At 64.9% G+C, this 57,671-nt stretch carries 26 protein-coding genes and 4 pseudogenes (2 of these 30 running past the window's edge); 17 read left to right on the top strand and 13 right to left on the bottom strand.

The genetic code is table 11. From position 1 onward, the window contains the following. Positions 1 to 1,483: the 5' portion of a 5-amino-6-(D-ribitylamino)uracil--L-tyrosine 4-hydroxyphenyl transferase CofH gene (cofH, locus tag PSR88_RS39430; RefSeq protein ID WP_016881363.1), read on the bottom strand. It extends 989 nt beyond the left edge of the window; only the first 1,483 of its 2,472 coding nucleotides appear in the window; the start codon lies at positions 1,481 to 1,483; its stop codon lies beyond the left edge, outside the window. A gap of 78 nt (positions 1,484 to 1,561) precedes the next feature. After that, entirely contained in the window at positions 1,562 to 2,539 is a 978-nt protein-coding gene (locus PSR88_RS39425) for a ribose-phosphate diphosphokinase (RefSeq protein WP_016881362.1), read from the bottom strand. A gap of 806 nt (positions 2,540 to 3,345) precedes the next feature. On the opposite strand from PSR88_RS39425, the gene PSR88_RS39420 reads away from it, so the two are divergent. From PSR88_RS39420 to PSR88_RS39400, 5 genes are all read left to right on the top strand, one after another. After that, on the top strand, positions 3,346 to 4,365 hold the full coding sequence (locus PSR88_RS39420) for a nucleoside hydrolase (protein WP_016881361.1): 1,020 nt from the start codon (positions 3,346 to 3,348) through the stop codon (positions 4,363 to 4,365). Positions 4,366 to 4,551: 186 nt separating this feature from the next. After that, positions 4,552 to 5,688: a CaiB/BaiF CoA transferase family protein gene (locus PSR88_RS39415; protein WP_016881360.1), complete on the top strand. Its 1,137-nt coding sequence runs from the start codon at positions 4,552 to 4,554 to the stop codon at positions 5,686 to 5,688. A gap of 8 nt (positions 5,689 to 5,696) precedes the next feature. Further along, complete coding sequence (locus PSR88_RS39410) at positions 5,697 to 7,175, top strand: aldehyde dehydrogenase family protein (protein WP_016881359.1); 1,479 nt, start codon at positions 5,697 to 5,699, stop codon at positions 7,173 to 7,175. Between the two features lie 82 nt (positions 7,176 to 7,257). Continuing rightward, positions 7,258 to 8,688 carry an aldehyde dehydrogenase family protein gene (locus tag PSR88_RS39405; protein ID WP_016881358.1) on the top strand — a complete coding sequence of 477 codons (1,431 nt, stop codon included), beginning with the start codon at positions 7,258 to 7,260 and terminating at the stop codon, positions 8,686 to 8,688. A gap of 395 nt (positions 8,689 to 9,083) precedes the next feature. Next, a complete protein-coding gene (locus PSR88_RS39400; protein WP_192815056.1) occupies positions 9,084 to 9,860 on the top strand; it encodes an enoyl-CoA hydratase-related protein in 777 nt (258 codons plus the stop codon). A 1,963-nt stretch (positions 9,861 to 11,823) separates the two neighbouring features. Here the strand turns inward: PSR88_RS39400 and PSR88_RS39395 are convergent. The 4 genes from PSR88_RS39395 to pgi all read right to left on the bottom strand — a co-directional run bounded on the left by PSR88_RS39395 (position 11,824) and on the right by pgi (position 16,810). Continuing rightward, positions 11,824 to 12,774 (bottom strand): PfkB family carbohydrate kinase, encoded by a 951-nt coding sequence (locus PSR88_RS39395; protein WP_051004126.1) that lies wholly within the window; start codon positions 12,772 to 12,774, stop codon positions 11,824 to 11,826. Next, positions 12,771 to 13,802: a LacI family DNA-binding transcriptional regulator gene (locus PSR88_RS39390; protein WP_237723949.1), complete on the bottom strand. Its 1,032-nt coding sequence runs from the start codon at positions 13,800 to 13,802 to the stop codon at positions 12,771 to 12,773. The genes PSR88_RS39395 and PSR88_RS39390 overlap by 4 nt, the downstream gene beginning before the upstream one ends. Before the next feature lie 7 nt (positions 13,803 to 13,809). Next, a complete protein-coding gene (locus PSR88_RS39385) occupies positions 13,810 to 14,622 on the bottom strand; it encodes a glutamine amidotransferase (protein ID WP_037196461.1) in 813 nt (270 codons plus the stop codon). A 496-nt stretch (positions 14,623 to 15,118) separates the two neighbouring features. Continuing rightward, positions 15,119 to 16,810, bottom strand: coding sequence for a glucose-6-phosphate isomerase (gene pgi / locus PSR88_RS39380; RefSeq protein ID WP_016881353.1), 1,692 nt, complete (start codon positions 16,808 to 16,810; stop codon positions 15,119 to 15,121). A 491-nt stretch (positions 16,811 to 17,301) separates the two neighbouring features. Here pgi and PSR88_RS39375 point away from each other — a divergent pair, with 491 nt between their 5' ends. The 7 genes and pseudogenes from PSR88_RS39375 (at position 17,302) to tal (ending at position 26,651) form a co-directional block, all read left to right on the top strand. Beyond that, the gene (locus tag PSR88_RS39375; RefSeq protein ID WP_029538592.1) at positions 17,302 to 18,765 is read left to right on the top strand and encodes an aldehyde dehydrogenase family protein; all 1,464 of its coding nucleotides are present in this window, start codon (positions 17,302 to 17,304) and stop codon (positions 18,763 to 18,765) included. A gap of 461 nt (positions 18,766 to 19,226) precedes the next feature. Next, positions 19,227 to 20,147, top strand: a pseudogene (gene gnd / locus PSR88_RS39370) (phosphogluconate dehydrogenase (NAD(+)-dependent, decarboxylating)); the annotation flags it as partial. Beyond that, positions 20,144 to 21,145, top strand: coding sequence for a class II fructose-bisphosphatase (gene glpX / locus PSR88_RS39365; RefSeq protein ID WP_016881347.1), 1,002 nt, complete (start codon positions 20,144 to 20,146; stop codon positions 21,143 to 21,145). The pseudogene gnd and the gene glpX, both read left to right, overlap by 4 nt. Positions 21,146 to 21,185: 40 nt before the next feature. After that, positions 21,186 to 22,199, top strand: coding sequence for a glucose-6-phosphate dehydrogenase (coenzyme-F420) (fgd, locus tag PSR88_RS39360; RefSeq protein ID WP_016881346.1), 1,014 nt, complete (start codon positions 21,186 to 21,188; stop codon positions 22,197 to 22,199). Positions 22,200 to 22,464: 265 nt separating this feature from the next. After that, positions 22,465 to 23,311 (top strand): annotated as a pseudogene (locus PSR88_RS39355) (3-hydroxybutyryl-CoA dehydrogenase). 100 nt (positions 23,312 to 23,411) lie between these two features. Next, positions 23,412 to 25,520, top strand: coding sequence for a transketolase (gene tkt, locus PSR88_RS39350; RefSeq protein ID WP_342338987.1), 2,109 nt, complete (start codon positions 23,412 to 23,414; stop codon positions 25,518 to 25,520). 6 nt (positions 25,521 to 25,526) lie between these two features. Further along, entirely contained in the window at positions 25,527 to 26,651 is a 1,125-nt protein-coding gene (gene tal, locus PSR88_RS39345; RefSeq protein WP_342338986.1) for a transaldolase, read from the top strand. Between the two features lie 233 nt (positions 26,652 to 26,884). Here the strand turns inward: tal and PSR88_RS39340 are convergent, their stop codons facing one another. Together PSR88_RS39340 and PSR88_RS39335 are read right to left on the bottom strand one after the other, a co-directional pair. Then, the gene (locus PSR88_RS39340) at positions 26,885 to 27,394 is read right to left on the bottom strand and encodes a hypothetical protein (protein WP_337464689.1); all 510 of its coding nucleotides are present in this window, start codon (positions 27,392 to 27,394) and stop codon (positions 26,885 to 26,887) included. A gap of 1,220 nt (positions 27,395 to 28,614) precedes the next feature. Continuing rightward, entirely contained in the window at positions 28,615 to 28,893 is a 279-nt protein-coding gene (locus PSR88_RS39335; RefSeq protein WP_016881344.1) for a hypothetical protein, read from the bottom strand. A gap of 1,542 nt (positions 28,894 to 30,435) precedes the next feature. Between PSR88_RS39335 and PSR88_RS39330 the strand changes: the two genes are divergently transcribed. Beyond that, on the top strand, positions 30,436 to 31,401 hold the full coding sequence (locus PSR88_RS39330; protein ID WP_016881342.1) for a cyclase family protein: 966 nt from the start codon (positions 30,436 to 30,438) through the stop codon (positions 31,399 to 31,401). A 248-nt stretch (positions 31,402 to 31,649) separates the two neighbouring features. Here PSR88_RS39330 and PSR88_RS39325 read toward each other — a convergent pair. After that, positions 31,650 to 31,845 (bottom strand): annotated as a pseudogene (locus PSR88_RS39325) (HNH endonuclease); the annotation flags it as partial. A gap of 43 nt (positions 31,846 to 31,888) precedes the next feature. Here PSR88_RS39325 and PSR88_RS39320 point away from each other — a divergent pair. The 3 genes and pseudogenes from PSR88_RS39320 to PSR88_RS39310 all read left to right on the top strand — a co-directional run. Further along, positions 31,889 to 32,999: pseudogene (locus PSR88_RS39320) on the top strand (IS701 family transposase); the annotation flags it as partial. A 594-nt stretch (positions 33,000 to 33,593) separates the two neighbouring features. Beyond that, complete coding sequence (locus PSR88_RS39315) at positions 33,594 to 33,737, top strand: hypothetical protein (protein WP_016881341.1); 144 nt, start codon at positions 33,594 to 33,596, stop codon at positions 33,735 to 33,737. A 1,043-nt stretch (positions 33,738 to 34,780) separates the two neighbouring features. Next, positions 34,781 to 35,149: a histone-like nucleoid-structuring protein Lsr2 gene (locus PSR88_RS39310; protein WP_016881339.1), complete on the top strand. Its 369-nt coding sequence runs from the start codon at positions 34,781 to 34,783 to the stop codon at positions 35,147 to 35,149. A gap of 734 nt (positions 35,150 to 35,883) precedes the next feature. On the opposite strand, the gene PSR88_RS39305 is transcribed toward PSR88_RS39310, so the two are convergent. Then, positions 35,884 to 36,501 (bottom strand): RES domain-containing protein, encoded by a 618-nt coding sequence (locus tag PSR88_RS39305; RefSeq protein ID WP_029538579.1) that lies wholly within the window; start codon positions 36,499 to 36,501, stop codon positions 35,884 to 35,886. Further along, positions 36,498 to 37,022, bottom strand: a complete 525-nt coding sequence (locus tag PSR88_RS39300; RefSeq protein ID WP_029538578.1) for a hypothetical protein — start codon at positions 37,020 to 37,022, stop codon at positions 36,498 to 36,500. The genes PSR88_RS39305 and PSR88_RS39300 overlap by 4 nt, the downstream gene beginning before the upstream one ends. Positions 37,023 to 38,054: 1,032 nt before the next feature. Between PSR88_RS39300 and PSR88_RS39295 the strand changes: the two genes are divergently transcribed. After that, a complete protein-coding gene (locus tag PSR88_RS39295) occupies positions 38,055 to 39,026 on the top strand; it encodes a recombinase family protein (RefSeq protein WP_037196452.1) in 972 nt (323 codons plus the stop codon). A gap of 421 nt (positions 39,027 to 39,447) precedes the next feature. Here PSR88_RS39295 and PSR88_RS39290 read toward each other — a convergent pair whose 3' ends face one another. Together PSR88_RS39290 and PSR88_RS39285 are read right to left on the bottom strand one after the other, a co-directional pair. Then, positions 39,448 to 41,169, bottom strand: coding sequence for a polysaccharide biosynthesis tyrosine autokinase (locus tag PSR88_RS39290; protein WP_016881333.1), 1,722 nt, complete (start codon positions 41,167 to 41,169; stop codon positions 39,448 to 39,450). 124 nt (positions 41,170 to 41,293) lie between these two features. Beyond that, on the bottom strand, positions 41,294 to 57,671 hold the 3' portion of the coding sequence (locus PSR88_RS39285) for a non-ribosomal peptide synthase/polyketide synthase (RefSeq protein WP_037196450.1). Its footprint extends 8,585 nt past the window's final position; 16,378 of the gene's 24,963 nt are visible here — the last part of the coding sequence; the start codon falls outside the window, past its right edge — the gene reads right to left on this strand; its stop codon occupies positions 41,294 to 41,296.

Raw genomic sequence — 57,671 nt, 5'->3', positions numbered from 1 at the left:
GGTTCCGCACGAATGTCACGTCGTCACCGACCGCCCTGGAGCGGAGGTTATCGGCGAACTCGGCGACCTCGGCGACCTCTCCCCCACGAGCTCCGAACAGGGTGACGATCTCGTCCACTCCCGGTTCCTGCCCCGAGGCGATACCGTCGAGGACGCCACGGACGGGGCCGTCGAACCCTCGCCTGCGGCTCGGCACCAGATCGGTGGGCGCGAACTCCGACCCGGAGCTCCACACTGTCGAGCGTCGACCGATCTGGACGACTTCCGCCCCGGTGCCGACGTTCTTCGCGTCGGCGTGGCTCTCGGGGAACATCGCACCCGGGTCGTCGCGGCCGAGCGACTCGGCGTCCGACCTGTCCATGATCGCAAAGCGCAGACCGGGGTCGATCCATTGTTCGGGGCGGCGCGCGAACTCGGGGTACACGGTGAGGCGGGGTGCGAGGAATTTGCCGTGGCGTTCGGTCACCTCGCGGAGCCGGTCGAGCGAGGGCCACGGCCGTTCCGGGTTGACGTGGTCGACCGTCACCGGGGACACACCACCGAAGTCGTCGATCCCCGCGTCGAGCAGCGGACCGAAGTCTTCCGACAGGTTGGGGGGTGCCTGCAGGTGCACATCCGGCGGCAGGATCAACCTCGCCATCGCGATCGTGCGGAGGAACTCGTCCTGCGGGCAGGCGGGTTCGTTGCGCATCACGGTGTCCGGTTTGGGCATGAAGTTCTGCACGATCACTTCTTGGATGTGCCCGTAGCGTCTGTGCAGCTCGGCGATGGCTCGCAGCGCCGTGACACGGTCCTGCGGGGACTCTCCGATGCCGACGAGGATCCCGGTCGTGAAGGGAATTGCGAGTTCGCCCGCGGCTTCCAGCGTGGCCAGTCGGCGTTCCGGTGTCTTGTCGGGCGCACCGCGGTGGGCCATCAGCGTCGGGTTCAACGACTCGATCATCATGCCCTGGCCGGGGCTGACCGTCCGCAGCAGCGACAGCGCATCCGGTGCGAGGGCTCCGGCGTTGGAGTGCGCCAGCAATCCCGTCTCCGCGGTCACGAGCCGGCACATTGCGGCCAGGTACTCGACGGTGGAGCTATAGCCGTGATCGGCCAGCCATTGGGCCGCGACGTCGTATCGGTCTTCGGGCTCTTCCCCCAGTGTGAACAGCGCCTCGTGGCATCCCGCCTGGGCCCCCTGCATGGCGATCGCGAGCACCTGATCGGGCGTGAGGTAGGGCGCCTCCGCGCGTGCGGGTGAGCGGGAGAAGGTGCAGTAGCCACACCCGTCGCGGCACAGTGTGGTCAACGGGATGAAGACCTTCGGCGAGTACGTCGCCCTCGTGCCGAAGAGTGCGTCGCGTAGTGCGGCTGCCCGTTCCATCAGCTCCGGAAGGGGACGGGTGAGGACGGTCGCGTCATCGACGGACAGTGCGTCGAGGGCGCTCCTCGTGGTGCCGAGCTGGTGAATTGTTGACTTCGTACCTATATCGAGACTCATGGTGGGATGCTCTCTACGCCTCTACCGGTGTGATGGAAACCCCTCCGAGCGCGGCTCGGCGGCTCCCACTTCTATCGATCAGAACAACTGGTACTCACTGCCGAACACTTCGCTGACGGATCCGCCTCGGAAGACCTGGCTGATCGAGTCGGCGAGGACGCCGGCGCAGGACAGCACGCGGACATTGGCCGGTGCCTGGGGCGACAGCGCGATCGTGTCGGTCACGACGATCTCGTCGAACGGCGATGCGGCGAGGTTGTCGTAGGCCTGGCCGCTGAACACCGGGTGGGTCGCTGCGGCGAACACCCTCGACGCTCCTGCCCTCATCACCATCTCCCCCGCAGCACGGAGCGTGCCGGCGGTATCGATCATGTCGTCGACGATGATCGCGGTCTTGCCCCGAACATCTCCGATCACGTGACCTATCTCGGCGACCTGATGTCTCGGGCGTTCCTTGTCGAGAATCGCGAGATCGGCGCCGACGCACTTGGCGAAACTCTTGTTCAGCTTCACCCGGCCGGCGTCGGGTGCCACCACCACGAGGTCCTCCATCTCGAGATCGATGAAATACTGAGCGAGCAGCCTCATTGCCGTCATGTGGTCCACCGGGATCTTGAACATGCCCTGGAGCTGTCCGGCATGCAGATCCATCGCCAGGAGTCGGTCTGCTCCCGCCGATTCGAGCATCCGGGCGACCATCCGCGCGGAAATCGGCTCACGCGGGGCGCTCTGCTTGTCCTGCCGCGAGTACCCGTACCACGGCGTGACGGCGATGACGCGGTGTGCACTGGCAGCCACTGCGGCGTCGATCATCACCATCAGCTCCATCAGTGCGTCGTTGGTGGTGACCCCGGTATCGGCATTGGTACAGGTCGGCTGAACAATGAAGACGTCGGCGTCGCGGATCGACTCCTCGAACCGGCAGTACACCTCCCCGTTCGAGAAGGTCTTCAGCACGACCGGACTCAGCCCCACGCCCAGCTCAGCACCGATCGCTTTCGCGATGTCGGGGTTGGCCCGACCGGAAAACAGTTTCAACCGCTTGCCGTAACTCATCGGCATGCTCGTTGCGGAACCCACGGACGTAGCGCTGTCCGCACCACTACTTGTCGGGATGCTTCTCAAGGCGGCCACCGTTCAAGGACCTCACTGTCTCATTGGTGGAAGGTAGTACTGATGTGCCTGTCTTCGACGTGCGGCGGCGCCGGTCAGAACAGTCCATGGCCGACGAGGTACGCATCTTTCAGATCCGGACCTTCGTCCCCCGTATTCCGCACCCGGATCCGTCGGACCGTAGTTGGCGAGTACATCGCCGGAGACTGAAACCGTGCCCTCTGCGTTTAGAACGCTAACCCGATCCAAATTCGACCTTTCAGCACCGCTTCTGTCGATACGTCAATCCGACCCACCCTCGTCAAACTCACACCGAAACGCCGGGGAGGATTGACTGGGACTGGGAAGGTCCGCGGTCATCGATCGCAAAACCGAAAGGGAGCGGAACCGATTCTACAATGCCCCTTCCGATTTCGGTAGACCATTCATCGCACCGCGTCCTCCCTACCGAAACTTGCAGCTTAGATCAGCTTGGCGTGGAATCCTGCCTTAACCCGAGTGGCACGGCCGTTCAATGCGTCGCAGCGGTAACGCGGGCCATCAATCCCCGGATAGTGGCGACTCAAGCTCGATGACGCCACGGCGCGAAACTCTCTATAGATCGTTTCCATCCTGTCAGATGTTGACCTAAGGAAGGCGCGAATATCGACCGTCAACTGTTAGACGAGTGATACCAGGCATCTCTTTGCCCCACTTCGGATAACCCTGCGAAGCGCGCCTCCGCGTCTCGCTCGGCGAACGATCTCCGAATGGTATCGTTTCTACTCTGCGTAGCGCAAGAAGGCGCGCGCTGCCGTGGCCAGCTCCGCAAGCTCCGCGAAAGAAGGCAAGCGATGCCCCGCCCAAGACCGCTCATCATTGACACAGACCCGGGAATAGACGATGCATTGGCAATAGCAATGGCACTCGCAAGCAGCGAAGTCAGAGTGGTTGGACTGACCAGCGTGGCGGGCAACTCGCCGCTGGACGTCACCAACGCCAACGCCGTGGCGTTGCTTGCCGCGTTTGATCGCAGCGACGTCCCCGTCGCGGCAGGAGCAGCGCATCCCCTGGTCGGCACTTACAAGCGCGTCAAAGATTCACCGCACGGCGACAATGGTCTAGGCGGAATAGAGCTCGAAGCCCCGGGGCTGCAACGTCGATCGATGCACGCGATGGACCTTATCGCCGACATCTTGCGGGATGCCGAACCTCGGTCTGTGGATATCGCTGCCCTCGGACCCCTGACCAACATCGCGATGTTCCTCGCCAAACACCCAGATCTCACAGACCGGATCGCGCGCATCACGGTGATGGGTGGCGGGACGGGGCCAGGAAACATTACCGACCATGCCGAGTTCAACATTTGGCACGATCCCGAAGCGGCCGCCCTTGTGTTCGCTGATGCTGGAGGCGCCGAGATTGTCGTGGTCGGATTGGATGTAACCCGCCGCGCGACTCTCGATGTGGACGATCTCGAATGTTTGCGGCGCAAGTCGCCAAGAGGGGCGTTACTCGCCCGAATGATCAACGCATACGGCGACCTTCACGAGGGCGGATGGCCAATGCACGACGCGCTTGTCCTGGCGAGCATCGTCCACCCACCAGTTATCAGCACAAGACCTGCATCGATTGAAGTCGTTACCGCCGCAGGAGAACGCCGGGGCCAGACCTTGGTTCAGTTCACAGACGAAGCCCGTTCCCCGTCCTCGGCTCGACAGATCCAGTTCGCAACCGATGTCGACGTTCCACTCTTTCGGGACCTAGTGCACACGAATGTAACTTGCTGACGGTCGCTTCCTGCAAACCAGCCGCGGCGGCTGAGGATGCGTGATATTTACAGCCTCAGATGGCGTCGTGGACATCGCCAGGACGCCTGCCGAATTCACCGAGCGATGGGCGGTCGGTGCTTGACGGCATACCTCTACCACATTTAGGATGATGTAATCGTTTCTAGCGGAAGGTTCCTGTACGACATGGCGGCTGCTCTGGAAAATCTGCACATCGTCGATTTCTCTCGGATCTTGGCGGGCCCATTCGCCACGATGCTGCTAGGCGACTTGGGAGCTACCGTCACCAAGATCGAGCGGCCTGGGGTCGGTGACGACACCAGGTCGTGGGGTCCGCCGTACGATGATTCGAACGAGGCCACCTATTTTCAGTCCATTAATCGGAATAAGACGAGCGTTACGATCGATCTCGCCAGTTCGGACGGCATCGAGATGGCGCTGAAGATGGCCACGCACGCGGACGTAGTGGTGGAGAACTTTCGGCCTGGGGTCATGGACAAGCTAGGGCTGGGCTACGAGGTCCTACGCGAGCTCAATCCCGGACTCGTCTATTGCTCGATCACCGGTTTCGGCCGTGACGGTGGATCGCACCTTCGAGGATATGACCTGCTGCTGCAAGCGGTCGGCGGGCTCATGAGCATCACTGGACAGGCCGGCGGCGAGCCCCAGAAGGTGGGGGTTGCTCTGGTTGATGTGCTGGCTGGCCTCTACTCCACGGTAGGCATCCTGTCGGCTGTGCGATTCAGGGAGGCTAGCGGACTGGGTCAGCGTGTCGAGGTTGATCTCTTATCGTCACTACTTGGCTCCCTGGTGAATGAAGGCGCGGCCTTTACAAGCGGTGGGGTGATACCGACTCGAAAGGGTAATGCCCATCCCGGTATCGCTCCGTGCGACCTGATACCCACCGCTGACCGCGAACTCGCTGTTGCCGTGGCCACGGATTCACAGTTCGCCGCCTTGTGTGAATCAGTGCGTGCCCAAGAGTTGGTAGATGACCCGCGGTTCGAGACGAACAGCGCACGGGTCGACAATCGTCTTTTGCTACGAAATATCTTGATCGACAAGCTCCGCGATAGAACCGCGACCGAGTGGGCGGACGATCTCGCCACCGCGGGCGTACCTGCAGCTGCCGTCAACAACATCCCCGCAGCGTTCGATACGGCCGAACAACTCGGTCTTGCGCCCATTGTCCAGGTGGCGCGCTCGGACGGAACGGTGGTCAATCTGCCACGTAATCCGATCAGTCTATCCAAGACACCACCGACGTACCGGATGGCACCGCCGTCGTTGCAGCCCGAACAACATCCGCTTTCCATTAGTTAGGACCCTTTATGGCGAACTTAGCGGGCGTCCCTACGTCAGGCGGAGCCACGCTCCTCGTGAATGGCATGTGGACTAGCTCCAATCGCACCTTCAAACGATTCGATCCCGCCAACCTCAAAGAGGAGACAGGAACGTTCGCGGAGGGGGAGGCGCATCATGTCCAGGAGGCATACACCGCTGCGGCTGCAGCAGCTCCTGGTTGGGCGGCGGTGCCGCCCGGTCAACGAGGCGCAATACTCGCCCGAGCTGCGGAGTTGCTCGAAGCCCGAGTCGAGGAGGCTGCGCGACGACTTACCGCCGACATGGGCAAAGCCATTCGCGATGCCCGAGGTGAAGTTCGGCGCAGCGTCGCAGTCCTTCGCTACTTTGCCAACGAGGTCTCACAACCTATGGGCGAGACCTACCCCGGTTCAAGCGTCGATACGTTTTTGATGACCGTGGAGGAGCCGGCGGGGGTTGTATGTGTAATCACTCCCTGGAATTTCCCGTCAGCAATTCCCGCGTTCAAGCTGTCTCCCGCACTGGCTTTCGGGAACACTGTAGTGTGGAAGCCTGCAGAGGCTGCGTCTGGCAGCGCAGTGCTGTTGACCGAAATATTGATGGAGGCTGGGGTTCCTCCCGGCGTATTGAACATGATTACCGGCAACGGACGGGCGTTGTCTCCCGCCCTCACCGGTGACCCGCGGCTGTCTGCCCTGACATTCACCGGCTCCAATTCGGTCGGACTCCGCTTGCGGCAAGCGGTTGCCGACCGCAACGTGAAGGTCCAGCTCGAACTAGGCGGCAAGAACCCCGCCATTGTTCTTTCTGATGCGGACGTCGACGATGCTGCGACCCAAATATCGAGGGGGGCAATGCTCTCCACTGGCCAGCGGTGTACCGCGACTAGCCGTGTGTATGTTCAGCGGGACGTGGCTCAGAGTTTCTGCCGTCGTCTCGTCGAAGAAGTTGAGCGTCTCACGGTAGGCGATCCATATCAGGAAACTACGGACATCGGTCCACTCGCATCCGTCGAACAGTGTGACACGGTCGGCGGATACCTCAAGCTCGCCCACGACGAAGGGGCCACGTTGCTCACCGGCCGTGCGCGATACGAAGATAGGGACGGCGACGGGAGTTGTCTCGTCACCCCCACCGTCCTCACCGGGGTCTCTTCAGACAGCCGATTGATGCGGGAAGAGATTTTCGGCCCAGTGGTGGTTGTTACCGCGGTCGATGATTACGAGGATGCGCTCACAGCGGCGAACGACACCGTATTCGGTCTCTCGGCTGCGATATTCACGTCCCACATCGGCACGGCAATGGATTTTATCCGGCGCAGCAGATCCGGCCTGGTTCATATCAACCGGGAAACGGCGGGGATCGAGCCGCATGTGCCCTTTGGTGGTTTGAAGGCCTCCAGCAGCATGAGCCGTGAATTGGGGAAATCCGCACGCCAGTTCTTCACCAATAGCAAGACCGTCTACCTGAGATCTCCCGCTGAATAAGGTTCGAATCCTCGTCAACTATGCGACAGCACCAGCCGAGTAGAGAACAGACGAACCAACGCACCCAAACGAAGGAAGTACCATGGAGAATTGCAAGAAGTTTTACATCAATGGAGCGTGGGTGGCCCCTGCCAGCGCTGAAACCCTCGACGTCATCAACCCCGCCACCGAAAAGCCCGTCGCCACCATCGCCCTGGGCACAGCCGAGGACGTTGATCGTGCCGTAGCTGCAGCCAGAGCGGCGTTTGACGCCTACTCCATTACGACCCGCGAAGAGCGGATCGAACTGCTGGAGAACATCATCGCCGGATACAAGAGGCGCGCCGACGACCTCGCCGGGGTGCTCAGCGATGAGATGGGCGCACCAGCCGGCCTGGCTCAGGCGGCGCAGGTTCCGTTTGGCCTCGGCCACTTCATCACCACACTCGAAGTCCTCAAGAACTTCGAGTTCGAGGAGAAGATCGGCACTACCACCGTCGTGCGCGAACCTGTCGGCGTGTGCGGTCTGATCACTCCCTGGAACTGGCCCTTGAACCAGATTGCGGCTAAGACCGCCCCCGCACTGGCTGCTGGTTGCACGATGGTGCTCAAGCCGTCTGAGATCGCTCCGCTTAACGCGCTTATCTTGACCGAGATCTTCCATGAGGCGGGGGTGCCGGCAGGCGTCTTCAACCTCGTGAACGGCGCGGGCCCCGCGGTCGGCTCAGCGCTCTCATCGCACCCCGACGTCGATATGGTCTCCTTCACAGGTTCGACCCGCGCAGGAATCGACGTGGCCCGTAATGCGGCCCCGACCGTAAAGCGTGTCGCTCAGGAACTGGGTGGCAAGTCGGCGAACATTGTGCTCGACGATGCGGACCTCGAAGAAGTTATCACCCGCGATGTCAATGGCATGGTTCTCAACTCGGGCCAGTCATGTAATGCCAGTTCTCGTATCCTCGTGTCAGAGTCACAGATCGACCATGCGATTGCCATCGCCAAGGCGGCGGCGGACGGTATCGTCGTGGGGCCGCCCACGGCGGATGGAACAACGATCGGTCCAGTGGTTTCACAGGCACAGTTCGACAAGATCCAGGGACTGATCCAGAAGGCAATCGACGAGGGCGCAACCCTGGTGACCGGCGGACTCGGACGCCCCGAGCACCTGACTGCCGGCTACTACGTCAAGCCAACAGTCTTCGCTGACGTAACAAACGACATGACCATCGCCCAGGAAGAGATCTTCGGTCCCGTAATGACCCTCATTACATACCAGGATGAAGACGACGCAGTGCGAATCGCGAACGATTCCTGTTACGGGCTTGCCGGCATGGTGTCTTCCAGCGATCACGAGCGCGCGCGACGAGTTGCACGCCGTATGCGTACCGGGATGGTCCATATCAACGGCGCACCCCTTCTTGCAGATGTTCCTTTTGGCGGCTATAAGCAGTCGGGCAACGGCCGAGAGTTCGCTAAGTTCGGACTCCACGACTTCCTTGAGCTGAAGTCGGTTTATGGCGACAATGACGCCTGATCGATAGCACGCAAGACGGGGATTGCCAGGCTAAATATCAAGCCCGGCAATCCCTGTCTTGACAATGTTTAAACGTGTCCCAAGACATTTTGATTGCACCGGTTTACCGGGACGGGACCACCGTTAGAGAAGCCAGTGACAATCGTCTCTATCCACAGCCACGGGCATCAGTGCGATTTTTGAATTACCGCATGAGCCACGCTTAATTATGCTGTGACAACTCAACCCAAGAGGCCCGCCTCGGTACAGCTTTACGCGACCTATTCATCTGTACGATCATCGAGAGAAAATGCATTTCAAGTTCCGATGGTCTGCGAGCGCAGTTTGCCAATGTAGGAGGTTACTCAGGATGCGAGCAATCGGATCAGCCGGGCAAAGCACCCGGAGGCCAATCGGTGTCTGACGAGCTGGTAGCAGTCGAGCACTCGGGCGGTGTTGCGACGGTTACGTTACGGAGGCCCAACAGTCGGAATGTGCTCTCAGCTGCACTCGTGCATGCCATCGGCGACACCTACGACAAGTTGGAATCAGACCCTCGAGTTCGCGCGGTAGTTTTGACGGGCGAAGGTAGTGCCTTCTGTGCTGGCGCGGAACTTTCTACGCTCGAGGCCTCGGCTTCCGGCGACTTCGACTCGGTCAAGGAGATCTACGAGGGGTTCTTGCGCGTACTTCATTCTCCCCTCGTCACCATTGGAGCGATCAACGGGCCAGCAGTTGGGGCAGGCTTCAATCTTGCGTTGGCCTGCGACGTGCGGCTAGCGGGCGAATCCGCGCGATTCGATACCCGGTTTGCTGCGCTGCATCTCCATCCCGGTGGAGGACACACTTGGTTGCTGGCCAAGGCTGTCGGACAACAGCAGGCCACATTGGCGTGCCTCTTTGGTGAAGTATGGGATGCACAAACAGCGCGCAAACACGGACTGGTCGCGGAGGTCTATCCCGACAATGCGCTACTCCCGGCCGCCACCTCGCTTGCGCGTCGCCTGGACGACCAGAACCCCGACTTCACCCGTCTAGTAACCGCCAGCATCCGGGGCGCTCTTACTACACCATCACATCAGCAGGCATTGGAAAGCGAAGCGCGCGCACAACAATGGTCTGCCAAACAGCCTGAGTTCTTGAGCGGACTTCGTGTAATTCAGGACCAGATCGCTGCTCGACGACGAGGCTGATACAGCTACCGTGCCGATCATTGCCAAAACGAACAGGGCACCAAGCTGAACTCGAAGAGCTGGTCCGAGGCGACCACAGTAGTATAGGTGACACAGTCGGAGCCTCGCAGAGTCGGCAGAACTAGGCGGACCGCTTGGCGTGTTCAACACGCCAAGCGGTTCAATGTATCAACCCTTGCTGGCCCCAGCGTGTTTGGCGTGCAATTCGGCATCGGAATGCCGCGGGATCTGCTCGAGTACTGTGGTGAGGGGCGCAGCGAACACATTGGTCGGGCAAGCGCGTCGGCTGCAACCCACCGTTCTTGTTCCGCCCTCCAGGTACTCGGCCTTGCGTCTCCGCGGACCGCTGGCCACGACGGAGCAGACCACTACCTTCCCCGCCGCGTCGCCGATCCAAACGCGCAGTGACGCACCGAACGCATGTCCGCGGCCCTGGCTCCGCGGTGTGGCTATCCCACCAAAAGGGGTGGTCACCACAGGTCCCGTCGCCAGACTGCACCTTCTCCTGTGCCGCCACGTTGACATATCCGCCGCGGCGGTTCGTCGCCGACGCCGCCGACGAAAATGCATAATCGACTTCAGAGTAGTTCGCACGATAATGACATCATCACCGACAGAGCGTACTGGCAGAGATGTCGCTGATGATGCTTGATGAAACACACTCCGAATCACGGAAAGTCGGGTTCGCCTCGTTCCGTACACCGTAGTGAATACACGGGGCGTCGATGGCACGTTACATATTTTGGTCGACGAACCTCGAGGTCGAAAGCGAGTGTCTCCGCGAAGCTATGGCCGTGGTCAGAGGCCACAATATCGAGGAAGCCATTGCAGACGCACGACATGAAACCGAACACTAAGTGAGCGAGGCGATCTCGTCGAATTCCGAGATCCGCGCAGACATCAATGCAAAGACTCAGCGAGCGTCTCGCCGCCTTGGTTCCTCACTGTAGGTCGAATTGATCTCCGAACCAGGCGTCCTGAGTTCCGAGCTGCGCATGCGCGACTCTGTCCATGCCCAGGCAATAATGCGGGCGATTGCGGCAATACCCATGGTAGAAAGGATACTACTTTCCCAAGGTTGGCGCTGCAGTTTTGATCAACTCGGGACATTGGTCGCAACCTGGGCGGGGTTACCAAAAGCAAGGAAATCTGGTGATGAGATCTATTAAATTGCTACTGCACAACTCTTTTGGAACAACCAAGGTAGCCGAGAACCTAGCCAACTGTGCCGACATCGGGAGGGCGGAAGCTCACACGCAGCGCTCCTGTGAATCGTTTCTCTATTTTACGTTATAGAGAAGTAGCGGCGCCTTTCATGCAGCACTGGGCAATACACACCGATCTACGACCAGTGCAGGAAGAACACCAGCGGGCTAGTGCCATCCGCGGACGGCGTAGTCACCGCGCGGGGCTGGTCATACGGCGAGAGGCTCAGTGCCGCACCTATCCGAGTCGCGGTGTGCCAGAGGGGCTCGCCACTCCCGCGGCATTCCACTGGGACCTTACAAACATTTGGCCCAATCCTGGACTTGCGCCCGGAGATGCACCCTGCTCTCGGATCCCCACCGATACCACCAATGACCTACTCAAGGATCTCGCCGCTTCTGCCGAGGAAGTAGTCAGCTACTGTGAACTGGTATAGGTGGCAACCCGGCGATTACACAGAGACCCCGAAAAGAGCCGGCCTATGCATCACCGTGCCCGACGGGCTTTGCTCAACTCACGCCGATCATCGACGCGTAGGCGACCGATTGGACAGCCCTGCACGAAAGGTACGGGCAGCACGGGCAGAACAGACTCAACAGCCTCGTTCAAGTCGGTGGCTAAGGCACTGGTGACCATTCCGAACGAACACCCGGTACAGGCACCGCCATCATGGCGTCTATTCAATGCGCCGGACGATGTCAAGAGAGGCATGCGAACCCGGATAGCTGTTCCGACCACTGATCTTCCGGGAGGGTGGTTAGGCCTTGATGCCAACTTCGATCTCCGTGGCACGAGGCATCCCTGCGCGGGCACCGACGAACGCAACCGACATCGCAGCAGCAACATTCGCGGCTCGGACGGCATCGTCGAATTCGTCTCCCACAGCTAGCCGGGTGATCAGAACGCCATTGAAGGTATCCCCGGCACCGGTGGTATCGCGTGCCACGGCCGGCCGTGGCCGAACGTGGGCGACGTTCCCGTCGGGCGTGAGTACCAGGGCACCGTCACCTCCCAGGGTGACGACGACCGGGGCTCCGGTGCGTGCCATAATCGCGCCGGCGGCCTCGCGGGCATGGGTGTGGCCGTCACCCAGCATCTTGGAGAGTTCGAGACACTCACCCGCATTGGGCGTCAGGATCGGCCCGTACCCGAGGAGATCGGCAACCCCGGGAATGGGAGGGGCCGGATTCAGGACACAGCGTGCACCCGCCGAGGCGGCAGCGACCACCGCGGCCGCCACCGCGGCGTCGGGGATCTCTGTGCTGACCAGCACTGAATCCGAGGGTCTCAGGTCGGAGGTGAGGGCGCGCGTCACGTGTTCGGCGCTCAGTGCGGCATTGGCACCCGCGCCGACGGCGATCTGGTTCTCGGCGCCCGGGTCGACGACGATCAACGCGACCCCGGTGGCTTCGTGCTCGAGGACGGTGACACCGTCCACCCAGATGCCCTCGGCGGTGAGTTCGTCCAGCGCTTCGGTGCCGTTGGCGTCCGCGCCTACCGCTCCGACGAGATGCACTTCCGCGCCTGCCCGCGCAGCCGCCACTGCGGCGTTGGCGCCTTTGCCGCCGCCGTACCGTTCGACGCGGGTTCCCACGACGGTCTCGCCCGGACCGGGCAGCCTCTCAGCGGCAACGACCAGGTCGACGTTGATCGCTCCGACGACGAACACTCGCCCCCGGGTGGTACCCGCGTCCAGCGCCGTACTCATGAACTACCTAAGGGTGTGGCCACGGAATCTCTTATCTGTAGCAGCGCGGGGAAGGGTTCTGTAGTTTCGACTTCGTCTTTGCCATCGATCAGGTCGAATAGGACACCTGCGGCTCGCTCACCCATGTCCCGAGCCGGTTGGCGGACGGTGGTCAATCTCGGCGTGAGGAGCGAGACCAGCGGTAGGTCGTCGAAGCCGACGACGCTGAGTTCTTCGGGCACTCGGATGCCCTCGGCGCGGCAGTATTCGAGCACGCCGATGGCCATCAGGTCGTTCGCGCACAACAACGCTGTCGGGCGCTCCGACGGCGGCCCGGACAATGCCTTCGCCGCGAGTTCCGTACCCGACTCCTGCCGGTAGTTACCACCGAAGACCGGAACGGTGTCGGGTTCGATTCCGGCGGCTGCCAACGCTTCCCGATAGCCGGCGAGTCGCTGTTGGGCCGTCCACAGGCCGTCGGGACCGCCGATGACGGCGATCTTGCGATGGCCTGCTTCGAGCACATGTTGAGCAACTTCCCGGGCACCGCGGCGGTTGTCCGACACGATGGCGTGCAGGTCGAATCCGGGGACCTGCTCGTCCACCAGAACGATCGGACCGAGCCGTGTGAGTTCGAGAAGCGATGTCGGCGACGTCGACGCCCCCGACAGGTAGATGATACCGTTCAGCCTCTGACTTCGCAGCAGCCGCCCATTGAGCGACTCTCCGCCGTCGGTGGCTTCGGGGGCACACAACACGACGAGCACTCCACGAGCAGCTGCGGCCTGCTCGACGCCTTCCGCGAGGAGCGCGAAGAACTGGTTCGACAGTTCGGGGACCACGAGTCCGATCGTGGGCGCCGAACGTCTCTTCAACCCCCGCGCAGCCTCGTTGGGTGCGTAGTTGAGGACCCGCACAGCATCGAGCACGCGGGCTCGACGTGCGGGCGCAACCGGTCCGCTGTCGTTCAAGACATAGCTGACCGTGCTCACGGACACGCCCGCGTGCCGGGCCACATCTTTCATCGTCGGGGGCTGACCATTGCTCATAAAATTCTCAATCTACCGCAGCGATTGCGTGCACCGGCGACACAAGGCTCGTGTCGAGGCCCGCAGCCCAGTTCACGATCGACGTCCACAGCGCCTGATAATGCTGCCACTGCACGAATTCCGGCGGCGCCCAATGTGGCGCCAGATCGGACGCGAAGGCCACCGTGCGGCCGACGCCGGCGGTACCGACGACCAGCAGCGGGTCCTCGCCGAAGCGCGCGACAACCGTCGCGTCGGACTTGGCGATGACCCGGTTGTAGCCGAGAAGCATCGGCCATTCCGCGGGGGTCCCGCCGAGGATCTCGTGGTTCGGCTCGTCGAACGTGGCGTCGAGGCCTTCGGGAACTTCGATGCGGTCGTCGTAGTCGAGCATGGTGACCGGCAGCACCGGTGCCAGCGGGCTCATCCCGTAACGGGCCTTGCCGTCGATCCCGGTGAACGACATGTAGCCGCCCACCATGATCAGGCCTCCGCCGGCTTCGGTGAAGTCCGCCAGCAGCGACAACCGGTTGACGCTGCGTTCGGATCGCAGGAACGTCTCGTCGGCCAACAGGAAGGAGTTCGCACCGATGTCGCTGAGGACCACGACGTCGAACTGCTGCAACTCTTCCAGCGTCTTCGGGAACCGCCCCGAGATCTCGTGGGCGCGCATGTACGTCACGTCGAGCCCGGAAGCCTCCAGCGAGTCCAGGAAGACGCCGCCGCCTTCCTCGTACTCGACTGTGCGGAACTCGTCGAAGCCCTTGATGTGCACCGTGTGCTTGATCCACGACTCACCGACCACGAGCACTCGAACGGCGCCGTCCTTAGTCGAACTCATACCTACTCCAGTTCCAAAAAATGTTCGTAACTAGCCTGGATGCCATTGCCCCGGACCAGTGAGCTTGGTTGAGCGCTATTCGCAAGAATCTAAAATGTTCACTAACGCCGATTCTGCGCTCTCAACTTGCTTCGAGCCGGCACTCCCCTAACTGATGGTGGCGTGGGGCGATGCGCCGGCCGTGTAGGAGCCAAGAATCGATTCGATATCTGGCCTTTGTTCTCCGTAAACTGCATCTATCCCAGCTTTTCGATTCGTTTCTAATTTACAAGAGCGACTTCGGGCCGTCAAGCGTGAAGCACGGTCTGTGGCATTGCGGAGGACCCCAAACCCGACGCCCGAGCCAGTGAGAGCGACTAGCGCCCACGCGAGAACGGAGCTTGTCCGCCCCCGCTGCGTCCAACCAATCTCAGGGCGCCACGTCAGGTCAAGCGAGGCGCAGCGGGGATGCACAATGGCATGGTCGTCGGTGGCTGTTGACACAGCCCCGGCCTACTCAATCTCGCATCCTGAATCGAGGCACCTCGTCAGTCAGATGACTGCGCGTCTCACCCGCTTTGGCCCGACGGTACTGGGATATCAACGAATTCGTGGAACTGTCGTGTTCCAACGGATCGGAGTTACCCGAGTCGAGTTCGTCGATGATTCGGGCAGCGAGGGACTTACCTAGTTCGACGCCCCATTGATCGAATGAGTTAATTCCCCACAGAACACCCTGAGTGAATACCTTGTGCTCGTAAAGAGCTACCAGTTGCCCGAGCGTGAACGGGTCCAACTGGAAGGCCAGCAGAGTATTTGTAGGCCTGTTCCCATCGAAGCTGCGGTGCGGGACTAGTTCAGCACTCACTCCGGCGGCTCCTACTTCTTGTGCAGTGCGTCCGAACGCGAGGGCTTCCGTTTGCGCAAAGAAGTTCGCCATGAGCAGATCATGGTGTTCCTCGGGTCCGTCCACAGGCCGAAGGAACCCAATGAAGTCGCAGGGTACAAAGTGCGTGCCCTGATGAAGCAGTTGGAAGAACGCATGCTGACCATTCGTCCCCGGTTCACCCCACACGATCGGGCCTGTTCGGATCTGAACTGGCCGACCGTCGACACCCACCGACTTGCCGTTGCTCTCCATATCGAGTTGCTGCAGGTACGCCGGAAACCGTCCGAGGTACTTGCTGTAGGGCAGCACGGCGTGGGTTTGAGCATTGAAGAAATTGTTGTACCAAATTCCCGTCACGGCCAGAAGCACTGGCATGTTGCGCTCAAAAGGGGCTTCGCGGAAATGATCATCCATCGCCCGGAAACCGTCGAGCATGGTTCTAAAGTTTTCCGGGCCGATCGCGATCATCAACGCCAGGCCGACAGCAGAATCGAGCGAGTACCGGCCACCTACCCAGTCCCAGAAGCCAAACATGTTGTCGGGGTCGATGCCGAATCTGCGTACTTGCTCGGCATTGGTTGAGACGGCTACGAAATGTCGGCGGACAGCTTCGTCGTCGCCGAGTGCATCGATCAGGAAACGGCGGGCGGTACGCGCGTTTGTCAGCGTCTCTTTGGTTGTAAAGGACTTGGACACAATGACGTAGAGGGTTTCGCTCTGGTCGAGTCCTTGGACAGCCGAAACGATGTCGGATCCATCGATATTGGAGACAAAGCGCACGTTGAGCCGACGATCCGAGTATGCGGAGAGTGCCTCGTACGCCATGACTGGGCCGAGGTCGGACCCGCCGATCCCGATGTTTACCACGTTCTTGATCGGCTTGCCTGTGTGCCCAAGCCACGAACCTGAACGTACCCGGTTCGCAAAGTCCGCCATTGCTTCAAGGACCTGGTGAACCGCGCCGACGACGTCCGTGCCGTCGATGTCAATGCGTGCACCTTTCGCAGCCCGCAGCGCTGTGTGCGCTACTGCACGATCCTCCGTCGTATTGATTCGTGTGCCGGTGAACATTTCCTCGATCCGCTTGCCGAGCCCCGCGGCGCCGGCAAGCTCGATCAGTACCCGAAGCACCTCGGAGTCGATCAGGTTTTTCGAGAAATCTAGTAGCAGTCCGTCGACGCAGAGGGAGAACACCTCTGCGCGTCCTGGATCGCCCGCGAACAGCTCGCGCAATGTTGTTCCATGGAGGCGGTCACGATGCTCGCCCAAGGTGGCCCACTGGGGCTGTTGGTGAGCCGGGATTGGATCAGTTCCCCCCATCACTCACTCCTCGCTATCCGATGGGCGATGAGGGAAAGGCTGTCAGGGCGCAGAGCATGATCTCGTAACTCGACGAGACCACGGCCCTCGCTGCGCAGCTGCCATGCGACGGTGGACGTGGGCTCCGTCCTGGCCTTCCAACCGACGAAGTCGCTCCGACGAAATGTCTGCACGGACTCGTTTCCCATCAGGTCTCCTTGACCGTTGCGGCATCGACACTTTATTGTCATGTAATCGATTCTATGTAGAAGGTATCCCATCACATGTTGAACGGTCTTGACAACTTCCCGGAGATCGTCCGGGCACCGAGTTTTCTGACCTCCGGGAGATGCTACTGGGGCCCGCGCTGAAGCAGGAGGAGGAGGCAGTCCGCGAATGGGACCAGAACCGACCATGAGGCGAGCTCCTTCCGCACGCAACCGATGACCCTACCTAGTTCACTTACTTCCCGCGATCAACTTCCACCACGACACAGGTCAGGTGCTGCCGCAATGTTATGTCTCCCTACCTCATCGGCCACGCTCACTGACGGTGCAACTCTCCTCATCGACGGGGAGTGGAGTAGCGCAGACCACACTTTTAATCGATTCGATCCATCTGTCGCTCACAAGATTGTGGGTACCTTCGCCTCAGCAACCCCAGGTCATGTGAGCAGGGCCTACGAGGCTGCTGCCGGCGCACAGATCGGTTGGTCGCACGCACCGGCCGTCCAGCGCGCGAATATTCTTCGTCATGCAGCAGATTTGCTTGAAATGCGGATCGAGAAAGGGGCTCGCCGGCTCACCGCGGACACGGGGAAGGCGATCCGTGCGGCCCGTGCCGAAATTCTGTACAGCGCAGCCCTTTTGCGCTATTTCGCGGGCGAACTGTTGCAGCCCTCCGGTGAGTTCTATCCGAGCGCGGACACGCGGACGGCAGTGCTGACTGTAGAAGTACCGGTCGGAATCGCCTGCGTCGTTACACCGTGGAGCTTTCCTTTCGCCCTACCTACGTCGAAATTGGCTCCAGCAATAGGTTTCGGTAACACAGTTGTTTGGAAGCCTGCTCAGGCGGCCTCGGGGAGTGCTGTGTTCCTGACTGAGACTCTCATAGAAGCCGGGTTGCCGAGTGGAGTGCTAAACCTCGTCACCGGAGACGGTCGTTCGCTTTCCACCTCGTTGACCGGCGACGTTCGTTTGGCGGCCTTGTCATTTGCCGGGTCGAGAGATGTTGGTCTAGGGCTGCGCAAGGGCGTAGCGGACCGAAATATAAGAGTCGAGGTGGGGGGCGGCGAGAAGAGTCCCGCAGTCGTTCTCGCTGATGCCGATCTCGAGGACGCGGCTGCGCAGATCGTCCGTGGAGCAATGCTGACGTCGGGGACACGGTGCGCTACTGTCAGTCACGTCTACGTGCAACACAGCGTTATGGCCGAATTCAGTAGCCTCTTGCGTGAGCGGGTAAGCCGACTTGTGGTGGGCGACCCCTACGACGAAACCACGGACACAGGTCCGATTTCAGTTGATCAACGCGCTACAGTTGCGGAAGACCTCGAGCATGCGCACGATGAGGGCGCACACGTGATTTTCGGCGGGATGGACAACCAAGGTGGTTGTTCTATGAAGCCGACCGTAACGACCGGGGTCGCAGCGAGTCGCCACCTCTTACGGGAGGAAATCTTCGGCCCCGTTTTCGTTCTCACTGAAGTCGAGGACTTCGAGGCCGCATTGGCAGGGACGAACGGTACAAGGTTCGGCCCCGGTGCGGGGTTGTTTACTTCCGACATCGCCATCGCTATGAAGTTTGCGCGGAGAAGTAATTCTGGAGTCGTCCACATCAATCACGGGGCGGCGAGTGACGAGCCAGACGCGCCCCTCGACGCTTTCGAAGCCCTAGGCAGTATGTGCCGCGGGCAAGGTAAATCAGCTCGGGCGTTCTTCACCACAGCGAAGACAGTCTATCTGAGGACGCCTAACTGACGTCTCAGTCGCAGGTGAGAGACAAAAATTTGGCCACGCCCTAAACGCGTCGAATATGCGGAGGAACGATGAAACGCTGGCATCTTCCCTACAAGAAAAGTAAGCGAGACCATCCCATTAGTTCAGCGCCCCTCGAGACCACACCCCTGGCAACGGAAGAGCCGATCGCTGGGGGAAATGAGAAGAATTCTCCTCAGGCGCTCACCACAGCGCACTATCTACGACGGACTGTGCATCGACGCCCCCGGTCGTCAGATATTGAGACGTGCGCGGCGCCGCCCTTCTAGACCTAGACGATTGGGCTGCCGGAGCGACTCGTTCTTGTTCCTGATGGATGGACCCGCTCGAAGCCAAAGGCGATTCAACAATTACGAAATTTGAGACACCTGCGTGGTCGAGCGCCGTGTGCATTGCGGTCTCGGCTGAGCGGATAGTCCTCTGTCGATTGGGAAAGGCTCCACGCTATGCAGATCGGGCTTATCGGGCTGGGAAAGATGGGCTTCAACATGCGCGAACGGCTCCGCCGTTCGGGCACCGAAGTTCTCGGTTACGACCCGCACGTCAACAGCTCCGACGTCTCGTCCATCGACGCGCTCGTCGAGGCACTTCCCCCACCGCGCATCGTCTGGGTGATGGTTCCGGCGGGTGCGCCGACGCAGGAGACGATCACGCACCTGTCACAGGCGCTTTCTCCGGGCGACCTCGTCATCGAAGGAGGCAACTCCCGCTTCAGCGAGGACATCCACCACGCGAAGACGCTCGACGCGCGAGGGATCGGGTACCTCGACTGCGGTGTGTCCGGTGGAATCTGGGGTCTCGAGAACGGCTACGCGTTGATGGTGGGCGGATCCGAGGAACACGTCGACAGGGCGATGCCGGTCTTCGACGTCCTCCGCCCGGAAGGCCCGCGTAGCGAAGGATTTGTACACGCGGGACCCATTGGAGCAGGCCATTATTCAAAGATGGTGCACAACGGGATCGAGTACGGCCTCATGCAGGCGTACGCGGAGGGCTTCGAGCTGCTCGAGGCCACGGAACTCGTCGAGAACGTCCCGGCAGTGATCGAGGCCTGGAGCCGTGGCACCGTGGTGCGATCGTGGCTCCTCGACCTCCTCGTGCGCGCCCTCAAAGACGATCCCGAGCTGTCCGGGATCGCCGGCTGGACCCAAGACTCCGGAGAAGGCCGGTGGACCGTCGAAGAGGCCATCCGCAATGCCGTTCCGGTACCGGTCATCTCGGCTGCACTTTTCGCCCGGTTCGCCAGCAGGCAAGAGACCTCACCGTCGATGAAGGCGGTCTCCGCCCTGCGGAATCAGTTCGGTGGACACTCCACGAGCAGCGCAGACGCTGCACTCGATCAGGTGAAGGCAGCGGCCCGATGACCGTGAGCCGCCGGGAGAAGCCGGACCGCAATCTCGCCCTCGAACTGGTTCGCGTTACGGAAGCAGCCGCGATGGCCGCTGGACGCTGGGTGGGACGGGGCGACAAGATCGGCGGCGACGGTGCCGCGGTCGACGCAATCCGGCAGCTCATCAATTCCGTGACCATGCGCGGAGTCGTCGTGATCGGCGAAGGCGAGAAAGACAACGCCCCCATGCTCTACAACGGCGAGTGCGTCGGCACCGGTGACGGTCCCGAGTGCGATGTCGCGGTCGACCCGGTGGACGGAACGACGATGATGTCCAAGGGAATGTCCAATGCCATCGCCGTGCTCGCGGTATCCGAGCGCGGAACGATGTTCGATCCGTCTGCGGTGTTCTACATGGAGAAGATCGCAGTCGGTCCCGATGCCGCCGACGTCATCGACATCACTGCGCCGGTCCACGAGAACATCCGACGTGTGGCACGATCGAAGAAGTCATCGGTCTCGGACGTGACAGTGGCCGTACTCGACCGGCTCCGCCACGGCGACCTCATCAATACCGTGCGAGACGCCGGAGCCAGGGTCCAACTGCTGGCTGACGGAGACGTCGCCGGCGCCATCGCAGCCGCGGATCCACGTTCGGCACCGGACATGCTGCTGGGGATCGGCGGCACCCCCGAGAGCGTGATCGCAGCAGCGGCACTGCGATGCATGGGAGGCGCGATCCAGGGCCGGCTCGCCCCCACCAACGATGCCGAACGCCGGCGAGCGATCGACGCGGGCCACGACCTCGACCGGGTGCTTCACACAGAGGATCTCGTTTCCGGAGACAACGTATTCTTCTGCGCGACGGGTGTCACCGACGGTGACCTGCTCCGCGGGGTGCGATACGCCGCCGGCGGAGCCACCACCCAGTCGATCGTCATGCGATCCAAGTCCGGCACGGTCCGGATGATCGACGGACGACACAGTCTGAACAAACTCCGCGAGTACTCCGCGGTGAACTTCCACGGCTGACGACCCACTTCGTACACACACAGAAAAGCAGGAAACGCACATGACCGCAGAACTCAAGCTCGGGTACAAGGCGTCGGCGGAACAGTTCGGCCCACGCGAACTGGTCGAACTCTCGGTGCTCGCGGAAAGTCATGGACTCGACAGCGCCATGGTGAGCGACCACTTCCAGCCGTGGCGGCACAAGGGTGGCCACGCCCCGTTCTCCCTGGCGTGGATGACGGCCGTCGGTGAGCGGACCACAAGGATCCAGCTCGGCACTTCGGTTCTGACACCGACATTCCGGTACAACCCCGCAGTCATCGCTCAGGCATTCGCCACGATGGGACTGCTCTATCCCGGACGGGTGATGCTCGGGGTCGGCACCGGTGAGGCGCTCAACGAAATCGCGACCGGATTCGAAGGCGATTGGCCCGATTTCAAGGAACGCTTTGCCCGCCTGCGCGAATCCGTGCAACTCATGCGCGAACTGTGGAAGGGCGGCCGAGTCGACTTCGAAGGTCAGTACTACCGCACCACCGGCGCCTCGATCTATGACGTTCCCGTAGAGGGCATTCCGGTGTACATCGCGGCAGGTGGTCCGGTCGTCGCGCGCTACGCCGGCCGTGCAGGTGACGGATTCATCTGCACCTCCGGTAAAGGCATGGAGCTCTACAACGACAAGCTGATGCCGGCAGTCGCCGAGGGTGCGCAGAAGGCCGAACGGAAGGTCGAGGACATCGATCGTCTGATCGAGATCAAGATTTCCTACGACACCGATCCCGCACAGGCACTGGAGAACACCCGTTTCTGGGCGCCGCTGTCCCTGACACCCGAGCAGAAACATGACATCACCGACCCGATCGAGATGGAGGCCGCCGCGGATGCGCTCCCCATCGAGCAGGTCGCGAAGCGGTGGATCGTGGGCGCCGACCCGGACGAAGTGGTCGAGGCGATCAAGCCCTACATCGACGCAGGGCTGAACCACCTGGTTTTCCACGCTCCCGGTCACGATCAGAAGCGCTTCCTCGAGTTGTTCGAGCGTGACCTGGCACCCCGGCTTCGCAGGCTCGGCTAACTCACCCCAGCCCGTCACCGCACCGTCCAGCCAGACACCGCGGTGACTGTCACCGCACACGTCCAGCCATAGGCAGTGTGGTGACCGTCGGCGGCGCACCAGGTGTTCGGCCCCAGGAGTGGTTGGAAATTGCTTCCCAACCATTCACCTGGGCCGTACGTCGCCAAGGCCTGGTGCGCCGCTGTACGACTTCTTCACCGACACCCATACCTTTGCGCCAGAGCCGATCCAGCCGCTCGACCAGCCTGAACACCAAGGAGATCACGTGAAGAGAGTGGGCGTCATCGGCGGCGGGACAATGGGGGCAGGGATAGCGGAAGTAGCTGCACGAGCGGGCGATTCACTGACCATCCTCGAGCGCGACACCACCTCGGCCAATGCCGCAACGGACCGTATCCAGTCGTCCCTCGCCCGTGCGGTCAAGTCGGGACGACTCGACAACCATGCCTCGGCGGACATCTTCGCGAGAATCGACGTCACACTCGGTATCGAAGACTTCGCAGACCGCAACCTCGTGATCGAAGCCGCTCCGAGATCGAAGCCGTGAAGCTCGACCTCTTCCGCACCCTCGACGACATCGTCGGTCCATCGGCAATTCTGGCAACGAATACCTCCGCCATTCCGGTCCTCCGGCTCGCAAACGCCACCCGAAACCCCGGGCGGGTGATCGGCGTCCACTTCTTCAACCCGATGCCCGTTCTGCCGCTCGTCGAGATCGTCGTCAGTCTCACCACCGCAGAACACGTGGTCGACCACGTCACTACCTACGTACGAGAGCCGCTGGGGAAGAGGACCATCCGCTCGGGGGGACCGGGCAGGTTTCGTGGTCAATGCCCTGCTGATTCCGTACCTGGTCAATTCGATCAGGATGCTCGAATCCGGATTCGCCAGCCGGGAGGATATCGACGAAGGCATGATCAGTGGCTGTGCCCATCCCCTCGGACCTCTGACACTGTGCGACAGAATCGGCCTCGACCTCATACTCGCGATCACCGAATCGCTGCACGCCGAGTTCCGGGAGCAACAGCACACCCGCCGCCGTTGTTACAGCGCATGGTCGATGCCGGTCGTCTGAGTAAGGAACCGGCCAGGGTTTCTACTCCTACACGTAGTCCAGACCACCCGTCGAGAAATGGACGGCCAGAATCAGTCCCGGCACCGGCAGCGATCGAGTGCCCATATTTCCCACCCCGCAATAGGAGACTTCTGCCCGTGTCGATCACAGACGACATCCACGTCCTCACGCAACCGGTTCACCCCGCCGACTGGACCGACCTGGACACCAAGGCCGTCGACACCATCCGGGTGCTCGCCGCGGACGCGGTGCAGAAGGTCGGGAACGGCCACCCCGGCACGGCCATGAGCCTCGCGCCCCTCGCCTACACCCTCTTCCAGCGCGTCATGCGCCACGACCCCACCGACGCCGACTGGATCGGCCGCGACCGGTTCGTGCTGTCCTGCGGGCACTCCAGCCTCACCCTCTACATCCAGCTGTACCTCGCCGGCTACGGTCTCGAACTCGACGACCTGGAGGCGCTGCGCACCTGGGGCTCGAAGACCCCCGGCCACCCCGAACACGGCCACACCCGCGGCGTCGAGATCACCACCGGACCGCTCGGTCAGGGCCTCGCCTCCGCCGTGGGCATGGCCATGGCCGCCCGCCGTGAGCGCGGCCTCTTCGACCCCGAGCCCGCGCTCGGCGACAGCCCGTTCGACCACCACATCTACGTCATCGCCTCCGACGGGGACATCGAGGAGGGCGTCACCTCCGAGGCCTCCTCCATCGCCGGCGTCCAGCAGCTCGGCAACCTGACGCTGATCTACGACGACAACAAGATCTCCATCGAGGACGACACCGCGATCGCGCTGTCCGAGGACACCGCCGCCCGCTACGAGGCGTACGGCTGGCACGTGCAGATCGTCGAGGGCGGCGAGAACGTCGTCGCCATCGAAGAGGCCCTGAACAAGGCCCGCGAGGTCACCGACAAGCCGTCGCTGATCCTGCTCCGCACCATCATCGGCTTCCCCGCACCGACCAAGATGAACACGGGCGCGGCGCACGGCGCCGCCCTCGGTGCCGACGAGGTCGCGGCCGTGAAGAAGGCTCTCGGCTTCGATCCGGACAAGACGTTCGAGGTCGCCGACGAGGTCATCGCCCACACCCGCAAGGTCGTCGAGCGCGGCGCGCAGGCACACAAGCAATGGCAGGCCCAGTACGACGAGTGGACGCAGCGCGCCCCCGAGGGCAAGAAGCTCCTCGACCGTCTGATCGGCCGCGACCTTCCCGCCGGCTGGGCCGACGTCCTCCCCACCTGGGAGCCGGATCCCAAGGGCGTCGCGACCCGCAAGGCATCCGCCGCCGTTCTCAACGCCGTCGGGCCGGTGCTCCCCGAACTGTGGGGCGGCTCCGCCGACCTCGCCGAGAGCAACAACACCACCATCAAGGGCGCCGACTCGTTCGGTCCCGAAGCCATCTCCACCCGGATGTGGACGGCCCAGCCCTACGGCCGCACCCTGCACTTCGGGGTCCGCGAACACGCCATGGGCTCTATCCTCAACGGCATTGCGCTGCACGGACCGACCCGCCCCTACGGTGGCACCTTCCTCGTCTTCAGCGACTACATGCGTCCCGCCGTGCGGCTCGCCGCGATCATGAAGACCCCGGTCACCTACGTGTGGACGCACGACTCCATCGGACTCGGTGAGGACGGGCCCACCCACCAACCGATCGAACACCTCGCCGCGCTGCGCGCGATCCCCGGCCTGTACGTCGTGCGGCCCGGCGACGCCAACGAGACCGCCCACGCCTGGCGCGCCGTCCTCGAGAAGGGCGCCGACGAGGCCACCCGCGCTCCCGCCGGCCTCGCCCTGACCCGCCAGGACCTGCCCGTCCTCGAGGGCACCAGCTACGAGGGTGTCTCCCGCGGCGGCTACGTCCTCGCCGACGCCTCCACCGGCGCACCGGAGGTCGTGCTCATCGGCACCGGGTCCGAGCTGCAGCTCGCCGTGGCCGCCCGCGAGACCCTCGAGGCCGACGGCATCCCCACCCGGGTCGTGTCCATGCCCTGCGTCGAATGGTTCGACGCCCAGGACCAGGCCTACCGCGACGGCGTCCTCCCCCCGACGGTCAAGGCGCGGGTCTCCGTCGAAGCCGGCATCTCCATGCCCTGGTACCGCTTCGTCGGCGACGCGGGCGAAATCGTGTCCATCGAGCACTTCGGCGCGTCCGCCGACTACAAGACCCTGTTCCGCGAGTTCGGTTTCACCGCCGAAGCCGTCACCGCCGCCGCACAGCGCTCGCTCGCACGCGTGAAGGGATAGACCGCCATGACTCAGAACCCCAACCTCCAGAAGCTCTCCGAAGCAGGCGTGTCGGTGTGGCTCGACGACCTCTCCCGTGACCGCATCGAGTCCGGCAACCTCGCCGAGCTCATCGCGACCAAGAGCGTCGTCGGTGTCACCACCAACCCGTCGATCTTCCAGGCCGCACTCAGCAAGGGCCACGTCTACGACGCACAGGTCCGGGAGCTCGCCGAGCGCGGTGCCGACGTCGAGGCCACCATCCGCACGGTGACCACCGACGACGTGCGCGCCGCCTGCGACGTCCTCGCCCCGCAGTTCGAGGCGAGCCACGGCGTCGACGGCCGGGTGTCCATCGAGGTCGACCCGCGCCTCGCGCACGACGCCGACAAGACGGTCGCGCAGGCCGTCGAACTGTGGAAGATCGTCGACCGCCCCAACCTGTTCATCAAGATCCCGGCCACCGAGGCCGGTATCCCGGCCATCGCCAAGGTGCTCGGTGAGGGCATCAGCGTCAACGTCACGCTGATCTTCTCCGTGGAGCGCTACGAGCTCGTCATGGGCGCCTACCTGGACGGCCTCGAGGCCGCGAAGGCGGCCGGTCACGACCTGTCCCGCATCCACTCGGTGGCCTCGTTCTTCGTCTCCCGCGTCGACACGGAGATCGACAAGCGGCTCGACAAGATCGGCACCCCTGAGGCGCTTGCGCTGCGCGGCAAGGCGGCGCTCGCCAACGCCCGCCTCGCGTACGCCGCGTACCAGCAGATCTTCGAGGTGCAGCCGCGGTTCCAGGGTCTGCTGCCGGACGGTGCGCGCCCGCAGCGCGCGCTCTGGGCGTCGACCGGAGTCAAGAACCCCGACTACCCCGACACCCTGTACGTCACCAAGCTGGTGGCTCCGAACACAGTGAACACGATGCCCGAGAAGACTCTCGACGCGTTCGCCGATCACGGTGAGGTCGCCGGCGACACCGTCTCCGGCACCGCGGTCGAGTCCCAGCAGGTGTTCGACAAGCTCAGCGCCGTCGGCATCGATCTCACCGACGTGTTCAAGGTCCTCGAGGACGAGGGCGTCGACAAGTTCGAGGTGTCCTGGACCGAGCTCCTAGAGGCCACCGCGGAGCAGCTGCGCGCAGCAGGGCAGAAGAGCTGATACGAACGTAATTGGAGTTGGCCATGTCTAACCATGGGGTCAGCGTCCCGGCCCTGCGGACCCTATACACAAGTTTGGAGAGGCGTACCCAGACCCATTGGTGCTGATCGGGTGTCGGATCCGCGCTGATGTCGATTCGGCGAGGGTGGGCAATCTCCTCGAAACTCAGCCCAGCGGCAACCAGGGAAGGATGAGACCGTCGCGGTGGCCGAACAATCCCGTCGGCCACCCACTTACGGGATACGCACGATCCGCTCCGCAGCGACCGCTGCAACCCGACCAATGCGGTCCGCTCGCGCAGCGTCAGGAGTTGGCGGATCGCCTCGCTGCGTCCGGGCACCGGGTGCTTGGTGCCTATGTGAATGGCGTTGATCACGGTGGCCTGCCGCCGCTGGTTGACACCCACCGTCGGATGGTCGGCGAGGAATCCTGCCAGCACCCTCGGTGCGCTGAGAGAGCACGATGCTCGCAGGCGTCGCACCAGTCGACGGAGACCACCCAGTCCGTGAGCGTACCGGCGAGCGGCCATCGGCTGTTGCCCCGACTCCGGTGAGATCTCGTGGTCGATGCTCATCGGGGTCAGAGGCCGATCTCGGTGACGCATTGCCGATCAGCGGGGCGTTCTCCCGCGCATAGATTTCCACGGTGGCCCGGTGGCTGTGGCCTGTCTGGCGCATGATGGCGTGCGCGTCGGCACCGTTGCGGAAGGCCTGGGTGACGAAACCCGCTCGGAGAGAATGCACGCCGAGTTGGGCTACGATTGCCGTCGTGCCCGCAGCCTGGGCGGGCGGCGGACCGCCGCCTGCACCGACGCACCGGACAGCGCTGTCTCGGAGAGGTTGCCGTTCTTACGTCGTTAAAACAGCGGCGCCCGAGCCCGCACCCGCGGCAACGCACCCCGACAGACATGACCACCGAACGGCTCAGTGGTGCGCAGAAACCGGATGACACCAGGACGGCCGGCGGTATCGCATGCAGAAACGACCTGCGCCCACCGAAAGTACGCGCACGGCGGACAACTGGCGCGGGAGGTGGTGAACGGCAATGGGCGAACGGCCCGTTCGCCTTCCTGTCGGTCTTCGACCGCCGCAGCCGCACGTGCACCCTTCCAACCGGTACTTGAGAACGTCCCCGTTGTTCAGATCGACGAGGTCGTTCCGCCGAAACGCCCCCGGCGAATCCCATCAACAACAGCGCGGAATCACGGCGCTCGTATACCTCGGCCGCCCACCCGGTAAACAGCCTTCCGGGCAGATTGGACGACCGTGACGATGTCCTCGACCAAGAGTGGCACCCGCGGGGCACGGGGCCGGTACCCATTCGTGGCGTAGTCCCGACAGATCCCCGACAACGTCGAGGTGACCAGCGCCTCCCGCGCCGGAGTCGGCAAGCTCGCGGTCCGATGATAGTGCCCGACCACCCGACACCGAGCGGTTCAGGGTTGAGGGCGAGTAGGACCGCTCCCATCCCCCGTCCAGTGTGTCGGCTGCGTCGACCAGGTACGCGGCAACTGTGACCGGGTGCGCCGGCGAGGCAGTGTGTCCCCGAATGTCGCACCAGGTCCGGAAGCGCCGCCAATCGGAGGCATAGACGCGGCGGGTGCCCGGCGCTCAAGCCGAGCGACGGCACCGGAGATCCGCGCGGCCGTCGCCACCGGCAAATCCGGCGCCAGCCCGCACCCACCGACCGGCACCACTTCTACCGCGCTGCTGTCGGTTTCGGCCCACGTGTTCGATCGTCACAAACCCGCACACTACAGGCGGCCACCGATAGAATTGCTGCAACATGAAACGTTTCGCGACGTGCGGCTTCCGCAGAGATGCTGGGGACTGCCCCGGACACGGTAGGCACCGTACGTACTGCGCCAGCAGCGAGGACCGACCCTTGCACGACAACGAGAGCAACACCGCTTCGCCTACTCCAGATCGAACACACCCGGGTTCGCACACGCCCTGACGCCTGCTCAGCCGGTCGGGCGAGCCCCCCGCCCAGATTGCCCCGCACCGGGATCAACGGTGAGGTCCGCGGTGTCGGCAAAGACCAGACGCCCGTCGTCGAGGGCAACCGCCCACCGATGCACCGGCGCCCAATCGTGCCCGCGTTCCTCGGAGTCGGTCACGACCGCGAAATCCTCGACAATCGCACCGGTCGCCGCCGCCTCGGACTGCCTGCGTACCAGCACCCGGGCGCCCACGGCCAACGCCCCAAGGGGCACCGGTTTCATCTCGCTCATCTCCGACATGCGTCTCAACCTTCTACTCGGCTGCTACACCGGAGCATAAGCATGACACCTCGGCGCACCTCACCTGTGTGTCACGATCGTTCCGAAGTCGTGAGCCTTCAGGTCCACCGAGGTGTCTGTCGGGGGGCGCTGGCCGCGCACCGCGCGCCTCATCGCTGTTCCCTCGCCTATGGCGAACGCGCCTGGGACCGCTATAGCCATCGACATCAGGGCGATACCTGCATCGATACCCAGCCGTATTACCCCAGCAGCACAGGCCACCGTTTCTCGGAACCACATAAGCAGTCGCCTTCCCCATTTGGCCACAAATCGGTCATTTGCGACACCGAACGCTTTGCTGGGACATTACTGAAGAAAGTTACGTTTTACAATTACTACACTGTTGTCTAGAGCCCCTACTCGCGCATAGTGTTGCCATTGGGATATGTTGATGCCGTCACCTCCCCCGAAGTTGGTGGCAAACACAGGGACCCCACCGAAGGACCCCAGCCTACTCGGTGGGGTCCCTGTCCTGACTGGGCTGGAGCCGTAGATCGGGAGCAAACTTCTAGACACGACAGGGCGAGTTCGCCATGCGTTGGAGACGAACGCTGGCACGGTGGCCGACTCGGTGTGGCCGCGAACGCGCTGCGTCGGCACCCCAAGCGTCGACGAATTGGAGATCGTCGTCCTGCGTATGCGGTCTTAACACAGGCACGGTCACCCACGAGGAAGACACAGTAGGCCTGCCAACGAGCGCCCCTATTCCGCCGACCGATTCTCCACGACGGAAGCTGCCATGCGCTGGAACTCACATGGCAGCGAGGATCGCCCAGTGAAGTGGCCCCGGTCTAGCGCATGATCCTTGCGCGTCGGCGCCGTAGCGGAACGCCTGGGTGACGCCCCCGGCCCGCAGCAAATGCCTGCCGAACTGGGCGACCGAGCTCTCTCGTAGCCGGCTTGCTGTGCACGGCGACGGATCCCAACATTGCCTCAGCGCCGACAGGGCGGCGTCGGAGAGGTTTCCGTTTCTTCCGGATCGGCCGAAGAAACCGTGCCCGACAATGCATCCGCGGCCCCGTCCGCCCGTCGAAGTCGGACACGGTGCGCAGCAACCGAATGACCACTGGACGGTCGGCGGTGTCGAATACGCGGACACCCTGAGCCCAGCGTAGGTAGGCGACGGTTGGGCAATTGGCATGGAATGTGGTGAACGATCTTCCGCATCGTCTTCCGACTATCCCTCAAGACACTGGACTCACAGTCCGTCCGTATTCGAATTATCAGCTGGACCACTCCCCGTTCGGATCGTTCCAGTTTACGGATCAGGCGCTTCGAGCGTTCGGATGTCCAGGCTAATCCAATTGAGTGCGCTAACAATTGGAGTGGTTCCATGAGCGTGCCGATCGATGGAGACAGCTTGATGACTTCAAAATCTGAATTGGTGACATCGCACCTACACATACATATAGTCAAGGTAATGGCGGCCGCTCCTCAGCCGCCCCTCGCACAGTGACCTTTCCTCCGGCCTTCCGGCCGCTCTACCCAATCGGAGATATCTCGATGACCACAGCCGAAACCACCGGCCTCACACTCGACACCGTTCTGGCCAAAGCACAGCAGTATCGAAACTGGGGTCGATGGGGCGCGGACGACGAGCTCGGGTCTCTGAACTACCTCACCCCCGACAAAGTCATTGCATCAGCCGGGCTGGTCAAGAAGGGCAAAGTCTTCTCACTTGCACTCCCCCTAGACGACGACGGTCCGATGAACGGCTTTCTCGGCAGACACAACCCCTCGCATCACATGCTATGGGATGGAGGCGACATCGCCGCGGGTGCACAGGACCACCTTGCACAGCTCCGATTCACCGATGACGCCGCATACATGGTCCTCCAGTCCTCGACCCAGTGGGACGCATTGGCGCACATCTACCACAACGGACAAATGTACAACGGACATGGAACGGACATGGTGACAAGCAGGGGAGCCATCAAGAACAGCATCACCAACGTCAAAGACAAAGCTGTCGGCCGCGGCGTGCTCCTGGACGTCCCACGATTCAAGAACCTCCCCTGGCTGGAACCAGGTGAACCGATTACTGATACCGACTTACTCGCTACTGCACAGGCACAGAATGTCGAAGTCGGTGAAGGGGACTTCGTACTTGTGCGCACCGGACAGATCGCACAGCGGAGACACATCGGAACATGGGGCGATTACGCGGGCGGCTCAGCCCCTGGGTTGGCCATCAGTGCGTCAGACTTCTTCTGTCCCCGCAGGGTGGCTGCAGTAGCGACCGATACCTGGGGAGCGGAGGTACTACCCAACGAAGGCGCTGACGTGTATCAGCCCTTGCATATCATCATGCTCGTCAACGCCGGCATCCTCCTCGGCGAAATGTGGGACATGGATGACTTGGCGGACGACTGCGCTGACGACGGTGTCTACGAATTCCAACTAGTCGCGCCCCCACTCACTTTCACCGGTGCGGTAGGATCACCAGTCAATCCCCAAGCAATCAAATAGTGTCCGCAAAAGGCCGGCAATTTCGGCGCGTGCACGAGTGGGCGCGACCATCGGGGCGCCTCTCTATGCCGAGTAATCATCAACTTTCACACCCGACCAGGTGACTTTCCCTAACGACGAAGGGCGCGCTCAACGGCCCGTCGATCATGCCCGGTGACGGGTCCTTTCATCCGGGGTGAGGAACCACGCTGCGTCAATGGTTGCCGCCGCTGCAGTCGCGGCTCTGACACGTGACGAGAGGTTACTGCTCAGCAGAAGTGCAGGACCCGAATCATCGCGTCCTTCTCCGCCCGGGTCACCCACAGTCGGTAGAGGGCTTTCACGTCGAGACGTAGACGCACGGATATCCCTTGCTCGGCGGCAGCCAGGACGGGGCATCGGAATCGGACCTTTCGAAATGGTGGGCCTGTCGACGGCCTGCAAGTTGCGCGGGTCGTTGGCTAGTACTGCAACGGCACTTACTTGACAGGTAAGCGATACTGCTTGGGTGGTCGTCGATCTGGTTGCTGCCGAGCTGGAAGCGTTGCATGAGCGGATCTCCGGTCGGTTCGTCCGGTCGGAGCCGCGGACACGGGTGCGGGAGTATGTGGCGGGTCTGGTTGCGGGTCTGGAACGCAAGAACGGGTGGACCCTCGCCGAGCGGGCCGGCGAGATGAGCCCGGACGGGATGCAACGGTTGCTGCGGCGGCGGACTGGGACGTCGACGGGGTGCGCGACGATGTCCGCGATTACGTAGTCGAACGCCTCGGCGATCCGGCCGGAGTGTTGATCGTCGACGACACCGGATTCCTCAAGAAGGGCACCCGCTCGGCCGGGGTGCAACGCCAGTACTCGGGCACCGCCGGACGGGTGGAGAATTGCCAGATCGGGGTGTTCCTCGCCTACGCCTCCGGTACCGGGCACGCGCTCATCGACCGGGAGCTCTACCTCCCCGAATCGTGGACCTCCGACCGCGACCGGTGCCGCGCCGCCGACACCGGAGACGAGGTCGAGTTCGCGACCAAACCCGTGCTGGCACAGCATATGATCGAGCGCGCGCTCGACGCGAATGTCCCGTTCTCCTGGCTCACCGCCGACGAGGCCTACGGTCAGGTGAAGTACCTGCGGGTGTGGCTCGAGGAACGCGACGTGTCCTATGTGCTGGCCACCCGCCGCAACGACGACGTCTTTAACCTGGACGGGCGCGCCGGCCGGGCCGACGAGATGATCGCCGCCGTTCCGCCGAAGCAGTGGCGCCGCATCTCCGCCGGCGACGGCGCCCACGGGCCGCGGGAGTACTCCTGGGTGCGGGTACCGATCCGGATCGCCTGGGCGCCCGGGCGTGGGCACTGGCTGCTCGCCCGCCGATCGCTGTCGGACCCGACCGAGATCGCGTACTACATCTGCGCCGGCCCCCGTCGTACCACGCTCACCGAACTCGCCGCCGTCGCCGGATCGCGGTGGCGGGTCGAGGAATGTTTTCAGCAGGCCAAGAACGAGGCCGGCCTGGACCAGTATCAGGTGCGTACCTACCGGCCTGGTACGCCCACACCACCCTGTCGATGCTCGCCCTCGCCTGGCTGGCCGGGACGACAACCGAAGCGGTAAAGGGGGAATCGGGATAAACGATCAGGGCATGATCGGCTACACGGTACCCGAAATCCGGCGGCTGCTCGTGCATCTGATCCTGCGACACGCCCGCCCCGACGAACACGTCTGGTCCTGGTCACACTGGCGGAGACGCCGACAGCACCAAGCCCGCACCTGCCATTGCCGAACCCGCGGACACGTCCCATAAGTGCCGTTGCAGTACTAGCAAGCAGTTCGACCGGAACCGGTTCACATCCTGTGTCATTCACGCGATATACACAGCTCGGTTCAACTGGCGGGTCGGTAATTTGTTCGCTTACGATCAGCTCGTGCCGGCAGGACCCCCACCCCTGATCACCGGCGCCGGAACCCCCGCCTTCCCCCGACGTTGGGCGGGGTTTCGTCAGTCTGCTGACAGGGGATCCAGACGAGCGTGACGCAATCGCGGCCAACAAATTGCACCAGCTTCTCCAACTCGGGGTCTCCCCGTCGATGACGGGTGGAGGATTCTTCCTGGTACCAGGAGGCAGGGCCCGCCAGCCCTCACGCCCCAGTAGGGGCTGGCAGGTTTTCCGGATCGACGGACGCCACGGACCATACGTGCAGAACGCCAAGGGGGACCCATGATCCGCACTCACGACGCACTGCCCTGGATCGCGCCCGTCGCCGTCGCCGGCCTGGGCACACTCGTCGCCGTCTACGCCAGACGATCCGACGAGTGGCACACGAACGAGAGATTCTGGGCTGGGCTTCTGTCGTTTGCGTGAACGATCTTCGGCGACCAGGAGAGGCAGACGCCTGGCCGCGAACCGCTGCCACGACATGCGTCAGCCCGCCGAAACTCCCTTGTGTTTACTGCATCACAATATGTAGAACAACCTGCCATGCACCATAGAATTTGCCGCGCACCTACTCGCTGCCCATTTCGGCGCGGGCTGGTGTACCGACCCCGGCAGCCAAACCCCCAGTGGCTGCCGGGGTCTTCCATGCTTCGGCGGTCCGACTGACCCGACTCGGGACCGTCGATTGGGGACCCGCTGTCCGTGCCGACGGATGGCGGGCTTCCGCAGCCCCAAGCTGGGCGAGACTAATCTTGCCCAACAATGGTTACGCCCTTTGTCATTCGCGGACCACCTCATTCCGTCCGGTATCGACCGCTATGCGGACAGGACGCACCACTTATCTCGACTCAACATAGCCTCGTCCCAAACAGAGCCCTGCCCGCCGCGGAGCGAACCCGGCCTCGAACCTTCGCCGCCGATCGACGCTCAGCTCGTGGACGACTCGGCTCAAATGGATCGTTTCGATCACGAAATGGACGGTTCCACGGACTCCACTGACCGGAATACGTGAACGACCCGACCAAACTCGCGCTCGCTCGGTCTGTGTCAAAGCGTCACCGCGCTGGAGAAGCGCCAGGCGTCGGAGAAGTCCGGTCGGCCGCTCGACTTTCTATTCGAATTAGCGAGGCGCGACTCTACTGGACGCAACCCCCCGGCATTCGCCGTACCCGCCAGACCGGAGAACGGCGAATCGTTTTGTCTTCGACTATTCCTGCGTATACCCATTTCTACGGTGAGCAGTAGCTGATGGTCTCGGTCATTGGCACCATCAGAGCTGTTATCGACGCAGCCTGAGATCCATCGACCGGCCATGAAGTCTGGGATGATCCATCTGGCGGGTTAACTGCCACCGAGATTTCTATCCGATTTGCCGCTTTTCGACGCTGTGACGAGTGCGGCGTTTCGGCTGATGTTCATTGTGCGCGATGGACGTAAAGTGGTTTTGCAAATATGACGAAAGAGGTAGCATGGCGCGCCTAGTGATTGTCGAACACATCGACGATATCGACGGAACTCCCATTGCGGCAAGAAGGGGCGAGACGATCGCCTTCTCCGTGAATGGAGTCGATTACGAGATCGACTTGTCGGCGACGAATGCGAGAGAGTTTCACAAGAAGCTCGCTCGGTACATCGATCGCGCGACGAAGGTGGGTGGCCGCAAGAGTCGATCGGCGGGCACCCTCACCTCGCGTGGTGGGACTACACGCAAGCCTGTGCGGCGGGACGGTGACCATGTGAGGGCGGTGCGGGAATGGGCTCAGGACCACGGCTATGACATCGGGGTCCGTGGGCGCATTCCCGCCGAGATCAAGGAGGCGTACCGCGCCGCTCACTGACGACCGCGAGGAGACGCCTTCGCTAGTTGGGTTCCACGGTCGAGGGAAGGAATGGGGTGCGAGGGTATTGGAATTCGGGTCGCGTCTCGGCAAAGCGCTGCGCTGAATTGTTCTCCAAGATCTATAATTCGAGCAATTCCGGGTCTTGGAGCAGCCGCAACTAATCCCGTTCCAAGATTTGAACGTCCTGCGGATAGTCTGTCTCGGAACGGATCTCAGGACCGCTTGTGGCCGGGGCTGTCTGTTCTGGACACGGGCGGTGGGAATCGACGGACATCCGCCGGGCGGCGTGTCCCTGTGTCAGATCGCCGGGGAGTTCGTCCCTGTCCTTCCGGACTTCGCGGGTACGGTCATCCCAACCGCCGCCATCTGACGGGATACGTCAGCGGTGACACCGACGCGGTGTCGTGCACCCACGCGGCCTCGGCCACCAGACCGAGGACACCCCACCGAGTACCACGCTGGACCACATATCCCGCAGGCACCGTTCGCCATCGAAGCGCCCTACGGTGCGCGTCGGGCCTGTCATCGCGTGCCATCGGCCCCCAGTGACCATGCGGCTCCCACTGCCCTGCCGAGTCAGTGAGCCCCGTCCCGGGCTCGCCGCGCCTCGCTCGGACTCACCGCCCCCTCCCAACCCCACGGGCACGCTGGACGCGGCACTTCCACAAACGGTTGACGTGTCCAGCCTTCGACGCACGACACATCGACTAACCGAGCGCCGGTGGCGATCTTCAGGTTGGCGGATGAAGGACCCGGACCGACCGCGGAAGCGGCTGTACCGCAATACCGCACCGCTTCGCCGCCGACACGAAAGACTCGGGACGGGGGTCCACCGGCCAGGACACCTCACCGGACGGACCGAACACGGCGGCCGCATTCGCCGCCTGGCCCGTGGTGAACCGCGTCTGGTACCGGATGCCGTCGAACTCGACATCGAACGCCGCCGCCCACGCCCGGGGAACGTCGTACGGTGTCATCGAACACAACTCCCGGGTGAGCCCGAACGCGGCAGCCGCGTCGGCGCAGGTGTCCGCGAGGTCATGGGTCCCCGGTAACCGCAGCGTCGACAGCATTCGCTCGGCCGCGAAGTCGTGGGCGATCACCCCGAGCGAGGCCAACGCCTCCCCCACCGTCTCCCGGATCGCCGTCGCCTCATCGAATGCGACGTAGCACGTACCCCTCGGCGCGGACAGATCGAATCGTCCACCACCGGACGAGGAGAACCACCACGGCCCATTCGAGACCCGGTGACCACGCGTGACCTGCCTTCTGCCGGTCAACCGCCAACCAGGAAACCCGGTCAGTGCGCGCGATCCGGGCGCCCGCAGCGCAACATCCTCCCGGGTCACGCCGCCCACCGCTGCACGTCCGCGCGGGCCGCCGCCAGGACCGGGTCGACCCGGCCACCCTCGGTCAACCAGCCCACCGCGGTCTTACCGCCGAACGCATCCTGCGGTGCCCGCAGCCACAGCGCACACGTCCACGGGTCCGCCCCCGCCCGCAGGACACGCCACACCTGCACCAGCGCCGGGTCCACGGTGCCGCTGCTGGTGAACTGCCACACCGGGTAGACCCATTGCCCCTCCTCGAGCTGGCAGGCGATCACCGCGTTGGTAGCGACCTTCTTGCTCACCGCCTGGCGGCTGACATTCCACCACCGAGTCAGGCCGGCCGTGTCGTAGAACGGGCCCACGACCTGGTCATAGACATGATGGGTGGGAAGCGCAGCCGACATCGCATCCGCGATCGCCTGCACGTCCGCGAATGCATCGGTGGGCACACCGGCTGCAGCCGCCGCGGCGAACGTGCGGTGCACCCGCTGCGAGAGCTCCTCCATCAATTGCTTCTCCTGCTCCACCAGCGATGTCATCACCACTACCCACCCTTCGCGTCAACCTTGTCAACCATAATGATGCCCCAATGGGTCAACCACGTCAACCAGAGAGGGCCCCGAACACCGTCCCAGACGGCCCGCCCCGCGAGACATTGACCTCGCCGCCTCGATGAACCGCCGACCCGAACAAACGCTGCCCGAGATCCCGACAGCAGACAAGGTACGCGCCGGGCCGGAGCCGCTTACTCCACACCACTTCGCATCAAGGTGGCGGAGTCATACAACCGGGCAGATCCGCCCGCCGTGCAACACGACGCGCACCCGCGGCGATACATATGCAGGGGCCAGGAATGCTGCCCATAACCGTCCACAGCGGACGCCAACTAGCAGACAAGTAGATCGAGTGCTCAACATGAACATGCCTCCGACAGTGGTGGTCCTGGTGGTCACGCTGCTTGTGACTATGACGTCTCTGGGCGCGGCAGTCACCGCGGACGCGCTCGCCCGCCGTCCCCGCAAGCGGGTACCCGACCGGATCGGCACTGCCGAATTACACCCTCGGTCGACGGTATTCACCGCACCAGCGGGCCACCCCGATCGGAGGTGGCACCACATCGCAACACGAGCATGGGCCATCTGCGCCAGCACCTCCGCTCTCTTGGTCGCATTCGTCGGCATACTGATCCTGATCGGCTAAGAATCATCTCCACTCCCACCGACAAACCCCATGCGTATCCACCGGGATGACAAGACTGCTTACATGACACGAGTCACGCCGTGGTGCGCGACATCCACATGGGCAAAGGCGAAGGTCACACCGTCGGACTGAACCGTATAATCGTCATGTTGAGGCGGTGAGCAGTACACAAGCAGCGATCCGTCCGCGGATATCGGCGAATCTCAGGGCGAGAGGCTCGGCTGGCCGCGCCAGGCTCCCGAGTCGGTAGCGTCAGTGGGCTACGAAGTCAGTGGATCCGCGGCCCGCGACCACTCGCCCGCAATAAAGGACAACCGGCGAATACTGAACGACGTCAAGACGGGCATGAGATTGAAGGCGCGCAGGAGCGGATGACTGGGGCGAGTGAGCAGGCTGCATTGGACGGGGAGTGGCGCACCCGAATTCCGATGTTCGGGTACACCGCACACGGTGCGGCGGTCGTGGAGGCCGAGGCAGCGGCGATACGGGAGGGTGCGCAATCGCTGTTGTCCGGTGTGTCCACCGGGGAAATTTCCCGCAGGTGGAACTCGGGCGGGCTAACGACTCGCGAGGGGAATCCGTTCACCAGCAAAAAAGTGGTTGCCGTGCTGCGGAACCCGACATATGCCGCGCTATCCACATACAAGGGTCAGATCGTCGGTGCCGGCCAGTGGCCCGCCATCATCGACGAGCACACGCACCGAGCAGTAGTCGAAATCCTCGATGGTCGACGTACGGTGGCACGGGATCGGCGCTGGCAGGGTTCGGGCGTCTACCTCTGCGGAAAGTGCGGGAGCACAACACACGTCACGACGAGCCGGGACACGAACTTTTACGTCTGCAAGGAATCAGCCCATCTGTGGAGGCGGCAGGACACCCTCGATGCTTACATCGACACGCTGGTGATCGACCGACTCACCGCGGAGGACGCACTTCTCCTCGACAAGTCAGACGACGGGGTCGACGTCCCAGCCTTCCAAGGAAAGCGGGGAGGGCTGCAGAGACGGCTCGAAGCGTTGGCGCTGGTATTCGCGACTCGTGAGGTCGACGGACACCAAGTAACAGCGCATCCCGCACAGATCAGGTACGACCTGGCTCGGATCGACGCCGCTCTCACCGTCCAGACGCATTGGGACCGGCTGGCCAAGTCGATCGGTGCCGACGATCTCCGCGCCCGTTGGGAGAAGATCAGTGCCGGCGATCTCCGCGCACGCTGGGAGAAGATCAGCGCGGACCGGCGCGGCACGGTAATTGCACTGCTGATGACGGTGACCATACTTCCGTCACCCCGCGGACGAAAAGCTTTCGATCCGGGATTCGTCCGGATCGATTGGAAGCGTTGAATTTTCCTGAATCGGTCCAGGCATCGAAATTCTCCAGCCCAGTTGGGATCCGATAGCTACCAACAGGCTCAGCGAGAGCCGCCTGTCAGAGACCGTCTTCCACCGTCACCAACCCTGCCCGGCGAGGGTCGGCGATGCCCGGCGTGGATGATCCACACCGGCAGCCAAATCCCCTAGGTGATCAGGGCGGGGAGGTAATGCAAGTTGGTGGCCGTGGCCCGTTGTGGGTTGCTCGTTTACCTCCTGTGCCACCACACAGGAGGTAAACGACGGTGTAGACGCCTGTGGCGCCTGCACCGTCGCAGACCTCGCCGCCGTGTTTCCGCGGCACCGGGCCTCGGACGGTCCTGAGGAAATCGCGGACTCAACCGAGAAGAACGAGCAGACCTGCATTGCCCTCAGGTGGTCCGAGATCGCCGAACTACTGGGTGTGGTCGCGCGGAGCGTCCGCCTCGGACCAGGCTTCCTGGTCGTCGCGGTAGCGGCGGGTGCGTTTCGGTGCGGTAGGTACCGGTGCGCCCGCCTGCTGCTCGTTGCCGTAGTGGTCGGGACCGCCGTCCCACTGCTGACTCTGGTCGCCCTGGTAGGCCGGGGCACCCTGATAGGCGGGCACTTCCTGCCGATCTCCCCCGTTCGGACCGTATTGGTGCGGCGGGTACTCGTCGCGAACGTACGGGGCCGGCTGCTGAGGTGCCGGCGGCTGCGGGGCCGGCGGCTGCGGTACCTGATGCTGAGGGTGCTGCTGCACGGCAGGCTGCGCGGGGGTGGCCTGCTGCATCTGCGGCAGCGACTTGTCGGTCTCGTAGTAGTACTTGTACTCGTACACGCCCCGCCCGCGGCTCGGCGTCATCGTGATGATCGTTCCGAGGATGGTTGCCCCCACGCTGTGCAGGTTGCCCACCGCCCTCGACAGCTGATCCCGCTTGGTCTCGGCGTGCCGCGCGATGACCAGCGCGCCGTCCGACATCGCGGTCAGCACGGTCGCGTCGGTGACGGGCAGCAGCGGTGACGCGTCGACGATCACGTAGTCGAAACGCCCCCGCAGGTCGGCCAGCACCTGGCGGGCGGTCTCCGTTCCGAGGAGCTCACTCGGGTTCGGCGGGATCGGTCCGGACGCCAGGACCGTGAGGCCCGAGTACTGCGTCGGCTGGAGCACGGCGTCGAGACTGGCCTTGCCGGCGAGCACGCTGCTGAGGCCGACGGAACCGACGACACCGAGGTACTTCGACACCCGCGGCTTACGGAGGTCGCCCTCGACCAGGCACACGTTCTGGCCGCCCTCCGCCAGCACGAGCGCGATGTTGATGGCGGTGGTGGTCTTACCCTCGGTGGGCAGCGAACTGGTGACGACGATGACGCGCGGCGGGTTGTCCACCTCGAGGAATTGCAGGTTGGTCCGCAGTTCCCGGTAGGACTCGGCGCTCGAGGAGTGGCCTTCGGCGAAGTTGATGGCCTGCTGCGTCTGCCGGTCCTTGTCGAACGGGATGGTGCCGATCAGTGCGGATCCGGCCAGTTCCTCGACGGTGCGCCGGTCCTTGACCGTGTTGTCGAGGCGATCACGCAGCACGGCGAAGGCGATACCGAGGAGCAATCCCACTGCTGCACCCAGCGCCAGGTTGCGCATGGTCTTCGGGGAGACCGCCACCGACGGGGTCTGTGCCTGCTGCTCGACGACGACGCGCGCCGCCGGGGCGCCGCCACGCTCGGGCGTTTCCAATTCTCGTGCCATGACGACGAACTCGTCGGACAGGGCGTTGGCGATGTCGCGGGCGCGTTCCGGCGACGGATCCTGCACCTTGACGTCGATCAGGACGGTGTCGGGTGCGGAGCTGGCCTTCACTTGGGATGCGAGTGCGGGCGCCGTCATGTCGAGGCCGAGCTTGTCGATGGTTCGCTGCGCGAGATTTTCACCGGTGAGCAGCTTGGTGTAGGACGTCACTCGCTGCTGCGAGAACAGGTTGCCCTGGTATATCTCGTTGACTGATGCCCCGGACGAGGTGGAGACGAACATGCGGGTCGACGCCTCGTATATCGGCGTGGTGAGCAGTGATGCTCCCAGCGCGCCGAGAATAGCGACCACGGTGGTGATCGCGATGATCTTCCATCGTGACTGCAGAATTCGCAGGTAGTCCTGAATTTCCATTATCGAGTCTCCCATCGACTTCACGCTCGGGGGCTTTGCGTGATCGTGCTGTCATCTACTTCGTTTCGACCCGACTGAACCTCTGCATCGTAGTGATGGCCGCGGTCAGGGGCGGCGGGGTGCGTCACGGTCCGGAGTGGCCTCCCGATCCCCGGAGTCTTCGTCCGATCACGGCCACCGGTCCACGCCCGACCATGTCTGCGTGCACAGCATCGATGCGGTGTTCGGTGACGGCACCGCCGAAGTGTTGGCGCCAGTCCGGGACTAGTTCCGGATGGTGGTCAAGATCATGTGCAGCGGTGAAGAACACGGCGTCGCCGTCGAAGTGTCGGGGCTGATGTGTCGATGCGATATGTTCGAGACGGATGAGGAGCTGCCCGAGCGACTGGACCCGATCGGCCGACACCGCAGCTCCAAGCTCTGGGGGTAGGCCCAGCTGGGGCGGGTTGTCGCCGGGGTTCACGAGCGCGGCGCGGTGTTCGGGCAGCAGGGTGTCGAGCATGGCGAGGGTCGCAACTTCCTGGCCCGCTTCGTGTAGTTGCACGGCCATCTCTTGTGCCACGGTTCCGCCGAGGGACCAGCCGAGCAGGTGGTACGGGCCGGTCGGCTGGACCGTGCGGATGGCGTCGATGTGGCGGCTGGCCAGCTCGGTAATGGACGAGGGCAAGTCCGTGTCACCGGTTGCCTGCACTCCGTACAGCACACGTCCGGGGAGATGTTCCGCGAGTCCGGTGTAGCACCAGGCGATTCCCGCCGCGGGGTGGATGCAGAACAGGGGTGGACCGTCGCCGTCTCCGCCGAGGCGCACCACGGCGGCGAACGGATCTTCGGACGAATCGTTCCCGGATTCGATGCGCTTGGCGAGTCGCGCGGCGGTGGGGTCGGTGAAGAGCCACTGCAGGGGCACGTCCCGGTCCAGCCTCGTGCGCAGTTCATCGGCGACGGCCACCGCGCCCATGGAGGTACCGCCGAGGGCGAAGAAATCTTGATCCGCGCCGATGGAGTCCGTTCCAATGGCGTTGGCCATTACCTCGGCAACCACGGTCTCCAGGTATCCGGACGGCGGTGTCACTGGCGTGTCCGGATCGAATTCCGGCTCGGGAAGCGCGGATCGGTCGACTTTGCCCGACGGCAGTACCGGCAGGCTGTCGAGCAGGACGACGGCGGACGGCACCAGATGGCGGGGCAGGACCGTCCGGGCGAAGTCTCGGACTGTGTGTGCGGTGAGCGTGGAGTCCGGTTCGGCCACCAGGTAGGAGACGAGGACGGGCTGTCCGCCGGGAGCCGTCACCGGTGTGGTGATCACGAACCGGACGTCGGGATGGCGGGCCAGGGCTGCGTCCACCTCGGCAGGTTCGACTCGGATGCCGCGCAGCTGCACCTGAGCGTCATTGCGTCCCAGGTAGTCCAGGGCACCGTGCGCATTGCGGCGCACGAGGTCTCCGGTGCGGTACATCCGGTCGCCGGGTTTCCCATACGGGTTCGGGACGAACTGCGCGGCGGTGAGACCACCTTGCCCGAGGTAGCCACGGGCGACGCTGGTTCCGGACAGGTAGAGCTCACCGGTCACGCCGTCGGGTACCGGGTGCAGCCGTGGGTCGAGCACGACGGCGGCGGCGGCGTCGATCACGTCTCCGATGTCGACGCCGTCATCGATGTCGGCTGGTGTGAGCGGTCCTGCGACCGATGCCAGGATTGTGAATTCGGTGGGACCGTAGGCGTTGAAGAGCCGGTGACGCGACGCCCAGGTCGCCGCCAACGCGGACGGTAGGCGTTCGCCGACCGACACCACGGTCCGTGGTCCTTCGTCGCCGAGGCTGTCGGCGACGAGGGTGGCGAGGACGGTGGGTGTCGCGATGAGGTGGGTGATGCGCTCCTGGCGGACAACCTCGGCCAGCTGATCGCCGGCATAGCTGAAGTCAGGGGCGACCACGAGGGTGCCGCCGGACGAGAGCGCGTAGAGCATTTCGAACAGTGAGGCGTCGAAGGTGGGGGAAGCCAGCTGGAGAACCCGCACGTCACCGTCGACGTCGAGCACGGGTGCTTGTGCGGCAACTACATTCACCAGGCCGCGATGCGGCACCACGACACCCTTGGGTGTTCCGGTGGTACCGGATGTGTAGATCACGTACGCGGCACCCTCCGCCCGTGGGTACTTGTTCACCGCGGGCGATGGAGAAGTACTCACGGGTGGGAGCCACGCGACGCTGGACGGGAGCTCGGCGACGCGTTCGGGCACGGTCAGCCCGACCACGGCACCGGAGTCTGCGAGCATCCATTCCAGACGCTCGGTGGGATGCGACGGGTCCAGCGACAGCCAGACCGCGCCCGCTTTCGCCACCGCCCACACGGCGGCCACCCAGTGCCGGCCACGACCCGTGGCGACCGCGACCACATCCTCGGGTCCGACGCCCCGGCCGGAGAGCGCCCGGGCCCACCGCTGCGCCACGTCGTCCAGTTCTTCGTATGTCCACTGCACACCGCCGTCCTCGACGGCGACGGCGTGCGGGGTGTCCCGGACCTGCGTCTCGAAGATCTCGGCGAGAGTCTTCGGCTGATAGTTCCGGGCAGGGCCACTGACGAGGGCCGCACGTTCGCTCGCCTCGAGGATGTCGATGTCACCGACCACCACGGTCGGATCGGTCAGGGCTGCGTCGAGGATGCGATCGAAGCGCTGTGCCAGCGCCCGGGCGGTGGAGTCGTCGAACAGGTCCTTGGCGTACAGCAGCCGCAGCGTCAGCTCCCCCACCGATTCCGTGAAGTCCCAGACCAGGTCGAATTCAGCCGTGGCACTGGTCGCTCCGACAGCATCGATCTCGGCTCCGGGCAGCCCGCCCGGCTGCGGCGCTGCGTGCTGGTACGTGAGCATTACCTGGAACAGCGGGTTATACGAGGTGGAGCGGTGGGGTGCCACGTGGGCGACCACGTCGTCGAACGGCACGTCGGCGTGGGCGAACGCGTCGAGGTCCACCGAACGCACCTGCTCGAGGAGCGCGGCGAAGGTTGCGGCGGAGTTCACGCCGGTGCGCAAGGCGACGGTGCCGACGAACATCCCCACCAGCGCGTCGAGGGCGGGGTCGGGTCGTCCGGCAACGGCGGTGCCGATCACGACGTCCGGGTGCCCCCCTTCGCGCGACAGCAGGACGGCGAGCGCGGCGTGCAGCACCATGAACACCGTGACGCCCTGACTGCGGGCGACGTCGGACAATCGTTGACGCACGTCGGGGTCCAAGGTCCACTCGACGGTGGCGCCCGTGTGGCTCGGTTGGGCGGGTCGCGGACGGTCGGTGGGCAACGCGATCGGGGCGTCGACGCCGTCAAGTATCCGGGTCCAGTAGTCGAGCTGAGCATGGGCGACGCTGTCGGGGTCTGCGGGGTCGCCGAGTACCTCGCGCAGCCACACGCTGTAGTCCAGATAGTCGATGGGAAGCGGCGCCCATTGTGGTTCACGCCCTTCGCTGCGCGCGGTGTAGGCGGCCTCGAGGTCGGTGGCCAACCGGCCCATGGATCCGCCGTCCAGCGCGATGTGGTGCACGACGGCGGCGAGCACGTGGTTGCCGCCGCCTTCGGACCACAGTTGCACGCGGAGCGGGGATTCCGACTCCAGGTGGAAGGGTCGCCGCACGAATTCCGCGACCTCGGCGGGCACATCGGCGGCGGTGACGGGATGCAGGTCGATGTCCGCCGGGACGATCACCTGGTGCGGGCCGCTGTCATCGATGGGAAAGACGGTGCGTAGCACGGCATGCCGGTCGACCACGTCGGCGAGTGCGCATCGCAGTGCGCCCAGGTCGGTGTCGCTGCCGAGCCGTTGCACGAACACGAGGTGGTGCATCGAGGCGCTGGGATCGATGCGGTGAAGCAGCCACATCCGTTGCTGCGGCGGGGACAACGGAATCCGGGTGTCCGGGTTCCGTCGCACCAGTGGAATGCGTGTCGCGGCCGCGTGCCGCTGGTCGAGCCACACGGCCATGCCGGCGGCGGTGGGATGCTCGAACAGCGCCCTGACGGGGACGTCCACGCCGAACGCCGCCGACAGCCGTCCCGTCACCGCGGTGGCCGAGAGGGAGTCGCCGCCGATGTCGAAGAAGTTGCTGTGGCCACCGACGCTCACCTCGCCGAGCACTTCGGCGAACACCCCTGCTACCAGTTCCCCGGTCACGGTCCGCGGTGGGGGCGGGGAGTCGGTGTCGACGTCGCTCGCCTCGAGGGCCTGGGTGTCGAGTTTGCCGTTGGCGGTGAGCGGCAGGCTGTCGCGAACCATGATGCGCTGCGGTACGAGGTGCGACGGAAGTTGCCGGGTCAACTCCGCGCGGAGCGATTCGGCCGCTACGCCCGCACCTGTGACGAAGGCGACCAGCCGACGGCGGTGCAGCAGCACCACTGCCTGGGTGACATCGGGCAGCGCCAGCAGTGCGGCCTCCACCTCGGCGGGCTCGATGCGCATGCCGCGCACCTTCATCTGACGGTCTGCGCGGCCAATGTAGGACAGGGTGCCGTCGACGCGGCGGTGCACCACGTCGCCGGTGCGGTAACGGCGGATTCCGCCGTGTCCGGCAATGAAGTTCGCGGCCGTCAGCGCTGGGTCCGCCACGTAGCCGAGGGCCAGTCCCAGCCCGTCCAGGTACAGTTCGCCGACGCCCCCGAGTGGTACCGGACGCAGCCGGTCGTCCAGGACCGTCGCTGTCGTGCCGGGGATGGGGGTGCCGATGGTGACGTCTGCGTCCACCTCGGCCAGGGTGGCCACCACTGTGGATTCGGTGGGCCCGTAGGCGTTGAGCATCAGCCGCCCGTCGCTCCAGGCTGCGGCCTGCTCCGGGCTCAGAGCCTCGCCGCCCACGGCGACCACCTGCAGGGTGTCCAGTTTCCGCGGCTCGAGGGTGGCGAGGACGGAGGGTGTGGAGAGGTAGTGCGTCACGTTCTGCTCGGTGAGCAGGTGCTGCAGTTCGGCGCCGCCGTAGACGTCGGGGGGTGCCACAACGAGGCAGGCGCCCGACTGGAAGGCAAGCAGCATCTCGAGCAGCGCCGCGTCGAATGTGGGGTTGTAGCCGTGCAGTACCCGCGCCTGCGGGTGTACTCGGTACCGGCGGACGGCTTCGTCGGCGAGGGCGCCCAGTCCGCGGTGTGTGACGGCCACGCCCTTCGGGGTGCCGGTCGATCCGGATGTGTAGATGATGTACGCGACCGACGGTTGGGCCGACGTCTGCGCCTGGACCACCATTGCGTCCCGGCGTTCGGTGGGGTGGGTGGGGTCGAGCGGCAGGAAGGTGGCTCCGGTCCGGGTGACGGCCCAGAGTTCGACCACGAAGTCGATCGAGCGCGGCATGCAGATCTCTACGACCGTTCCGGGACCGGCGCCGTCGTCGCGAAGCTGACCGGCCCGCTGCTGCGATGCTTCGGCCAGTTCTCGGTAGGACAGTGTCCGGGTGCCGTCGGTGAGAGCCGGTCGGTCGGGGTGCGCGGCGGCGGTGGACAGGAAGATGTCGGTGAGGGTGCGGGTGTCGTCAGCGGGTTCACCGGTGAGCGGCGGTGCCGGCGTCAGCGCGATTTCCCCCACCGTCACCTGCGGGTCGCGTGCGACGGTCTCGAGCACCTGTCCCAGCTGGGCTGCCAGCGAGGCTGCGGTGGCGGGATCGAACAGGTTGGCGGAGTAGGCGACGGCGCCGTCCATCCCGTCGGGCTCCTCGCCGTCCCATCGCTCGCGAACTGTGACATGGAGGTCGAATTTTGCTGTGTGGGTATCGGCTTCCTGAACTTCGACGCGAAGGCCGGCCACGTCGACGGCGGGTAGGTCGAGGTTCTCCACTGCCAGCGCGACTTGTGGTGTGCGGCCCCCGAGCAGGTCGGCGATCGATTCGAAGGGCACGTCGGCGTGCTCGAACGCATCGACGTCGAAGTCGCGCACCTGGGCCAGTAGTCCGGTGAACGGCATGTCCGGTTGGACCTGCGCTCGCAGCGCGAGGGTGTTAACGAACATTCCGACCAGCGGGTCGAGGATGCGGTCGCCGCGGCCGGCGACCGCGGTGGCAACGGTGACGTCGCGCGTCGCGCCGAGCCGCGAGAGGAGCACCGACAGGGCCGCGTGCAGCACCATGAACAGGGTGCCGCGGTGGTCGCGGGCCAACCGGTGGACGGCTCGCTGGACGTCGGCGGGGATCTGGAAGGTCACCGTCCCGGCGGTGGCGGTGGCGGTGGCGGTCGTGGTGTCGGTGGCCTGTTGCCGGTCTGGGACGAGTGCGGTACCCGACTCGGCGCCGTCGAGGGCGCGCCGCCAGTGCTCGATTCTGCGCGTCGCGTACCCGCTGCGCAGCAGTTCCTGCTCCCAGAGCGCGTAGTCGGCGAAGTGTAGGGGCAGCGGCGCCCAGTCGGGTGTGTGTCCGGCGCGACGCGCTTGGTAGGCGGTGAGCACGTCGGTCACCAGGGGGGTGAGGGACCAGCCGTCGGCGGCGATGTGGTGGAGCACCACTGCCAGCACGTGTGAGTCAGGGCCGATCTGCAGCAACTGGACACGCAGGGGCGTTTCGCGGGTGAGGTCGAACCCTTCGGAGGCGAATGCGGCGACCACGTGGCCCAGAGTCTCCGGGTGTGTGTATTGGGGTGTGAGGTCCAGTTCGGGGGCTGGGAGGATCTGCTGGTGGGGCAACTCCCCGGCTGCGGCGGGGTACTGGGTGCGCAGTACTTCGTGCCGGGTAACGACGTCCGTGAGGGCCGCCGACAGTGCAGGCACGTCGAGTGGCCCGTCCAGGCGCAGTGTTGCGGGCTGGTTGTAGGCCGCGGACGACGGGTCGCGGCGGTTGAGCACCCACATCCGGTACTGGCTGCGCGACAGGGGAATTCGATCAGGGCGCGGTCGTCGGACGAGCGTGGGGCGCAGATCCGGTTCGGGGACGACGTCGTCGAGGGCGGTGGCCAGTTCCGCGACCGTGGGGTGGGCGAAGAGGCTGCGCAACGACACCGGGTGGCCCACGGCCTCGAAGAGCCGCGCGGTCAGCTGGGTTGCCAGCAGCGAGTTGCCGCCGGCATCGAAGAAGTGTGCCCCACGGCCGGCCTCGGGCAGTTCGAGGACTTCGGCGAAGACGGCGGCCACCGCGCGTTCGGTGTCGGTGACGGGCGGTTCGTACTCGCCCGCCCCGAGTTCGGGTGTGGGCAGTGAACGCAGATCGAGCTTGCCGTTGACCGTCTGCGGCGGCGAATGGAGCACCACGACGGCCGTCGGCACGAGGTACGACGGGAGCAGTTCGGCCAGGCGGCGCCGTAGTCCGTCCGCGTCGAAGTGTGGGTGGTGGGGCAGCACATAGGAGACGAGTGAGTCGGAGCCGGTCGGTGTGGGGCGCACGATGGTGGCCGCGAAGTCGACGTCGGCGATGCGGGCGATGGCGGCGTCGATCTCACCCGGTTCGACGCGGACGCCGCGGATCTTGACCTGGCTGTCGTTGCGGCCCAGGTACTCCAGTTCGTAGTCGTTCCGCCAGCGGACCAGGTCCCCGGTGCGGTAGTAGCGTGCGCCGTCGGGGCCGGCGACGAAGCGTTCCGCTGTCAGTGCGGGTTGTCCGGCGTAGCCGCGGGCCAGCGCGCCGCCTGACAGGTACAGCTCGCCGGGGACGCCGACGGGTGCCGGGCGTAGCCGGTCGTCGAGGACGAGGGCGGTGACGCCTCGGATGGGTGTACCGATGGTCACCGGCGTTCCGGGCGACAGTGGGCGGGTCGCGATGGTGTACATCGTCGTCTCGGCGGGGCCGTAGCCGTTGACCAGCCGGCGGCCCGGTGCCCAGCGGTCGACCAGCTCGGGTCCGAGTCGTTCTCCGCCGACCATCACTACTTCCAGGTCGGGCAGTGCGGTGTCTGCGAGTGTCGCGAGGACGGTGGGTGTGAGGCAGGCGTGGGTGATCCGTTCGCGGCGAAGGAGTTCGCCCAGCGCCGGACCGGCGAATTCGGTGTCGGACGCGATCACGAGTGTGGCCCCGGATGCCCCTGCGATCAGGATCTCGAGCAGGGTCATGTCGAATCCGGCCGCGGCGCGGTGCAGTACCCGTGAGCCCGGTGCGGCGCCGAATCTCGAGGCCACGTCGGCGTCCAGCGCGGCGAGGCCGGAGTCTGTGACCACCACGGCCTTGGGTGTGCCCGTGGTCCCGGAGGTGAACACTACGTACGCCGTGCCCGTCGCCCGCGGCAGGCTGTCGGCGACGCCCCGCATCGCCGTCACCCGGGCTTCGGGCAGCGCCGGGTCTATCAGGACGGGTGCTGCGCCTGCTTTCGCGATCGCCCACAACCGCACCACAGATTCGGTCGAACGGGGCGCCGACCAGACGACGGCCTCGCCGGGCCGCACACCTGATTCGGCGAGTTCGCGGGCGATGGCGTCGGAGCGGGCGTCGAGTTCCCGGTATGTCAGTTGGGTGTGGGAGTCGCGGACCGCCACGGCGTCCGGCGCTACGTGGGCGCCGCGGGTGATCATGGCCCGCAACGTCAGTGCGCCCGGTGCGGGGGGCCCGGTTGCCGGGACCAGGGCGGACCGTTCGGCCGCGCTCAGCAGGTCCACATTGCCCACGGAGATGTCGGGGTTCGCGGTGACCGCCTCGAGGAGGCGCACCAGCTGCGCGGCGAATTCGGCCACGGTGGCGTGGTCGTAGAGCTCTGGGTTGTAGCCGAAGTGGAGTGTCATCGGCTCGCCGGGGCCGGGCTCGGCGACGGTGAGCTGCAGATCGAAGTTGGCGTATTCGATGTCCGGGATCACCGGGGTCACCGTGAGCCCGGGCAGGGTGAGGGGGGCGGGGCGGTGTCGCTGCATGGACAGTGCCACCTGGAACAGCGGGTGGTGCGACGCCGACCGTGGCGGGTTGAGCAATTCCACCAGCGACTCGAACGGCATGTCGGCGTGGGTGTAGGCCGCGATGTCACGTTCGTGCACCTGGGCGAGCAGTTCGGTGAAGCTGGCGGTCGGCTCGACGGTGGCCCGCAATACCAGGGTGCCCGCGAACATGCCGACGACGTCGTCGAGTTGCGGGTCGGTGCGGCCGGCGACGGCGGTGCCGATGGGCACATCTGGGCTGCCGCTGTACCGGGAGAGCAGCGCGGCGAGTGCGGCGTGCAGCACCATGAACGTCGTGGCCCGGCCGGTGCGGGCCAGTGCGGCCAGGGACTTGTGCAACGCTGCGTCCACTACCACCGAATGCGCGGCTCCCTCCCCCGACGGGGTGGCGGGGCGGGGGCGGTCGGGTGGGAGTGTCACCAGTTCGGGTAGTCCGGCCAGGGCACCCAGCCAGTAATTCGACAGTGCGCTGTCGGTGTTTGCGCTGTCCTCGGCCAGCATGCGTCGCTGCCAGATGCTGTAGTCGCTGTATTGCACCGGCAGCACGGGCCATTCGGGGTCGGCGTCGTCGAGCCGGGCCTGATACGCGACCAGGGTGTCCCGGATCAGCGGGGTCAGTGACCATGCGTCGGCGGCGATGTGGTGGACGACCAGGGCGAGGACGTGGGTGGTTGCGGCGGTCCGGTAGAGGCGCACCCGCAGCGGCGGCTCTGCGGCCACGTCGAAACCGTCGCCGGTGAGTGCCCGGACGTGGGCGGCGACGGCGTCGGCGGGAATGGCGATGGCAGTGAGGTCCAGTGGGATCTCGTCGGCCTCGAGCACCAGCTGCTGCACACCGTCGGAGGTTCGTGGGTACACGGTGCGCAGGGTGCGGTGGCGTTGCACGACGTCGCGGGCGGCCGCGGCCAGTGCCTCCACGTCGAGGTCGCCGTCGAGTCGGACGATGAGCGGGATGTTGTACCCGGCCGCGCCCGTGTCGAATTGATTGAGAATCCACATGCGTTCCTGCGCGGGCGAGAGCGGTAGCTGTTCGCCCGCGGCGACCGGCACCAGTGGCGGTCGGCGGCGACCGGTGCCGGCCCGCTCCTGCACGCGTGCCGCGAGTTCGGCGACGGTGGGTGCCTCGAAGAGGTCGCGGACGGTCACGTCCGTGTCGAAGACGGCGCTGAGCCGGGCGGCGACCCGGGTGGCGATCAATGAGTTGCCGCCCAGGTCGAAGAAGCTCTGCCGGGCGCCTACCTCGATGCCGCCGAGAAGCTCGGTGAACACACCGGCGACGACCTCCTCGATGGGCCCGTGGGGTGCGTGGGAGTCGGCGGCGTGGAGGGTTGGTTCAGGCAGTGCCTGGTGGTCCAATTTCCCGTTGGGGGTCAGCGGGAAGGTCGGGACGGGCACCACTGCACCCGGTACGAGGTATTCGGGCAACACCGATCGCAGGTAGCCGAGGAGGGTGCGCGGGTCGGAGGTGGTCACCACGTAGGCCACCAGTTGGTCGCCGACGGCGCTGCCCCGCAGCATGACTGCGGCGTGCTCGACGTCGGGACGACGCAGGAGTGCTGCCTCGATCTCTCCGGGCTCGATGCGGTAGCCGCGCACCGTCACCTGGGTGTCGGCGCGGCCGATGTGTTCGAGTCCCCCGCCGGTGTGGACGCGGGCGAGGTCGCCCGTGCGGTACATGCGGGTGCCGGGGGTGAAGGGGTCGGCGACGAACCGTTCGGCGGTGAGGGTGGGCCGTCCGAGGTAACCTCGCGCCACCTGTGCGCCGGAGACGTACAGTTCGCCGACCGTCCCCGGGGGCACGGGATGCAGCGACGCGTCCAGGACGTATGTCCGCAGTCCCGGAAGCGCTGTGCCCACGGATCGGCGCTCGTCGCCCGGCGTCAGGTCGTGGCGGGTGACGTGCACCGTGGTTTCGGTGATGCCGAACATGTTGACTGCACGCACGTTCGGGTGATGCGCGAGCCAGGGCACGACCATGGCGGGCTCGAGGGCCTCACCGCCGAAGATCAGCAGCCGCAGTGAGGGGCTGTCGATGTGTTCGACGAGTTGCCCGAAGGCGGACGGCGTCTGGTTGAGGACGGTGACGCCTTCGCGTACCAGCATTTCGGCGAAGTCGCGGGGTGAGCGGGCCAAGTAGTGGTCGACCAGCACGAGGCGTCCGCCGGTGGTGAGGGCGCCCCACATCTCCCAGACCGAGAAGTCGAAGGCGTGGGAGTGGAACATCGTCCACACGTCGCCCGGGCCGAAGCCGAATTCCTCGCGGGTGTTGGCGAGCAGCGACAGGACGTTGGCGTGGGTGACCTGCACGCCCTTCGGCTGCCCGGTGGAGCCTGACGTGTAGATCACGTACGCCGCTCCCCCAGGTGCGCGGCGAGGAGCGTCGAAGGGCACGGTGTGACTGGCATGTGGCATCTCGGAGATCACCACCGCCGGAGCGGCGTCGTCGAGCAGGTATCGGATGCGGTCGGCGGGGTAGTCGACGTCGATGGGTAGGTATGCGGCGCCGGCGCGGACCGCGGCGAGTATCGCCACGAGCAGATCGATCGAGCGGGGCAGGACGATGGCCACCAGGTCTTCGGCTCCGACGCCGGACGCCCGCAGGTTCTGGGCCATCTGCGCGGAGCGGTGATCCAGTTCGCCGTAGGTCAGTGCGGTGTCGCCGAACGTGATGGCCACCGCGTCGGGATTCTCGGCGGCGCGCCGCTCGAACAGTTCCGCCAGTGACGTGGCTTCCGGGGTAGTCCCGTCGACACCCGACACAGTTGCGGCGCGTTCGGACTCGCTCAGTATGTCGATCGACCCGACAGGCATATGCACATCGGTGGTCACTGAACGCAGCACCATCAGTAGGCGTTCGGCCCACCGCTCGACCGTCTCGGGATCGAACAGCTCTGCCGGGTAGACGAATACGCCGTCGAGACCGACGGGTTCATTATTTTCGCCGCGCTGTTCGCGGACGGACACTTCGAGGTCGAAGCGGCTGGTGCCGGTGCCGAGTTCACGGCCGTGAACCTCCAGCCCCGGCAGCGCGACGGTCGGGACGGACGCGAAGTTGTCGAATGCCAGCATCACCTGGAACAGCGGGTGATGCGTGGTGGAGCGGGTTGGCGCGACCGCGTCCACGACCAGTTCGAACGGCACCTCGGAATGGGCGAACGCGGCCAGGTCCGTTTCCCGAATGGTGGCAAGGAGGGCGTCGAAGCCGCCGCGGGGGTCGATGCGGCTGCGCAGGGCGACGGTGCCGACGAACATGCCGACCACGTCGTCGAGCGCCGGGTGGGTGCGCCCCGACGTGGGTGTTCCGACGGCGAGGTCGTGGGCACCGGTCAGCTTGGACAGCAGGACGGCGAGGGCGGCGTGCAGGACCATGAACGGTGTCGCGTTCTGCTCCCGGGCCACTGTTTCCAGGCGTTGGTGCAACTCTGCGGGAACCGAGAACGGGACGTGTCGGGCGGTCAGCCGGTCGGTGCCGGGCCGTGGCCGGTCGGTGGGCAGCGGCAGAAGGGAGGGCAGGCCGTCGAGGGCGGAGGTCCAGTAGTCGAGTTCGCGTCGCATCCGGCTGGCGGGGTCGGCGATGTCTCCGAGGACGCGGCGCTGCCAGCGTGCGTAGTCGGTGTAGGCGATGGAAAGCGGTGCCCAGTTGGGGACACGGCCGGACGTCCTCGCGTGATAGGCGATGACCACGTCCCGGATCAGCGGACCGAACGACAATCCGTCGACGGCGATGTGGTGCAGCACCACGACGAGGGTGTGGCGGTGCGGCGCAACCTCGAACAGGGCGGCGCGCAGTGGTGGCTCGGTGGTGAGGTCGAACCCGCGGACGGCGAAGGTGGCCTCGTCCGCGGTGGGCGTGAGGTCGATGGCGGCGGGGACGACCTGCTGGACGGGTCCTGTTTCGGTGTCGGGGAAGACGGTGCGCAGCACGGTGTGCCGGGTGACCACGTCGTGCAGGGCGGCGGACAGTGCGGCGACGTCGAGGTCACCGTCGAGGTCGACGGCGAACGGCACGTTGTAGGCGGGCGACTGGGGGTCGACCCGGTTGAGCAACCACAGCCGTTGCTGCGCGTAGGCGAGCGGAGCCGGCTGGTCCGTGGTTTCGGCGACGAGCGGTGGGCGCTGGTCGCCGCCCTCCTCGATCAGGGCGGCCAGCGCGGCGACGGTGGGCCGGTCGAACAGGTCGCGCACCCCGATGTGCAGTCCGGACACTGCTGCCAGTCGCGACGCCACCTGGGTGGCCGAGAGCGAATTTCCGCCCAGGGCGAAGAAGTTCGCGTCGGCGCCGATGTCGGGGATGCCGAGGACGGCTGCCACTGCGTCCGCCACCGTCTGCTCGACGGGGGTCTGCGGGGGTCGGGTTGGCGCCGGCAGTTCGGGTGCGGGCAGGGCGTCACGGTTCACCTTGCCGTTGACCGTGAGCGGCACGGCGTCGAGCACGGTGACGGTGGTGGGCACCATGTAGTGCGGCAGTCGCTCGGCCAGGTACGCGCGCAACGCTGCGGGGTCGAGGGCGCCGTGGCCGTGGACGTAGGCGGCGAGGATGTTGTCGTGCAGCACGGTGACGGCGGTGTCGACGCCGGGCGCCGACCACAGTGCCGCGTCGATCTCGCCGAGTTCCACGCGGAATCCGCGGATCTTGAGTTGGCTGTCGGCGCGGCCGACGAACTCGAGGGTGTGGTCGGCGGTCCAGCGCACCAGGTCGCCGGATCGATACATGCGACCGGATCCGTGGGGGTTCGCGACGAATCGTTCCGCGGTGAGGGCGGGTGCACCGAGGTAGCCGCGGGCCAGCGCCGGACCCGACAGGTACAGCTCACCGGTTACACCGACCGGCGCCGGCCGTAGACGGGCGTCGAGGACCACTGCGGACGCACCGCGGATCGGACGGCCGATGGTGATCGGGTCGCCGGGCTGCAAGTCGCTGCTTCCGGTGGCCCACACGGTGTGTTCGGTGGGTCCGTACAGATCCACGACGGTCCGGTGCCGGGAGGCCCAGCGCTCGGGCACTTCCGGTGGGCACGCCTCCCCCACCACGGCCAGGAACTCGAGTGAGTCCAGGCTTTCCGGGTCCATCAGCGCGGGCACCGAGGGGGTGGTGGTCCAGTGGGTGACGCGTTCGCGGCGGAGCAGGTCCTTCAACTCGTCGCCGCCGACCACGCCGGGTGGTGCGATCACGAGGGTGGCGCCGCCGATGGCGGCTACGAGAATTTCGTGGAAGGCGCCGTCGAAGCTGGGGGCCGCGAAGTGCAGGACGCGGGAGTCCGGTTCCACTCGGTAGCGGGCACGGACCTCGGCGGCGTGGTTCGCGAAGCCGCGGTGGGTCACCACGACGCCCTTGGGTTCGCCTGTCGACCCGGAGGTGAAGACCACGTACGCGGGGTGATCCGCTGAGAGTGGCCGGACGCGCTCGGCTTCGCTGATCGGCGTCGAATCCCCCTGCTCGTCGTGCGCGTCGATCCAGACGATGCCGTCGGGAACGAGCTGCGCGTCGTGTGCGATCGCGACGCGCACTCCGGCGGCGGTGAGGATGCGGGCGGTGCGTTCGGCCGGATGGTCCAGGTCGATCGGCAGCGACGCGGCACCGGTCCGGGCAACGGCCCACACCGCGGTCACCGAGTCGATCGAGCGGGGCAGCAGCAGCGCTACCGCGTCCTCGGGTCCGATGCCCCGTCCGATCAGCGTGCGCGCCAGCCGGTTCGCTCGCTCGTCCAGCTCACGGTAGGTCAGTTCGTCGTCGCCGCACCGCACCGCAACATCGTGGGAGTGGCCACGGAGAAGCTCGGGAAGGGTGATCGGCGCGAGTGCTGTCGGCCCGTGGGCGGGGACCAGGTCGGCAGCCTCGGACGGCTCGAGCAGGTCGAGATCGCCGACGGCCACCGAGGGGTCCGCCACGGCTGACTGCAGCATTCGCTGCAGCAGTCTCGACCACCGGATGATGGTGGCACTGTCGAACAGTTCTGTCGGATAGGCGATCACGCCGTCGAGGCCGGCGGCCGCGCCGTCCTCGGCGCGACGTTCCCGAATCTCGATCTCCAGGTCGTAGCGGCTGATGCTGCTCGGGGTGTCGCGACTGCGTACGGTGACGTCGTCGAATCGAATCTCGGGTTCGGTGAAGTTCTGGTAGGCGAGCATCACCTGGAACAGCGGGTGATGCGTGGTGGAGCGGGTCGGCGCGACGGCGTCGACCACTCGGTCGAACGGTTGCTCGCTGTGCGCGAATGCCGCCAGATCCGCGACGCGGGTGGCGGAGACGAGATCGGCGAACGGGAGGCTCGGATCCACTCGGGTGCGCAGAACGACGGTGCCGACGAACATGCCCACCAGATCGTCCAGGACGGGATCGCCGCGACCGGACACCGGCGTGCCGACGGCGATGTCGTCGGCTCCGGTGAGGACGGCCAGGGTGGCCGCCAGGGCACTGTGCACCACCATGAACGGGGTGGCGCTGCATCGTCTGGCCAGTTCCTCCACGGCACGGTGGGTGCTCGCGTCCACCGTGAACGGGACGCGATCCGGGGTGGTTGCCGTCGCCGGACGCGGCCGATCGGTGGGTAGGTCCAGCCGTTCCGGCAGTCCGTCGAGGGCGGTCTTCCAGAACGCGAGGTCGCCGTTGGCGTCTTCCTCCACGATCCGGCGGTGCCAGCGGGCGTAGTCGCCGTACCGGACGGGTAGGGCGTCCCAGCCGGGAGCGTGGCCGTCCCGGCGTGCGCGGTAGGCGGCCATCAGGTCGCGGGCGAGTGGGGCGGCCGACAGTCCGTCGAAGACGATGTGGTGGGCGGCGACGGCCACGGTGTAGCCGTGGGTTCCGCGGTCGAAGAGCCGGACCCGGACCGGCGTATCCCGGGTGAGGTCGAACCCCTCGGTTGTCAGTGCGGTGATCGCCTCGTCGAGTTCGTGTTCGTCGACCGCGACCGGGGTGAGATCGAGTGCCGCCTCGGAGACCAGTTGCACCGCTCCGGTCTCGGTGACCCGGAACACTGTGCGCAGAGGCTCGTGGCGGTCCACCACGTCCCGCACGGCGGCGGCCAGTGCGTCGATGTCGACGGCGCCGCTGAGGTCCATCGCGAACGGGACGACGTAGTCGGCGGCACCGGGGTTCATCCGGTCCAGCAGCCACAGGCGGTCCTGCGTCGGCGCGAGAGGCGCTTCGCGTCCGTGCGTGGTCGACGACGAGTGCAGGGACTCCTCGCGCACGGACGGGCTGCGGAGCAGCCTGGATGTCAGCGCCGCCACGGTGGGAGCTTCGAAGACGTCGCGCACGCTCACTTGCCGGTCGAGGGCATGCCCGACAGTCGAGGCCAGGGTGGTGGCGGTCAGGGAACTGGCGCCGACCGCGAAGAAGTCCGTCTCGGCATCGATCGACGGCAGGCCGAGCACGTCGGCGATCACCCGGGCCACGACTTCTTCGGTGGCGCCGCGCGGCTCCCGTGACCGAACCACGGACGCCCCGGGTTCGGGTAGAGCGGCCCGATCCACCTTTCCGTTGGCGGTCAGCGGCATCGCGTCGAGCACCGTGACCGAACCGGGCACCATGTAGTGGGGCAGTTTTTCGGCCGTGAACGCCTGCACTGCAGCCAATTCCACGGATCCGGTGACGTACGACGCCAACGTGGTGCCGTGCACCAGCGTCACGGCGCTCTCGACGCCGGGTGCCGCTCGCAGTGCGGCGTCCACCTCGCCCAGTTCCACCCGGAAT

The organism is Rhodococcus sp. DK176 (genome assembly GCF_038447315.2).
Lineage (GTDB): Bacteria > Actinomycetota > Actinomycetes > Mycobacteriales > Mycobacteriaceae > Rhodococcus_F > Rhodococcus_F jostii_A.
The sequence above is the reverse complement of the archived record's forward strand: the minus strand, read 5'-3'. Positions and strand labels throughout refer to the sequence as shown.

Coding starts and splice junctions, on each gene's coding strand:
- PSR88_RS39335 (WP_016881344.1), bottom strand. CDS start 28,893: ATGTCGGAGATGAGCGAGATGAAACCGGTGCCCCTTGGGGCGTTGGCC.
- PSR88_RS39300 (WP_029538578.1), bottom strand. CDS start 37,022: ATGACATCGCTGGTGGAGCAGGAGAAGCAATTGATGGAGGAGCTCTCG.
- PSR88_RS39315 (WP_016881341.1), top strand. CDS start 33,594: ATGATCCGCACTCACGACGCACTGCCCTGGATCGCGCCCGTCGCCGTC.
- PSR88_RS39410 (WP_016881359.1), top strand. CDS start 5,697: ATGGCGAACTTAGCGGGCGTCCCTACGTCAGGCGGAGCCACGCTCCTC.
- glpX (WP_016881347.1), top strand. CDS start 20,144: ATGACCGTGAGCCGCCGGGAGAAGCCGGACCGCAATCTCGCCCTCGAA.
- tal (WP_342338986.1), top strand. CDS start 25,527: ATGACTCAGAACCCCAACCTCCAGAAGCTCTCCGAAGCAGGCGTGTCG.
- PSR88_RS39295 (WP_037196452.1), top strand. CDS start 38,055: ATGACTGGGGCGAGTGAGCAGGCTGCATTGGACGGGGAGTGGCGCACC.
- PSR88_RS39330 (WP_016881342.1), top strand. CDS start 30,436: ATGACCACAGCCGAAACCACCGGCCTCACACTCGACACCGTTCTGGCC.
- PSR88_RS39375 (WP_029538592.1), top strand. CDS start 17,302: ATGTTATGTCTCCCTACCTCATCGGCCACGCTCACTGACGGTGCAACT.
- PSR88_RS39405 (WP_016881358.1), top strand. CDS start 7,258: ATGGAGAATTGCAAGAAGTTTTACATCAATGGAGCGTGGGTGGCCCCT.
- PSR88_RS39395 (WP_051004126.1), bottom strand. CDS start 12,774: ATGAGTACGGCGCTGGACGCGGGTACCACCCGGGGGCGAGTGTTCGTC.
- PSR88_RS39290 (WP_016881333.1), bottom strand. CDS start 41,169: ATGGAAATTCAGGACTACCTGCGAATTCTGCAGTCACGATGGAAGATC.
- PSR88_RS39310 (WP_016881339.1), top strand. CDS start 34,781: ATGGCGCGCCTAGTGATTGTCGAACACATCGACGATATCGACGGAACT.
- pgi (WP_016881353.1), bottom strand. CDS start 16,810: ATGGGGGGAACTGATCCAATCCCGGCTCACCAACAGCCCCAGTGGGCC.
- PSR88_RS39385 (WP_037196461.1), bottom strand. CDS start 14,622: ATGAGTTCGACTAAGGACGGCGCCGTTCGAGTGCTCGTGGTCGGTGAG.
- fgd (WP_016881346.1), top strand. CDS start 21,186: ATGACCGCAGAACTCAAGCTCGGGTACAAGGCGTCGGCGGAACAGTTC.
- PSR88_RS39425 (WP_016881362.1), bottom strand. CDS start 2,539: ATGAGTTACGGCAAGCGGTTGAAACTGTTTTCCGGTCGGGCCAACCCC.
- PSR88_RS39415 (WP_016881360.1), top strand. CDS start 4,552: ATGGCGGCTGCTCTGGAAAATCTGCACATCGTCGATTTCTCTCGGATC.
- PSR88_RS39390 (WP_237723949.1), bottom strand. CDS start 13,802: ATGAGCAATGGTCAGCCCCCGACGATGAAAGATGTGGCCCGGCACGCG.
- PSR88_RS39420 (WP_016881361.1), top strand. CDS start 3,346: ATGGTATCGTTTCTACTCTGCGTAGCGCAAGAAGGCGCGCGCTGCCGT.